This window comes from Streptomyces sp. WM6372 (assembly GCF_001279655.1).
Lineage (GTDB): Bacteria > Actinomycetota > Actinomycetes > Streptomycetales > Streptomycetaceae > Streptomyces.
Genome location: NZ_LGDB01000001.1, coordinates 111,987 through 168,236, shown reverse-complemented (window position 1 = coordinate 168,236; position 56,250 = coordinate 111,987). Strand labels below are relative to the sequence as shown.

The following is a 56,250-nucleotide window of genomic DNA, read 5'->3' as shown; positions in this document are numbered from 1 at the left end:
CAGGCAGGCCGGGCCCTCCCAGCGCGCGTCCCCGAACGCCTCGATCGCCCGGAACCCGCGCCTGAGCAGGTCCTTGGCCACCGTCTGGACCATCACCCGTCCCAGGCCCTGACCCTGATAGCCCGGCATGATCCACGCCGTGATCAGCTGGACCGCATCGGGGGACACCGGGCTCGTCGGGAAAGCCGTGGCCCGCGGCACGTACGCCGGCGGCGCGTACAGCACGAACCCCACCGGGACCTCGTCCACGTAGACCACGCGGCCGCACGAACCCCACTCCAACAGGACGGCGGAGATCCACGCCTCCTTCTCCAGCGCCGGAGTCCCCGCCTTCACGGCGGCCTCACCGCTGACGGGATCCAACTCCCAGAACACACAGGACCGGCAACGCCGAGGCAGGTCCTGAAGGTTGTCCAGCGTGAGTGGTACCAACCGACGCCCCATGAGCGCATCGTATCCACAGCCCGAATCAGGCGAAACCGCAACAAGGCAAAGGGCGGACCGCGCCGGTTCGCACCGGCACGATCCGCCCCTCGGCGGCCGGGGAGTCACTCCCCGGACAGACCCTGCTCCAGTACCCGGCCCTCGCCCGGCGCCAGCGTCCCCAGAATCCGCTCCAGATCCTCCATCGAGGCGAACTCGACGGTGATCTTGCCCTTCTTCTGGCCCAGATCCACCTTCACCCGCGTCTCGAACCGGTCCGACAGCCGCGTCGCCAGCTCACTGAGCGCGGGAGCCACCCGGGCGCCGGCCCGCGGACCCTTCGGCTTCACGGGACCCTCGGGCTCCGAGCCCATCAGCGAGACGATCTCCTCGACCGCACGCACCGACAGGCCCTCGGCGACGATCCGGTGCGCCAGCTTGTCCTGGGCCTCGGAGTGCTCCACCGACAGCAGCGCCCGCGCATGTCCGGCAGACAGCACACCCGCGGCCACCCTGCGCTGGACCGGCGGCGAGAGCTTCAGCAGACGCAGCGTGTTGGACACCTGCGGCCGCGAACGCCCGATCCGGTCCGCCAGCTGGTCGTGCGTGCAATTGAAGTCCTGGAGCAGCTGGTCGTACGCGGCCGCCTCTTCCAGGGGGTTCAGCTGCGCCCGGTGCAGGTTCTCCAGCAGCGCGTCCAGCAGCAGCTTCTCGTCGTCCGTCGCCCGGATGATCGCCGGAATGCGCTCCAGCCCGGCCTCCCGGCAGGCCCGCCAGCGACGCTCACCCATGATGAGCTCGTAGCGGCCCGGAGCCGACTGCCGCACCACCACCGGCTGGAGCAGACCCACCTCCTGGATGGAGGTGACCAGCTCCGCCAGCGCGTCCTCGTCGAACACCTCACGGGGCTGCCGCGGGTTCGGCGTGATCGAGTCCATCGGGAGCTCGGCGAAGGTCGCCCCGGCCACCACATTGGCCTCGGGCTCCACCGCCTCCGGCTCATCCGCCACTGCAACCGCAGTCAATGTTTCACGTGAAACATCGGCCTGCGCCAGCGAAGCCAGCTTCGCCGCCGCGACCCCGCGCTCCGAAGGCAACATCGGCACCGCCGACGGAGACGTCGAGCCGGCACCGATCACCGGGGGCGTCTTCTCCTGGGGAGCGGCGGGGATCAGCGCGCCGAGCCCCCGCCCCAGACCCCTACGTCGCTCACTCACTGGATCCCCTCCGCCACACTCTGCGTGCTGTTCATGCCCGCGCCCAGATGGGCGTGCTGGGCGTCGTACGAAATTCCGGCCCCCCGCAGCGCGATCTCACGCGCAGCTTCCAGATAGGAAAGAGAACCACTCGAACCCGGATCGTAGGTGAGCACCGTCTGGCCGTAACTCGGCGCCTCGGAAATGCGCACCGAACGCGGGATGCTCGTGCGCAGCACCTCCTTGCCGAAGTGGGTGCGCACCTCCTCCGCCACCTGCGAGGCCAGCCGGGTCCTGCCGTCGTACATCGTCAGCAGGATGGTCGACACGTGCAGCGCCGGGTTCAGGTGGGCCCGTACCAGGTCGACGTTGCGCAGCAGCTGGCCCAGACCCTCCAGCGCGTAGTACTCGCACTGGATCGGGATCAGCACCTCGGCGCCGGCCACCAGGGCGTTCACCGTCAGCAGCCCCAGCGAGGGCGGACAGTCGATCAGGATGTAGTCCAGCGGCTGCTCGTACGCCTGGATGGCGCGCTGGAGCCGGCTCTCGCGAGCCACCAGGGACACCAGCTCGATCTCCGCACCCGCCAGGTCGATCGTGGCCGGAGCACAGAAGAGCCCCTCCACGTCCACCACTGGCTGGACGACCTCCAGCAGCGGCCGGCTGTCCACGAGCACGTCGTAGATCGAGGGCACATCCGCGTGGTGGTCGATCCCGAGCGCCGTGGACGCGTTGCCCTGCGGGTCGAGGTCGACCACGAGGACCCGCGCGCCGTGCAGGGCCAATGAGGCCGCCAGGTTCACGGTCGTGGTGGTCTTGCCCACGCCGCCCTTCTGGTTGGCGACCACGATGACCCGTGTCTGCGCCGGGCGGGGCAGCCCCTCGCCGGCGCGCCCCAGCGCCTCGACCGCCAGCTGGGCGGCACGGCCGATGGGCGTGTCGTTGTCTACAAGGGGCGACGATGTTTCACGTGAAACATCGTCGCCCGCTGATTCAGAGCGGGGACCGGGGACCGGGTCGGCCATCGGCCCCGCGAGGTTGGCGTCGGACCGCACGGTGTCACTCTCCTCGACATCAGGCTCGCGATGAACAGAGCCTGCCATGACACCCGGGTCGCGAACCAGCGGGGCCCGTACTCCTGTGGATGAATCCACCGTTGTGGACAACTCCGTCCCCCCTTCGCCCTTACGGTGACGAGGGGACGCAGCCGCACGGCCGCGGCTGATGATTCCGTGCAGCAGAGAGCGACGTTTCACGTGAAACACGATGCCCGGACAGTGCCCAGACTGGGTCTTCGCGCCGCTACGACACTCCGAAATCCATACCTATAGGGCTCAATGCCCCGGAAATCAGCGGCGCCGACGGGTCCGGCTGGTACGAGCCGCCTTAGCCCGCTTGGCCGCAAACCTCACCCCGCCGGGGCTTTCTCCGACCTCGACCCGGACGACGGTGGACAGGGGATCCACCACACCCTCGCCCACCTGCAGCACCGAGGTCTTCACCACACCCAGCTTCGCCAGTGCGGTCTTCGCCGCCACCAGCTCCTCCTCGGCGGTGTCGCCCTTGAGCGCCAGCATCTCTCCGTACGGGCGCAGCAGGGGCACGCCCCAGCCCGCCAGCCGGTCCAGCGGAGCCACGGCCCGCGCCGTCACCACGTGCACCGGCTGCACCTTGCCGAGCATCTCCTCGGCCCGGCCGCGCACCACCGTGACGTGGTCCAGGCCCAGCAGCTCCACGGCCTCCTGCAAGAAGGTCGTCCGCCGCAGCAGCGGCTCCAGCAGCGTGATCTTCAGATCGCGCCGCACCAGAGCCAGCGGGATGCCGGGCAGGCCGGCACCGGAACCGACATCGCAGACGGTGACGCCCTCGGGCACCACCTCCGAGAGCACCGCACAGTTCAGCAGGTGCCGCTCCCACAGGCGCGGTACCTCACGCGGGCCGATCAGCCCGCGCTTGACCCCCGCGTCCGCCAGCAGCTCCGCATACCGCACAGCTTCCGGGAAAAACTCGCCGAACACCGCGCGCGCCTCTTCAGGCGCCGGGGGAAGCTCCGCTGCCTCCGTCACGGGGACCGTCCTTCCGTACCGCATGGATCGTTGAAAAACGCACTGCTCGAACTGGCACCGCCGAGACCGGCACTGCCAGGCTGACAAACTTCGGCCCCGTCTGCGACACAGACGGGGCCGAACACTCAGGCTTGCTTTCAGGCCGGGAGCACGACGACGAAGCGCTGCGGCTCCTCGCCCTCCGACTCGCTCTTCAGACCGGCAGCCGCCACGGCGTCGTGGACGACCTTGCGCTCGAAGGGCGTCATCGGAGCCAGCTTCAGCGGCTCACCGGACGCCTTCACGTCCGCCGCCGCCTGGGCACCGAGCGCCGCCAGCTCCTCGCGCTTCTTCGCACGGAAGCCCGCGATGTCCAGCATCAGCCGGCTGCGGTCCCCGGTCTCGCGGTGCACGGCGAGGCGGGTCAGCTCCTGCAGAGCCTCCAGGACCTCACCGTCGCGGCCCACGAGCTTCTGGAGATCACGGCTGGCCGAGTCGCTGACGATCGACACCGCGGCCCGGTCGGCCTCGACGTCCATGTCGATGTCCCCGTCCAGGTCGGCGATGTCCAGCAGACCCTCGAGGTAGTCGGCCGCGATCTCACCCTCCTGCTCAAGGCGGGTCAGGGTGTCGCCACTCTCAGCGGCGGCGGTGGTGGTGCCTTCCGTCACGGGAGGGACTCCTTCTTACTTCTTGGAAGAGGGCTTGGGGGGCGTCTGGCGCTGCGATTTCGTCTGCCGCTTGGGCTGCTGCCGCTTGGCGGCACCACCGCTCGCCGCGTCCGCGTCGGCCGTGGCCTCGACACTCTTCATCACGGTCCCGTCCGCCTGAGCAGCCAGACCCTGCTTCGAGAGAGCCGTGATGAACTTGCGCTCGTTGTCGTTGCGGTCCGGGCCCTTGGCCACGATCGCCGCGACGATCTTCTTCTTGCCCCGGCCCTTGACCTCGCCGTGCGTGGTGACGTACTTCAGCAGACGGGTCAGGTACTGGTCCTGCGCCTTGCTTCCGGGCGTCGGGTTCTGGTTGATCACGTACATCTGCTGGCCCATGGTCCACACGTTCGTGGTCAGCCAGTAGACGAGAACACCCACGGGGAAGTTGATGCCCATGACCGCGAAGATCACCGGGAAGATGTACATCAGCATCTTCTGCTGCTGCATGAACGGCGTCTTGACCGAGAGGTCGACGTTCTTCTGCATCAGCTGACGCTGGGTGTAGAACTGCGACAGCGACATCATGACGATCATGACCGCGGTCACGATGCGGACGTCCGTGATCGAGGCGCCCAGGGAGGCGGCCTTCTCGGCGCTGTCCGTGAACTTCGCCGCCAGCGGGGCACCGAAGATGTGCGCCTGACGCGCGCTCTCCAGCAGCGACTGGTTGATGACGCCGATGGTCTGGCCGTTGGCGATGGCCGAGAGCACGTGGTACAGCGCGAAGAAGAACGGGGACTGCGCCAGGATGGGAAGGCACGAGGAGAGAGGGTTGGTACCCGTCTCCTTGTACAGCTTCATCATCTCTTCGGACTGACGCTGCTTGTCGTTCTTGTAGCGCTCCTGGATCGCCTTCATCTTCGGCTGGAGCGCCTGCATGCCACGCGTCGCCTTGATCTGCTTCACGAAGAGCGGGATCAGGCAGATGCGGATCAATACCACCAGGGACACGATGGACAGGCCCCAGGCCCAGCCGCTGTCCGGGCCGAAGATCGCGCCGTACAGGCTGTGGAACTGGACGATGACCCACGACACGGGCGTGGTGATAAAGCTGAACAGACTGGCAATCGTGTCCACTAATCAGGCTCCTTGAGCATTGCGAGATCTACGCAACGCACTGCGCAGCTGCTCGTGCCAACGCGGGCGTTTACGGGGTGGGACATGATCGACACCACCGGCGGACCACGGGTTGCACCGCAGGATCCGCCAGCCGGTCAGAACCGTCCCCTTCACCGCACCATGCCGGTCGATGGCCGTGAACCCGTAGTGCGAGCACGAGGGGTAATAACGGCACACCGGCCCGAGCAGCGGACTGATCGTCCACTGGTACAGCTTGATCAATGCGAGCAGCGGGTACTTCATCGAGCCACGCCTCCCAGGAGCCGCGTCAGAGCGGCATCCAGGTCCCGGGCCAGTTCGTCGGCACCGGCGTCACCCGCTCCGGGCAGCGCCCGCACCACCACCAGGCTACCGGCGGGCAGCTGGGAGAGCCGCTCGCGGACAAGATGGCGCAAACGGCGCTTCACCCGGTTACGGACGACGGCACCACCCACGGCCTTGCTGACGACGAAACCCGCACGCGTCGAGGGATCGATCTCCCCCGGCTCGTGCGGGTCCGTTGCACCGCTTGTACGTAGGTGGACGACGAGGAGCGGGCGACCTGCCCGCCTGCCTCGGCGTACCGCGCTCGCGAAGTCCTCACGCCGCCTCAGCCGATTTTCGGGAGACAGCACGACGTCACGACCTGCGCGTTGTTACGCGGAGAGGGCGGCGCGGCCCTTGCTGCGGCGGTTCGCCAGGATCGCGCGACCGGCACGGGTACGCATCCGGAGACGGAAGCCGTGGGTCTTGGCACGACGGCGGTTGTTCGGCTGGAAGGTGCGCTTGCTCACTCGGGGGCTCCAGAGAATGAATCGTTGTGGCGGGACATCGCCTGGCTGTCACCGTGCGCCCACGAGGAAACTCGCGTGTTCGCCCGAGTGGCACCGCTAAACGATCACAAAAGGTGATCTTCGCCCATCGGTAGGCAGGCGGCAGCAGCCATCGACAACTCGACCTCGTTACGGTACGCGCGGCTACGCCATCCGGTCAAACCGAGGCGACGTGCCCCCACACTGTGCACAGGCTGTGGACAACGACTTGAACCGTACCCGTCGGCCTGACTACCGTTGTCTGATCCCGGATTTTTTGTCCCGACCGTCCCAAAGAACCACACATTCGTGGGACCCCTGTGAGAGAGCGTGCTCTGTGGCTGACGTACCTGCCGATCTTGCCGCAGTGTGGCCAAGGGTGCTCGAAAAGCTCCTCGGGGAGGGACAGCAGGCGATCGAGCCCAAGGACAAGCAGTGGGTCGAGCGCTGCCAGCCCCTGGCCCTCGTCGCCGACACCGCGCTGCTCGCCGTCCCCAACGAATACGGCAAGCGCGTCCTGGAGGGCCGGCTCGCCCCGCTGATCAGCGATGCGCTCAGCCGTGAATGCGGCCGCCCCATCCGCATCGCGATCACCGTGGACGACTCCGCCGGCGAGCCCGCGCCCCTGCCCGCATCCACCCAGCAGCCCTCCGAGTCGTACGAGCCGTACGGCGGCCAGCGCGGCGGAGGCCACAACGGCGCCGGCGGGTCCTCCGACGACCAGCTCCCGAGCGCCCGCCCCGCCTACCCCGACTACCAGCAGTCGCGCCCAGAGCCCGGCTCCTGGCCCCGCGGCGGCCAGCAGGACGACTACGGCTGGCAGCAGCCGCGCCTCGGCGGCTTCCCCGAGCGCGATCCGTACGCCTCCCCGCAGCCGGGCTACCTCCAGCAGTCCGACCCCGGCGGGTACGAGCAGGGCTCCTTCGACCAGCAGCAGTACGAGCAGCAGCAGTACAAGCCCCGCCAGCCCCAGCAGTCCCATCAGTACGAGCAGCAGCAGTACGAGCAGCCGGCCCCGCGCCCGGCGCCCGGCCGGCCCGCGCCGCCCCCGTCTCCGTCGGGCGGCTCTACCTCGGGCCCGCTGGAGCCGACCGCCCGGCTCAACCCCAAGTACCTGTTCGACACGTTCGTCATCGGCGCGTCCAACCGCTTCGCGCACGCCGCCGCGGTGGCCGTCGCCGAGGCGCCCGCCAAGGCGTACAACCCCCTCTTCATCTACGGGGAATCGGGCCTGGGCAAAACGCATCTCCTCCACGCCATCGGGCACTACGCGCGGAGCCTGTACCCCGGCACCCGCGTGCGGTACGTGAGCTCCGAGGAGTTCACCAACGAGTTCATCAACTCGATCCGCGACGGCAAGGGCGACGCGTTCCGCAAGCGCTACCGCGAGATGGACATCCTGCTCGTCGACGACATCCAGTTCCTCGCGAGCAAGGAGTCGACGCAGGAGGAGTTCTTCCACACCTTCAACACGCTCCACAACGCCAACAAGCAGATCGTGCTCTCCTCCGACCGGCCGCCCAAGCAGCTCGTCACCCTTGAGGACCGGCTCCGCAACCGCTTCGAGTGGGGCCTGATCACCGACGTCCAGCCGCCCGAGCTGGAGACCCGTATCGCGATCCTGCGCAAGAAGGCCGTACAGGAGCAGCTCAACGCCCCGCCGGAGGTACTGGAGTTCATCGCCTCCCGCATCTCGCGCAACATCCGCGAGCTGGAGGGGGCGCTGATCCGGGTCACGGCCTTCGCGAGCCTGAACCGGCAGCCGGTCGACCTGGGCCTGACGGAGGACGTCCTCAAGAACCTGATCCCCGGTGGCGAGGACTCCGCACCGGAGATCACGGCCACGGACATCATGGCGGCCACCGCGGACTACTTCGGCCTCACCGTGGACGACCTGTGCGGCTCCTCGCGCAGCCGTGTCCTGGTCACCGCCCGGCAGATCGCCATGTACCTGTGCCGGGAGCTCACGGACCTGTCCCTGCCCAAGATCGGGGCGCAGTTCGGCGGCCGCGACCACACCACGGTCATGCACGCGGACCGCAAGATCCGGGCCCTGATGGCGGAGCGGCGGTCCATCTACAACCAGGTCACCGAGCTCACCAACCGCATCAAGAACGGCTGAGCCGGGGGCCTCTTCAGCTCAGCCAGGGGGCCTCTTCAAGCTCAGCCAGGCGTCTCTTCAGCTCAGCCAGGGGGCCTCTTCAGCCGAGCCGGCGGGCCCGGCTGAGCCCTTCCAAACGCTTCCAGAGGGCGCTCCCGGGGTACTTCGGGGGCGCCCTCTTTCGTCCGTGCGCCCCTGGTCTGTTCGAATACGCCCCCTGTGGAGCAACTCATCCACAGATTCCCCGACTTTCTTCCGTCCACAGGCTGGGGACCACTTCCGTCGCCCACAATCTGTCCACAGGGCTGCGGGATGAGGCACCATCAGCACTGGTCAGGACCCTGTGGATTTGTGCGCAAGCGTCATCCACAGGCTGTGGACAGAATCTTCGTCCACAGGGTCATCCACTCCTCTGTCCACCGGCGACCCACAGGTTCCCGCACTCTGTGCACAGGATCCGACGAGTTACCCACACCGCTGTCCACTGTTCGGCAACATTCCACCTCCCGTCACCACCCGGAGTGAAAGCCGTCACACGGAAGTCGACGTTTGGGCTGTGGAGTACTGGGGGAAACCTGGGGACACACCTGTGGAGTAGTCGGGGCCACCTGGGGACGGCCTGTGCAGAAGTTTTCGTTCTCCACAGACACACGGTGTTGTCCACCGGTGTCACCCACAGGGCCGGTGGATAAAAAACGCGGGTTGACCTGCGACAACGGGCTTATCCACCGTTTCCACAGGCCCTACTACTACCCCCATAGAGAGTTAGCCCGGTTTCGGTTTTCAAGCGGGTCCTGTGCACAACTCGGTGGGGACGCCTCCCCGACACCTCGCTCCCGACTTGACCTCCGGCAGCACCGACTGTCGGCGCCGTACGTCAGACTGGTGCCCGGCACCGAGGCTCCGAGCCATCGAGGGCATCGAGGCATCGGGCCGAGAACGAAGGCCGGCAGACGAGCGAGCAACAGCAGGAGGCGGTTCCGGTGAAGATCCGGGTGGAGCGCGACGTACTCGCGGAGGCGGTGGCCTGGGCTGCCCGTAGCCTCCCGGCCCGGCCGCCGGTGCCCGTTCTCGCGGGCCTGCTGCTGAAGGCCGAGGAGGGCACGCTGTCCCTCTCCGGCTTCGACTACGAGGTATCGGCCCGCGTCTCCGTCGAGGCGGACGTCGAGGAGGACGGCACCGTCCTCGTCTCCGGCCGGCTGCTCGCCGACATCTGCCGCGCCCTCCCCAACCGCCCGGTGGAGATTTCCACAGACGGTGTACGGGCGACCGTGGTCTGCGGCTCCTCGCGATTCACACTCCACACCCTGCCTGTGGAGGAATACCCGGCGCTGCCGCAGATGCCGACCGCGACCGGCACCGTGCCCGGTGAGGTCTTCGCCTCCGCCGCCGCCCAGGTCGCCATCGCCGCCGGCCGCGACGACACGCTGCCCGTGCTGACCGGTGTCCGCATCGAGATCGAGGGCGACCGCGTCACCCTGGCCTCCACCGACCGCTACCGCTTCGCGGTCCGCGAGTTCCTGTGGAAGCCGGAGAACCCGGACGCCTCCGCCGTGGCCCTGGTGCCCGCCAAGACGCTCCTGGACACCGCCAAGTCCCTGACCAGCGGTGACACGGTCACCCTGGCGCTGTCCGGCTCCGGCGCGGGCGAGGGCCTCATCGGCTTCGAGGGCGCCGGCCGCCGCACCACCACCCGCCTGCTCGAAGGCGACCTGCCGAAGTACCGCACGCTGTTCCCGACGGAGTTCAACTCCATCGCCGTCATCGAGACCGCCCCGTTCGTCGAGGCCGTCAAGCGCGTGGCCCTGGTCGCCGAGCGCAACACCCCGGTCCGCCTCAGCTTCGAGCAGGGCGTGCTGATCCTGGAGGCCGGCTCCTCCGACGATGCACAGGCTGTGGAACGTGTGGACGCCAAGCTCGAGGGCGACGACATCTCCATCGCCTTCAACCCGACCTTCCTGCTGGACGGCCTGAGCGCGATCGACTCGCCGGCCGCGCAGCTCAGCTTCACCACGTCCACCAAGCCGGCGCTGCTGAGCGGCCGTCCGGCGGTCGACGCCGAGGCGGACGAGGCGTACAAGTACCTGATCATGCCGGTGCGCCTGTCCGGCTGACGCGCGCGTACGTCGGGCCCGGTCTCGCTGGCGCGGGGCCGGGCCCGACGGCGTTCGCCCCCGAACGCGGCGGAGCCCGTACGGCCCTCCCTGGAGCGCCCGTGGCGCCCCGCGGCAGCGCCCGGCGTAGGCTCGGAGCCTGGGCGCCCCCGGTGATTGCGGGGAACCCGGCACAGACGGCCACAACGCTTAAGGAACCACCTGATGGAGCTTGGTCTCGTCGGTCTCGGCAAGATGGGCGGCAACATGCGCGAGCGCATCCGCCGCGCAGGCCACACCGTCATCGGATACGACCGCAACCCGGACCTTGCCGATGTCCACAGCCTGCGGGAACTTGTGGACAGCCTGCAGGCCCCCCGCGTCGTGTGGGTGATGGTCCCGGCAGGTGCGGCGACGCAGTCCACCGTCGACGAGCTCGCCGAGCTGCTCTCGATCGGCGACGTCGTCGTCGACGGCGGCAACTCGCGCTGGACCGACGACGAGAAGCACGCCGCCGAGCTGGCCGCCAAGGGCATCGGCTTCGTCGACTGCGGTGTCTCCGGCGGCGTGTGGGGCCTGGAGAACGGCTACGCGCTCATGTACGGCGGCGAGAAGGACCACGTCGCACGCGTCAAGCCGATCTTCGACGCCCTCAAGCCCGAGGGCGAGTTCGGCGCCGTGCACGCCGGCAAGGTCGGCGCCGGCCACTTCGCGAAGATGGTCCACAACGGCATCGAGTACGCCATGATGCAGGCCTATGCCGAGGGCTGGGAGCTCCTGGAGAAGGTGGACTCGGTCACCGACGTCCGCGAGGTCTTCCGCTCCTGGCAGGAGGGCACCGTCATCCGCTCCTGGCTGCTGGACCTGGCCGTGAACGCCCTCGACCAGGACGAGCACCTGGAGCAGCTGCGCGGCTTCGCGCAGGACTCGGGCGAGGGCCGGTGGACGGTGGAGGCGGCGATCGACAACGCCGTGCCGCTGCCCGCGATCACCGCCTCGCTCTTCGCGCGGTTCGCGTCCCGCCAGGACGACTCGCCGCAGATGAAGATGATCGCCGCGCTGCGCAACCAGTTCGGCGGCCACGCGGTCGAGAAGGCCTAGTCCACGACCGCTCCACCACCGCTCCACAGGAGCGCACCGCAGCACCGCAGCACCGCATCACAGAGCAGAGCAGCAGGAAGCCGGGGGAGGTCGGCGCCGTATGCATGTTTCGCATCTCTCACTGGCCGACTTCCGCTCGTACGCCCGGGCCGAGGTTCCCCTCGACCCGGGCGTCACGGCTTTCGTGGGCCCCAACGGCCAGGGCAAGACGAACCTGGTCGAGGCCATCGGCTACCTGGCCACGCTCGGCAGCCACCGCGTCTCCTCGGACGCCCCGCTGGTCCGGATGGGCGCGGACCGCGCCGTCATCCGCGCGGCCGTCACCCACGGCGCGCGCCAGCAGCTGGTCGAGCTGGAGCTGAACCCGGGGCGCGCCAACCGCGCCCGCATCAACCGGTCCTCGCAGGTCAGGCCCCGGGACGTACTGGGGATCGTACGGACGGTGCTGTTCGCGCCGGAGGACCTGGCGCTGGTGAAGGGGGACCCCGGGGAGCGCCGGCGGTTCCTCGACGAGCTCGTCACGGCCCGCTCGCCGCGGATGGCGGGGGTCCGGTCGGACTACGAGCGGGTGCTCAAGCAGCGCAACACCCTGCTGAAGTCGGCGGCGATGGCCCGCCGGCACGGCGGCCGCTCCATGGACCTCTCCACCCTCGACGTCTGGGACCAGCACCTCGCGCGCGCGGGCGCGGAGCTGCTGGCGCAGCGCCTCGACCTGATCGCGACGCTGCTGCCGCTCGCGGACAAGGCGTACGAGCAGCTCGCGCCCGGCGGCGGCCCGCTGGGGCTCGCGTACAAGTCCTCGGCCGCCAGCGAGCCCGGGGACGCCGTGGACGGCGGCGCGGCCCGCACCCGCGAAGCCCTGTACGAGGTGCTGCTGGCGGCCCTGGCCGAGGTGCGCAAGCAGGAGATCGAGCGCGGCGTGACCCTGGTGGGCCCGCACCGGGACGAGGTGCTGCTGCGCCTGGGCGACCTCCCGGCGAAGGGGTACGCGAGCCACGGCGAGTCCTGGTCGTACGCGCTGGCGCTGCGGCTGGCCTCGTACGAGCTGCTGCGCTCGGAGGGCGCGGAGCCGGTGCTGATCCTGGACGACGTGTTCGCCGAGCTGGACGCGCGGCGCCGTGAGCGGCTCGCGGAGCTGGTGGCCCCGGGCGAGCAGGTGCTGGTGACGGCGGCGGTGGACGACGACGTTCCGGGGGTGCTGGCGGGGACCCGGTTCGGGGTGTCCGGCGGTGAGGTGACCCGGCTGTGAGCGGCGACGAGAAGGAACCCCGTACGACGGAACCCCGCAAGGTCCCCGAGCCCTCGGGCGTGGACCTCGCCCGGCAGGCGCTGGCGGCTGCCCGCGAGCAGGCGCGGGCCCGGGGCAACGCGGCCGGCGGGAAGAACAAGCACCGCCCCGGCCTGCGCTCGGGCGCCCGCGCGGACGGCCGCGACCCGATGCCGCTGATGGCGGCGCTGGACCGGCTGCGCACCGAGCGCGGCTGGGAGATGCCGATGGCGGTCGCGGGCGTGATGGAGCGCTGGCCGGAGATCGTCGGGCCGGAGATCGCGGCGCACTGTGAACCGGACCGGTACGAGGACCGTGAACTGGTCGTGCGTTGTGATTCCTCGGCCTGGGCCGCGCAGCTGAAGCTGCTGGCCCCTCAGCTGGTGGCCCGGCTCAACGCGGACCTGGGCCAGGGCACCGTCCGGATGATCAAGGTCCAGGGCCCGGGCGGGCGCCCGAAGCGGTACGGGCCGCTGCGCGCGCCGGGCAGTACGGGCCCGGGGGACACGTACGGATAGTCCCGGATCACGTGGCGTCCCTCACGGTAGCGGGAGGTTGACAGGCCGAAGCGCTGGACGCCCGCGTGAGCCTCTTTGAGCCCCTTCCCGGATATGGGGAGTCGGAGAGAGGAGGTTCAGGGCGGCACATGCGGACTCAGGTACCGGCAAACCCCCATTCATGTCCGTGGTACCGGTAGACTGAAGCCAATCCCGCCTTCGGGCGGGATCTCGCTGACAAACGCTGACAACGCAGATCGACGCAGCCGCTCCTGCTTGCATGCCTGCTGGCCCGGAGTACGGCCTGTGCTGTGCCAGAAAGGGCGCTTCGTGGCCGATTCGGGCAACCCCAACGAGAAGAACGAGTCCACAGCCGGTGAAGCCGGTGAGTCTTCGTACACCGGCAGCAACATCCAGGTCCTGGAGGGTCTGGACGCGGTCCGCAAGCGGCCGGGCATGTACATCGGCTCGACCGGTGAGCGCGGTCTCCACCACCTCGTGTACGAGGTGGTGGACAACTCGGTCGACGAGGCCCTGGCCGGGCACGCGGACACCATCGACGTGACGATCCTCGCCGACGGCGGTGTCCGGGTCATCGACAACGGCCGTGGCATCCCGGTCGACATCGTGCCGTCGGAGGGGAAGCCGGCCGTCGAGGTCGTCCTGACCGTCCTGCACGCGGGTGGCAAGTTCGGCGGCGGCGGCTACGCCGTCTCCGGCGGTCTGCACGGTGTGGGCGTGTCCGTCGTGAACGCCCTGTCGACGAAGGTCGCGGTCGAGGTCAAGCGCGACGGCTACCGCTGGACGCAGGACTACAAGCTCGGTGCTCCGACGGCGGCCCTCGCCAAGAACGAGGAGACCGACGAGCACGGCACGTCCGTGACGTTCTGGGCCGACGGCGACATCTTCGAGACGACCGAGTACTCCTTCGAGACGCTGTCGCGGCGCTTCCAGGAGATGGCCTTCCTCAACAAGGGCCTGACCCTGAAGCTGACCGACGAGCGCGAGTCGGCCAAGGCGACCGTCGGTGCGGACGACCCCGAGGCGGACACGGCGGCGCCCACCGCGCGCACCGTCACGTACTACTACGAGGGCGGCATCGTCGACTTCGTGAAGTACCTGAACTCGCGCAAGGGCGAGCTCATCCACCCGACCGTCATCGACGTCGAGGCCGAGGACAAGGAGCGCATGCTCTCGGTCGAGATCGCGATGCAGTGGAACTCGCAGTACACGGAGGGCGTGTACTCCTTCGCGAACACGATCCACACGCACGAGGGCGGTACGCACGAGGAGGGCTTCCGGGCCGCGCTGACGGGTCTGGTGAACCGTTACGCGCGTGACAAGAAGCTGCTGCGCGAGAAGGACGACAACCTCGCCGGCGAGGACATCCGCGAGGGTCTGACGGCGATCATCTCGGTGAAGCTGGGCGAGCCGCAGTTCGAGGGCCAGACGAAGACCAAGCTGGGCAACACGGAGGCCAAGACCTTCGTGCAGAAGGTCGTCCACGAGCACCTCAACGACTGGTTCGACCGCAACCCGGTCGAGGCCGCGGACATCATCCGCAAGTCGATCCAGGCGGCCACGGCCCGCGTCGCGGCCCGCAAGGCCCGTGACCTGACCCGCCGCAAGGGCCTGCTGGAGAGCGCCTCGCTGCCGGGCAAGCTGTCCGACTGCCAGTCGAACGACCCGACCAAGTGCGAGATCTTCATCGTCGAGGGCGACTCCGCCGGCGGCTCCGCGAAGTCCGGCCGCAACCCGATGTACCAGGCCATCCTGCCGATCCGCGGCAAGATCCTGAACGTCGAGAAGGCCCGTATCGACAAGATCCTCCAGAACACCGAGGTCCAGGCGCTGATCAGCGCGTTCGGTACCGGTGTGCACGAGGACTTCGACATCGAGAAGCTCCGCTATCACAAGATCATCCTGATGGCGGACGCCGACGTCGACGGCCAGCACATCAACACCCTGCTGCTGACCTTCCTGTTCCGCTTCATGCGGCCGCTGGTCGAAGCCGGTCACGTCTACCTGTCGCGCCCGCCGCTCTACAAGATCAAGTGGGGCCGGGACGACTTCGAGTACGCGTACTCGGACCGCGAGCGCGACGCCCTGGTCGAGCTCGGCAAGCAGAACGGCAAGCGGATCAAGGAAGACTCGATCCAGCGCTTCAAGGGTCTGGGCGAGATGAACGCCGAGGAACTGCGCGTCACCACCATGGACGTGGACCACCGCGTGCTCGGCCAGGTCACCCTGGACGACGCGGCCCAGGCCGACGACCTGTTCTCCGTGCTCATGGGCGAGGACGTCGAAGCGCGACGCTCCTTCATCCAGCGCAACGCCAAGGACGTTCGGTTCCTCGACATCTGAGTCGGCCTCCGCTGACCGCCGCCTGAAAGGACTTCTGACCAGCAATGGCCGACGAAACCACCCCCACCGCCGAGAATCCCGCGGAGGAGCAGCCCGTGCTGCGCATCGAGCCCGTCGGGCTCGAGACGGAGATGCAGCGCTCCTACCTCGACTACGCGATGTCCGTCATCGTCTCGCGCGCGCTGCCCGACGTACGGGACGGCCTCAAGCCGGTCCACCGCCGCGTGCTGTACGCGATGTACGACGGCGGCTACCGGCCGGAGAAGGGCTTCTACAAGTGCGCCCGCGTCGTCGGTGACGTCATGGGTACGTACCACCCGCACGGCGACAGCTCCATCTACGACGCCCTGGTCCGCCTGGCCCAGCCGTGGTCGATGCGCATGCCGCTGGTGGACAGCAACGGCAACTTCGGCTCCCCGGGCAACGACCCGGCGGCCGCGATGCGCTACACCGAGTGCAAGCTGATGCCGCTGGCCATGGAGATGCTCCGGGACATCGACGAGGAGACCGTCGACTTCACGGACAACTACGACGGCCGCAACCAGGAGCCGACCGTCCTGCCGGCCCGCTTCCCGAACCTGCTGGTCAACGGCAGCGCCGGTATCGCGGTCGGCATGGCCACCAACATCCCGCCGCACAACCTGCGCGAGGTCGCGGCCGGCGCCCAGTGGGCGCTGGAGCACCCGGACGCCTCGCACGAGGAGCTGCTCGACGCGCTCCTGGAGCGGATCAAGGGCCCCGACTTCCCGTCGGGCGCGCTGGTCGTGGGCCGCAAGGGCATCGAGGAGGCGTACCGGACCGGGCGCGGCTCGATCACGATGCGCGCGGTGGTCGAGGTCGAGGAGATCCAGAACCGCCAGTGCCTGGTGGTCACGGAGCTTCCGTACCAGACGAACCCGGACAACCTGGCGCAGAAGATCGCGGACCTGGTCAAGGACGGCAAGATCGGCGGCATCGCCGACGTCCGCGACGAGACCTCGTCGCGCACCGGCCAGCGCCTGGTGATCGTGCTCAAGCGCGACGCCGTCGCCAAGGTCGTGCTGAACAACCTGTACAAGCACACCGACCTCCAGACGAACTTCGGCGCGAACATGCTGGCGCTCGTGGACGGCGTGCCGCGCACGCTGTCGATCGACGCGTTCATCCGCCACTGGGTGCAGCACCAGATCGAGGTCATCGTCCGGCGTACGAAGTTCCGCCTGCGCAAGGCGGAGGAGCGGGCGCACATCCTGCGCGGCCTGCTCAAGGCGCTGGACGCGATCGACGAGGTCATCGCGCTGATCCGGCGGAGCAACACCGTCGAGATCGCGCGCGAGGGCCTGATGGGCCTGCTGGAGATCGACGAGATCCAGGCCAACGCGATCCTGGAGATGCAGCTGCGGCGCCTGGCGGCCCTGGAGCGGCAGAAGATCGTCGCCGAGCACGACGAGCTCCAGGCGAAGATCAACGAGTACAACGCGATCCTGGCCTCGCCGGAGAAGCAGCGCTCGATCGTCAGCGAGGAGCTGGCGGCCCTCGTCGAGAAGTTCGGCGACGACCGGCGCTCCAAGCTGGTCCCCTTCGACGGCGACATGTCCATGGAGGACCTGATCGCCGAAGAGGACATCGTCGTCACGATCACCCACGGCGGCTACGTCAAGCGCACCAAGACCGAGGACTACCGCTCGCAGAAGCGCGGCGGCAAGGGCGTGCGCGGCACGAAGCTGAAGCAGGACGACCTGGTCGACCACTTCTTCGTGTCCACCACGCACCACTGGCTCCTGTTCTTCACGAACAAGGGCCGGGTCTACCGCTCCAAGGCGTACGAGCTGCCGGACGCCGGCCGCGACGCCCGCGGGCAGCACGTGGCGAACCTGCTGGCCTTCCAGCCGGACGAGAAGATCGCCCAGATCCTCGCGATCCGCGACTACGAGGCCGCCCCGTACCTGATCCTGGCCACCAAGGGCGGCCTGGTGAAGAAGACGGCGCTCAAGGACTACGACTCGCCCCGTTCGGGTGGCGTCATCGCGATCAACCTCCGGGAGACCGAGGACGGCGGCGATGACGAGCTGATCGGCGCCGAGCTGGTGTCCGCCGAGGACGACCTGCTGCTCATCAGCAAGAAGGCGCAGTCGATCCGCTTCACGGCGACCGACGACGCGCTGCGCCCGATGGGCCGTGCCACCTCGGGCGTGAAGGGCATGAGTTTCCGCGAAGGTGACGAACTGCTCTCCATGAGCGTTGTCAGGCCGGGTACGTTCGTCTTCACCGCGACCGACGGCGGCTACGCCAAGCGGACGCCGGTCGACGAGTACCGCGTCCAGGGCCGTGGTGGTCTGGGCATCAAGGCCGCCAAGATCGTGGAGGACCGCGGATCGCTCGTCGGGGCGCTCGTCGTCGACGAGACGGACGAGATTCTCGCCATCACGCTCGGCGGTGGTGTGATTCGTACGCGAGTCAACGAAGTCAGGGAGACCGGCCGTGACACCATGGGCGTCCAGCTGATCAACCTGGGCAAGCGCGATGCCGTGGTCGGTATCGCTCGAAACGCCGAGGCCGGTCAGGATGCTGACGAGGTCGAGGAGACCGAGGCAGCCGAAGGACAGGCCGCCGAGGCCGCCGAGGGCACGCAGCCCTCGGCCGGGGAGCACGAGGAGTAAGTCGTGAGTGGAGCCACGGGCGCCGGACCGGCCAAGACTGGGGAGGACGGTACCCGTGGCCCCGCCGCGGACTCCCCGGACGGGGCCGCCGAGGCCGCCGAGGTCAAGGGGAGGACCGTGACGGACACCCGCAAGCCGAAGCAGGAGAAGGCCGCGCCGGCGGCCGCGCCGGCCGCCACGGCCGCCACGACCGCGCCGGCCGCCCGGCCGGCGGAGCAGCCGTACCACCCGCCGCAGGCGTACGCGGCTCCCACGGCGCCGGGCGCGCCGCGGGGAGCCGGGGACGCCGCCGCGCAGCGCAAGCCGCGTACGGGGGCCCGTACGACGCCCAGGACGCGCAAGGCGCGGCTGCGGGTGGCCAAGGCCGACCCGTGGTCGGTGATGAAGGTCAGCTTCCTGCTGTCGATCGCGCTGGGCGTGTGCACGATCGTGGCGGCCGCGGTGCTGTGGATGGTCATGGACGCCATGGGCGTCTTCTCGACCGTCGGCGGCACCATCAGCGAGGCGACCGGGTCGAACGAGAGCAACGGCTTCGACCTCCAGTCGTTCCTGTCGCTGCCGCGCGTTCTGATCTTCACGTCGGTGATCGCGGTCATCGACGTGGTGCTGGCGACGGCGCTGGCGACGCTGGGCGCGTTCATCTACAACTTGTCGGCGGGCTTCGTCGGCGGTGTGGAGCTCACGCTCGCCGAGGACGAATGACCGCTGATTGACCTGCGGGGACTGCCCCGGGGAACGGATTTTGGCGGGACCGTGTCTGTGCGCTAATCTTCAGGAGTCAGCGCGCAGCGCGGATGGGGCTATAGCTCAGTTGGTTAGAGCGCATCCCTGATAAGGATGAGGCCACAGGTTCAAATCCTGTTAGCCCCACAGTGAAGAAGACCCCCAGGCCCCCGGCCTGGGGGTCTTCTTCGTAGGGTCAGTTGAGGGCTTCCCAGGTCACCGAACGGTATCGGTGCGTGTGTATTGTTGGCCGTCAGAAGTCCCCAACGTCAATGAAAGACGAGGTCGCGCGGTGAAGAAGCTGCTCCTGGTCGCACTGGCCGCCATCGGCGGGCTCCTCGTGTACCGCCAGATCCAGGCGGACCGCGCCGAGCAGGACCTGTGGACGGAGGCAACTGACTCCGTGCCCTCTGGTTCCGGTGTGTGAGACCGAAAGCTGATCTCATGAAGCCCCGGCTGCCGCTGCGGCCGGGGCTTTGTGCTGTTCTGTGACGAAAAATTACGTTCTGCAAAGATTTGGCTTGCGCTAGCAAAATCGGGGTGGCGTGATGGGGCGGGTACGGACGACGGTGCTGGTGGGGGCGGCGGCCCTGGCGCTGGCCGGGGGCCTTCCGGGGGCGGTGCAGGCCGCCACGGCGCCCCCGCAGCCGGTGCCGGGGTACCGGGGCGCCGAGGGCGCCAAAAGGATCGAGGGCAGGCCCAGCAGCGCGGACGCCCCGCTCGTGACGGCCGGGCAGGCCTACGCCGACACCATCGGCCCGGGCGAGCGCGTCTACCGGCTCAATCTCGACGACGCCTCCAGCGTGTACTTCTCCGCCGTCCTCCAGCCGCCGCGCGGCGCCAAGGTCGGCTACGGCGACGGCCTCGAGGTCGAGATCATGACCAAGGAGGGCGGGCGCTGCCCGAACAACCCCGGCCGGGCCGGCTTCGGCTACGACCCGGTCCCCCTCGGCGCGGTCGCGGTCCGGCGGCTGGAGGAGGACGCCGAATGCCAGGGCGCCGGCGTCTACTTCGCGAAGGTCACCCGCACCGCCGCCAAGGACTCCGACCCGGGCGCGTGGCCGGTGGAACTGCTGCTCCAGCGCGAGCCCGGCCTCGCCGCCGGCAGCGCCCCCACCACCGCGCCCAGCGTCTGGCCCTCGGCCTCGCCGACGCTGCCCGGCAGCGAACCGGTGGCGCGCAGCGGGGGCACCGGCTTCAACGACGCCCGGGCGCTGGGCAGCGGGGTCTGGCGGGACGACCTGCGGCCCGGGCAGACCCGCTTCTACCGGGTCCCGCTCGACTGGGGACAGCAGCTGGGGCTCAGCGCCGAGCTCGCCGGCGCCAGGATGACCAAGTCGTACGGATCGGCCGCGGGCGGGCTCAGCGTCGCGCTGTACAGCCCGTACCGGGGCCTGGTCGAGGACAAGGACGTCCCGTACGCCGGGAAGCAGGCGGGCGTCACCCTGCCGAAGACGGCGCCGGTGGCGTACGAGAACCGCTTCTCGGACACCGGCGAGGTGCGGGGGGTCCGGGTGGCGGGCTGGTACTACATCGCGGTGACCCTGGGGGCGAAGGTCGCCGAGTTCACCGAGGACGCGAGCCCGGTGCCGCTGACCCTGCGCATGGACGTCACCGGCGGCCCGGCCAAGGGGCCCGCGTACAAGGAGAGCCTGACCGCGGCCGGGTTCGGGGTCGGCGCGGACGAACGGGCGGCCGCCAAGGACGGGCTCACCGCCCCCGAGGCCGCGGAGGCGGCCGACGGGCGCTCGGTGATGCGGGTGGTGGCCGGTGCCGGCTTCGGCACGGGGACCGTGCTGCTGCTCGTGCTCGGCGGATGGTTCCTGCTGGGCCGGCGTCGCGGACGGACCGCGTAAGGCGGATCAGAGCGCGCGAGGCGTCTCCGATCCGGCTCCGATCCGGCTTCGAGCCAGCTCCGCTCCGGCTCGGATCCGGCTCCGAGCCGGCTTCGAGTCAGCTCTGATCCGGCTCCGAGCCGGCTCAGATCCGGGTCAGCGCCCAGATGCCCACGGCGAAGCAGAGCAGCGCCGCGGTGAGGAGACCCGCGGTGGCCCGCGCCGACGGCGGGGCGATCCCGCCGGACCGCGCGGGCGCCGCGTACGGGGTGGCGACGGGGGTGGCCGCGGTCGTGCCGGGGGAGCCCGGGGTCTCGGGGCGCACCGGTGGCGGGAGGTGGAAGCTCCCCGTCTCCGAAGGCCCGAACACCCCGGCCGGCGGCGGCCCGAACCCCGCCGGGGCGGCCGGCACGGGGGCGGCCGCGGTCGCGTGCGCCGGGACATGTGCCTGTGCGTGCACCTGTGCCCGCGCCTGTTCCTGCGCCGGGATCACCCCGGCCGCGGTGGGCGACTCGGGGGTCACCGCGGCCGTGCTCTGCGGCCCCTGGGGCCCGAAGCCTGCGGGGAGCGGGCCGAGTTGGTCGAACACCTCCACCGGGTCCTCGCCCGGCGCGGGACCGGGGAGCAGCTCCACGGCCTCGGCAAGGGCCTTGCGGGCCCCTGTGGCGGTCTTGAACCGGCTCTCGGGGTCCGGCTGGAGGAGGTTCGCGATGACGTCCCAGAGCGGCGCCGGGACGCCCTCGGGGGCGGCGGGGGTGCCATGGGCGAGGAAGTGGTCGAGCAGGGCCCGGGAATCGGGCTTGGCGCCGCGCAGGAGGTAGAGGGCGACCAGCCCGACGGCGAAGAGGTCGGCGGGGAAGTCGGGTTCGGAGCCGAGGAGTTGTTCCGGGGCGATGTAGCCGGGGGTGCCGACCACGTAGTCGGTCTCGGTGAGGCGCGGCTCGCCCTTGCGCATCGAGATGCCGAAGTCGGACAGCCGCAGGTGCGGCCGTCCGGATCCGGTGGCCTCCATCAGGATGTTGGCGGGCTTGATGTCGCGGTGGACGACGCCTTCCGCGTGCACCGCCGCCAGCCCCGACAGGAGCTGGTCGAGCAGCGTGCACACGAAACGGGGCGGCAGCGGGCCGTAGTCCCCGATCACGTGGGCGAGGGAGCCGCCGGCGACGAGGTCCATCGTGAACAGGACCTTGTCGTCGTCCGCCGCCCAGCTGGCCGGGGCCAGCACGTGCGGGTGGTCGATGCGCAGGGCCTGCTCCCGCACGAACCGCAGCAGGGTGTGGGCGTCGCTCTGCCGCAGGACCTTGGCGGCGACGTACCGGCGGCGCCGGTGGTCCCAGGCCCGCCATACGGCGCCCGCGCCACCGCGCCCGATCGGATCGATCAGCTCGTACCGACCGGCGAAGACCTCACCCATCGCTGCGCCCGTCCCCCGTCTCGTGCGTGCGTCTCGTGCTTGCGTTTCCGCGTCAGTTCTGGTGGGACTCGTAGTGGGCGACCGCGTCGGCGGTGCGGCCCGCGCCGTAGACCCGGAGGAACTCTGCCAGTTCGGGATGGCTGGGGGCGAGGGAGTCGGCCGCGTCGATGATGTCGCCGGCCGCGGAGACCGAGCGCAGCAGCGACTGGATCTCGCGGACGACGCGCTTGACGGTGGGCGCGCCCGAACCGGTCGTGGTCTGCCCGCTGTTGCTGAGGACGGAGCCTCCCTGGGTCTTCTTGATCTCGTCCATCCGGTCGGTGGCCTCGGCCGCGCTGACGCTTCCGTCCGCCACCTGGCCCGCGAGATCCTGGAGGGCCTGGACGCGCTGCACCACGGCCGGGTTCCCGATCTTGGCCCGCTGGCCGCTCATCAGCTGGGACAGCATGGGCGCCGACAGTCCGAGGACGGCAGCGAGGCGGGCCTGGTTCAAGCCGAGGTCATCTATGAGCCGGCGGAAGAGAGCGCCCAGCGGCTCCCCGTACCAACTGCGCTGAAGCTCTCTGGCTCTGGCCGTGGCCTCTTGCTGAACAGCGTCCACTCTTACTACTCCCCTACTTCGCTGGTGCGAACCTCGCGAGCATCTTACGGAGCGTGGTCGCGTGGCGGGAGCCCCCATAATTTTGCGAGATGCGGGGGTACACCCGGTACTCTGTTCTGCGGAACGGCCACACCTTCACGGGAGGCGGTCGCGTCCATCTTTTCGGGGCTTTAGCTCAGTTGGTAGAGCGCTGCCTTTGCAAGGCAGATGTCAGGAGTTCGAATCTCCTAAGCTCCACAGCACCAGAGGCCACCTGACCAGCGGAAACGCAGGTCAGGTGGCCTCTTTGCGTGGTGTGGCGCGCGCGCCGGCGCCCCGGCTAGAGGTCGATCCAGTACCGGCGCTTGGGGCCGACGAGGGTCTCGCGCACGTCCTCCAGGACGCCGCCGCCCCGCTCGATCGTGCGCACCGACCCCGTGTTGCCGGGGTCGCACGTCAGGAGCACCCGGTCCATCCCGAGGAGCCGGGCCTCGTACAGGACCGAGCCGAGGGCCCAGCCGGCCAGGCCGCGGCGGCGCGCGGAGGGCCGGATGCCGTAGCCGATGTGGCCGCCGGCGTCGAGGAGGAAGCCGTTCAGGTAGTGGCGCAGGTCGATGGCGCCCAGATAGGTGTCGTCCTCGGTGATCCACCAGTACGTGGCGTGCACGCGGCCCTGCTCGACGGGGCGGGTCCGGTCCCCGTACCCGCGCAGCCGCTCCGTCCAGGCGGCGAAGCCCTCGGGGGTGTCCACGTCGTCCTCCGAGCCGAGTCCCGCGCCGTCCATGTGGGCGTCGGGGCCCCATTCCTCGCGGGCGGCGAGCCAGGAGGCGTGCAGGCGGGGGGAGGGGAAGACGAGCTCGGGCATCCGTGGACAGTAACAGCAGGCGGGCCCCTGCCCGGGTCCCCCGGTTGGCCCTGTCACAGGGCCGGGCGGCGCGGGCTGTCAGACAGTGGGGGAAGGCACCGAGCCAGGGGGCGACACCACGCCGGAGGCGCACAGACCCATGGGACTCTTCGACTTCCTCAAGTCCGACAAGAAGAAGCACGAGGCCGCGGAGAAGGCCGCGGCCGCCGCGTCCGCCGACTACGCGGCGAAGTACACCGACGCCGTCTCGGCCACCAAGGCGGCCGCCGAGCGCATGGCCGCCGCGGCGCCGCCGAAGCCCGCGCCGCACACCCCGACGCCCTCGTCCGCCGCGCACAAGGCTGTGCCGGCGGCTCCGGCGCCCAAGCCGGCGCCGGCCGTCAAGAAGCGTACGTACACCGTGCGGGCGGGCGACTCGCTCTCCGCGATCGCCCGCCGGGAGCTGGGCAACGAGGCCCGCTGGCGCGAGCTCTACGCCATGAACCGGGGCGTCATCGGCTCGAACCCCGAGCTCGTCCACCCCGGCCAGGTGCTCACCCTCCCCCAGTAGGCACTCGGGGCGGGACATGGGGAGAGGGCCCGGATCCGTCGGATCCGGGCCCTCTCGCCGTCTGCGCTCGGACCGTCCGCGCTCGGACCGTCCGCGGTCAGCGCCGGCTCACTCGTCCGCCGTGCCGGAGGAGGCCTCGCGCTCCTTCGCCGCCAGCTCGTCGTCGAAACTGGCCTGGTCGCGCTCGCGCGACAGCTCGGTGGCGGCCGGCGGCTCGACGAGCCAGTCCGGGTTGGACTGCTGGTCCCACCACCGCCACGCCATGTACGCGGCACCGGCCACCAGGCCGACCACCGCCACGTACTTGAACGCCCGGCCGGCCCGGCAGCGCCGCTCGTGGCGCTTGACCAGCCGCTGCACCTCCTTGGCCGAGACCTGGCCGCGCAGCGCCGCCAGGGCCGCCGTCGACCGGGACGCGGCCTCCTCGGCCACCGGCTGGGCCGCCGCGAGCGCGCTCTCCAGCTTCGGCTGCGTGTAGTCGGCCGCCTGCCGCGCCGCGCGGCGCGTGTGGTGCACGGCCATCGTCGCCGCCCGGTCCACGTTCGGGGGCACGTGCGTGCGGGCCGCCCTCATCCTCGGGTGCAGATGCGCGTCGTACGCCGTACGGGCCTGCCGGGCCGCCTCGGCGGTCGCGTACGAGACCTTCGGCGCCAGCCGCTCGTTCGCCTCGGCCGCGTAGTGCGCGGCGGCTTCCCTGGCGGCCGTTGCGTACGGCGCCACCGCTTCCGCTGCGTGCCTCGCCGTGTCCCTGGCGCTTTCGGCGGCCAGGTGCACGCTGTCCTTGCGGGTCACAGGATCCTCCTCCTCGGTGGCGGACACAGTTCACCTTTCCACCCTTTGTCGGATCATGCCTGCCATACCGCCGGGCGGCATGCGTGACAGGGCATACGGGTGGAGGATTTCTGTGCCGTGCAGCGCTCCGTGGGAGTATCTGGAACCGACAGTGATGACTATGGAAGGCAGATCCGTGGCCGAGAAGCTCTACGCCACCCTGAAGACCAACCACGGCGACATCGAGATCGAGCTCCTGGCGAACTTCGCTCCGAAGACGGTCAAGAACTTCGTGGAGCTGGCCACGGGCGCCCGCGAATGGACCCGTCCCACCGACGGCCAGAAGACCACCGATGCGCTGTACGACGGCACCGTCTTCCACCGCGTCATCAGCGGCTTCATGATCCAGGGCGGCGACCCGCTCGGCAACGGCACCGGCGGCCCCGGCTACCAGTTCGCCGACGAGTTCCACCCCGACCTGGCCTTCACCAAGCCGTACCTGGTCGCCATGGCCAACGCCGGCCCGGGCACCAACGGGTCGCAGTTCTTCATCACCGTCGCGCCCACCGCCTGGCTGACCCGCAAGCACACCATCTTCGGCGAGGTCACCGACAAGGCCAGCCAGAAGATCGTGGACGACATCGCCGGCCTGCGGACGAACCCGCGCACCGAGCGTCCCCTCGACGACGTGATCATCCAGTCCGTCGTCGTCGAGAAGCGCTGACCCCCGAGCCGTCGCCCCGGGAACCTTTCCGCCCCGCCCGTCCGTCCTGCATGCGTGGCAACAGATGGGGCCACATCCGGACGACCGGCGGGGGCACCGCCCGCCCCGCCGCTGACCGAGGGGACCGATGGACACCGACCGTCTGCCGGGCTGCTACCGCCACCCGGACCGCGACACGGGGATCCGCTGCACGCGCTGCGAGCGCCCCATCTGCCCCGAGTGCATGATCAGCGCCTCGGTCGGCTTCCAGTGCCCCGACTGCGTCCGTGACGGCTCCGGTACGGGGCGCGGACCGGTCGTGAACGCGCCGCGCACCGTCGCGGGCGGGGTGGTCGCCGCCGATCCGCACCTGGTCACCAAGGTCCTCATCGGGATCAACGCCGCGGTGTTCCTGGTGGGCCTGCTCGCGCCGGCGGTCGTGGTCCAGCTGGAGCTGCTCGGGCGGTACGTCGAATACTTCGGCGGCCCCGTAGAAGGGGTCTCCACCGGTCAGTACTACCGGCTGATGAGCTCGGTGTTCCTGCATGTGGAGTGGTGGCACATCGGGGGCAACATGCTGGCCCTGTGGGTGATCGGGGGCCCGCTGGAGGCGGCCCTGGGCCGGGTCCGCTACCTCGCCGTGTTCCTGCTGGCGGGTCTCGGCGGAAGCGCCCTCGTCTATCTGCTGACGGCGCCGAACACCCCGACCCTCGGCGCCTCCGGCGCGATCTTCGGCCTGCTCGGCGCGACCGTCGTGCTGGTGCGCCGCCTGCGCTACGAGATGCGGCCGGTCATCACCATGGTCGTGCTCATGCTGGTACTGACCTTCGTGCCCTTCGGCGGCAGCCTGTCCGTGTCCTGGCAGGCCCACATCGGCGGCCTGGTGACCGGCCTGCTGGTCGGCCTGGGCATGGTGGGACCGGCCGCCGGCAGGACGCGCACGCTGGTCCAATGGGGCACCTGCGCGGCGGCATTCCTGCTGGCAGCGGCGGTGGTCCTGGTGCGTACGGCCGAACTCACCTGATCACACCGGCGTCAACACTCCACAGAGTTATCCACAGATCTTCTGTCTTTTCCTCAGGTGTGGATGACGCTGTGGATAACTCCTGGGGAGAGCTTGTCGGACCCGGTGCGCCTGTGCTTGCCGGCGCGTGATCAGGGGCCGGTTACTTCCACTGCGTGGACACGCCGAATCCCGCCGCGATGAAGCCGAATCCGACCACGATGTTCCAGTTGCCCAGTGCCTCGATCGGCAGCTGGGTCTCGGTCACGTAGAAGACGACGATCCACGCGAGACCGATCAGGAAGAACGCCAGCATGACCGGGGCGACCCAGCTGCGGTTGGTCAGCCTGATCGTCTGCGCCTGCTTCGCCGGCGGCGGCGTGTAGTCGTCCTTCTTGCGGATACGTGACTTCGGCACGAGGGGCTCTCCTGTCGATGCGCTGGGGACCTTGCCTGCCCCGGGCGTCCGTTAGCGTAGTGGACCTGTGGCGTTGAAGGAGAAGGGTACGTTGAGCAATTCCGACGACTCCTCCGCGGGTCCCCGTCGCCGGGCCAGACCGATCCGGCTGCTGACGGCCGCCGTTTTCGCCCTGGCCGGTCTCATCTTCGTCACCAGTTTCAACACCTCCAAGGGTACGAACATCCGGACGGACGCCTCGCTCCTCAAGCTCTCGGACCTCATCCACGAGCGCAGCCAGAACAACGCGCTGCTCGAACAGAGCACCGCGGCCGTCCGCGGCCGGGTGGACGCCCTCGCCGACCGCGACGACGGCAGCACCAAGGCCGAGGACGCCAAGCTGGCCGCCCTGCGGGTCGCCTCGGGCACCGAGCCGCTGTCCGGCAAGGGGCTCACGGTCACCCTGAACGACGCCCCGCCGAACGCCACGGCCCGCATCCCCAACGTGCCCGAGCCGCAGCCCAACGACCTGGTGATCCACCAGCAGGACCTCCAGGCCGTGGTGAACGCCCTGTGGCAGGGCGGCGCCGAGGGCATCCAGGTCATGGACCAGCGGCTGATCTCCACCAGCGCGGTGCGCTGCGTCGGCAACACGCTGATCCTCCAGGGCCGCGTCTACTCGCCCCCGTACAAGGTGAGCGCGGTCGGGGACCCGGCCGCGCTGCGCAAGGCGCTCGCCGCCTCCCCGGCCCTGCAGAACTACCAGCTGTACGTGACGGCGTACGGGCTGGGCTGGAAAGTGGACGAGCACAGGGAGCTGACACTCCCCGGCTACTCCGGCACAGTGGACCTCCACTATGCGAAGCCGCTGGACGCCGCCTCCGCGAGCAGTACGCCGTGACGTCGTACTGCGCCTGGTGGTGCGGACGTTCAGCGAGGTGTGCCTGACGGCGGGCACGCTGATCGTGCTGTTCGTGGCGTACGTCCTGCTGTGGACCGGGGTCAAGGCCGACCGGGCCATGGACGGGGAGATGGCCCGGATGCGCGACGGCTGGGCCTCGGCCGGGGCACCGGCCGCCGCGCCCGCCGCCCCGCGGCAGCAGACGCCGGCGCCCGGCGCCGCCCCGCTGCCCGCGCCGCCGGAGCAGGACCAGGACCAGGAGCAGGACCAGGCCGCGTACCCGCCGGGCCGGGCCTTCGCCGAGATGTACGTCCCGCGCTTCGGCCCGGACTGGAACAAGCCTGTCCTGGAGGGCACCGGCACCGAGCTGCTGAAGAAGGGCCTCGGCCACTACGCGGGCACCGCCCGCCTCGGCGGCACCGGGAACTTCTCCGTCGCGGGCCACCGGCGGACGTACGGCGACCCCTTCAAGGACTTCCCCGAGCTGCGCCCCGGGGACGCCGTGATCCTCAAGGACGCGACCTCCTGGTACACGTACACGGTCCGCGGCGGGCCGCTGCGCACCCTGCCCACCGACATCGGGGTGGTCGACCCCGTGCCGCGCCGGTCGCCGTTCACCGGGCCCGGGCGGTACCTGACGCTCACGACCTGCGACCCCGAGTGGGGCCACAGCCACCGGCTGGTCGTCTGGGCGGAGCTGACCCAGACCCGCACGGTCGCCCAGGGCCGGCCGGAGGGTTTGCCGAGCTGACCCACCCGGCCGGGCCGCTGGCTTTAGTCTGTTGGCGTACCGCCCCCGCGGTGCGGTGGTCGATCGTGGACGGATAGGAAACAGACGGCATGTACGGCTGGATCTGGCGGCAGCTGCCGGGCAACGCGTGGGTTCGCGCGCTGATCTCTCTCGTACTGGTCCTCGGAGTGGTCTTCGTGCTCTTCCAGTACGTCTTCCCGTGGGCCGAGCCGCTCCTCCCGTTCAACGACGTAACGGTGGACGAGGGATCGGGAGCCACTCCGTGAGCGCGCGCATTCTGGTTGTCGACAACTACGACAGCTTTGTCTTCAACCTGGTCCAGTACCTGTACCAGCTCGGCGCGGAGTGCGAGGTGCTGCGCAACGACGAGGTCGAACTCGCCCACGCGCAGGACGGCTTCGACGGCGTGCTGCTGTCGCCCGGGCCGGGCACGCCGGAGCAGGCGGGCGTCTGCGTCGACATGGTCCGCCACTGCGCCGACACCGGCGTCCCGGTCTTCGGCGTGTGCCTCGGCATGCAGTCCATGGCCGTGGCGTACGGCGGCGTCGTCGACCGGGCGCCCGAGCTGCTGCACGGGAAGACCTCGCCGGTGGTGCACGAGGGCCTCGGCGTCTTCGAGGGACTGCCCTCGCCCTTCACCGCGACCCGCTACCACTCGCTCGCTGCCGAGCCGGCGACCCTGCCGGACGTGCTGGAGGTCACCGCGCGCACCGAGGACGGGATCATCATGGGGCTGCGGCACCGGGAGCACGACGTCGAGGGCGTGCAGTTCCACCCCGAGTCGGTGCTGACCGAGTGGGGCCACCGGATGCTCGCGAACTGGCTGGTGCGCTGCGGGGACGCGGGGGCCGTCGAGCGCTCGGTGGGGCTGGCCCCGGTGGTGGGCAAGGCCGTCGCGTGACCGCGGTCGCGCCGTCCGCGCCCACGGAGGGCCGGGCCGCGCGGCGCAGGGCAGCTCAGGAGGCCGCGAAGCGCACGCGCAGGCGCAGCGGGGGCCGGCGGCGCAGGCGGCCCGCGTCGGGCGGCCCGGTGGTCGTCGCGAGCAGGCTCGCCGGGGAGCTGTTCATCACGCTGGGCGTGGTGATGCTGCTGTTCGTCGCCTACCAGCTCTGGTACACGAACGTGCTGGCGGAGCGGACGGCGAACGGGGCGGCCGGCTCGCTGCGGCACAACTGGGAACGCAACCCCGGCGGGGCGGCCGCCCCGCAGGTCTCGGCGTTCGAGCCCGGGGAGGGCTTCGCGATCCTGCACATCCCGAAACTGGACGTGAAGGTGCCGGTGGCGGAAGGGGTCAGCAAGCCGAAGGTGCTCGACAAGGGGATGGTCGGGCACTACGGGGACGGCGCGCTGAAGACGGCGATGCCGGCCGACAAGCAGGGCAACTTCGCGCTGGCGGGCCACCGCAACACCCACGGCGAACCGTTCCGCTTCATCAACCGGCTGGTGCCGGGGGACCCGGTCGTGGTCGAGACGCGGGACGCGTACTACACGTACGAGATCACCTCGTCGCTGGCGCAGACCCCGCCGGCGAACGTCTCGGTGATCAAACCGGTGCCGGAGGGCTCGGGCTTCACCGCCCCGGGCCGGTACATCACGCTGACGACCTGCACCCCCGAGTTCACGAGCACCTTCCGGATGATCGTATGGGGCAGGATGACCGACGAACGCCCCCGCAGCCAGGGTGCTCCGCCCGCGCTGGCCAGCCCGTAAGGACGAACAAGCAGTGTCACGTGCCGCGTCGCCGCCCCAGAGCCGCAGTGTGCTCGCCGGGTTCCTGAGCCTGCTGGGCGAGTTCCTGATCACCGTGGGCCTCGTCCTCGGCCTGTTCGTCGCGTACTCGCTGTGGTGGACGAACGTGCTCGCGGACCGGCAGGCGTCGGCGCGCGGCAACGAGATCCGCCAGCAGTGGCAGACCGCCCCGGGGGCGAACGGGGCCGCGGCGCCGGGGGCGCTCGACACCCAGGACGGCATCGGCTTCCTGCACGTACCGGCGATGAAGAACGCCGAGGTCCTGGTCAAGAAGGGCACGGCGCCGGACGTCCTCGACGACGGCGTGGCCGGGTACTACACGGACCCGGTGAAGGCGGCCCTGCCGTGGGAGCCGTCGGGGAACTTCGCCCTGGCGGCGCACCGGGACGGGCACGGCGCGAAGTTCCACAACATCGACAAGGTGAAGAACGGCGACGCGGTCGTCTTCGAGACGCGGGACACCTGGTACGTGTACAAGGTCTTCGCGGAGCTACGCCAGACGTCGAAGTACGACGTGGACGTGATCTCCGCGGTCCCGAAGGAGTCGGGCCGGACGGCGCCGGGCCGCTTCATCACGCTGACGACCTGCACGCCGGTCTACACGTCGAAGTTCCGCTACGTCGTGTGGGGCGAGCTGGTCCGCACGGAGAAGGTGGACGCGCAGCGCACGCCCCCGGCGGAACTGCGCTGACGCCGGACGCCCGACGCTGGACACGGGAAAGCCCCTGTGCGCGGCTCTGAGGCCGCCCACAGGGGCTTTCCCGCGTCTCTGCGGGGCGAAGTGCCGACTAGCGCCGGCCGCCCGTCAGGCCGCCGAAGAGCGTCCCGCCGTCATTGCCGCCGTTCTGCTGGCCGGCCACCGTCTGGACGTTGATGACGCGGCCCGCTTCGACCGGGGTGCCCGCCGGCGGGTCGGTGACCATGACGATCGCCCTGTCGTCCGTCGGACCCGCGATGACCTGGAGGCTCAGGCCCCGGCTCGCCAGGTCCGCCTTGGCCTGCGCGACGGTCTTGGTGATCAGCTGCGGGACCTGCGTCTGCTGCGAGGCCTTGGCGATCTGGACGTTGACCGTCGTGCCCACCGCGAGCTGCTCGCCCGGCTGGTACTGCTGCTGGACGATCGTCTTCGGCGCGGCTCCCGGGGAGTCGACCTCCGTCTGGCTGCCCAGCTTGAGCTTGGCGTCGTTCAGCGCCTTGATCGCCTGCTCCCGGGTCTTCCCGAGGAGGTCCGGCATCTCGGCCTTCGCCTGTTCCTTGGCGACGGTCACCGTGACGGTCGAGCCCTTCTGGGCCTTCGCGCCGCTCTTGGGGGTCTGGTCCAGGACGGTGCCGGCGGTCCGGTCGGACTCCTGGGTCTTCTTCTCGACCGCGAAGCCCTTGTCCTTGAGCGCCTTCTCCGCGTCCTCGAACTTCACGTTGAGGACGTCGGGCACGGCCACGTCCGGCGCGCCCGAGGAGACCTTGACCTTGATCGTGGAGCCCTTGTCGACCTTGGTGTCGGGCGCCGGGTTCTGCTCGCAGATGTTGCCCTTGGGCTGGTTGTCGCAGGGCTGATCGGCTTCCTTCTCGACCTTGAGGCCGACGTTGTCGCCGGTCTTCTGGGCCTGTTCCAAGGTCTGGCCGATGAGCTTGGGCACGTTGGGCCGGTTGTCCGCGCCGCCGCTGAAGAGGGAGCGCCCGATGAGGATCGCGCCGACCAGGACGAGGATGCCCGCCGTGACCAGCAGGATCGTCGAGGCCTTGCTCTTCTTCTGCGGGCGCCGGCCGTGGCCGCCCTGGTCGTAGCTGCCCTGGCCCTGGTCCCCGTAGCCGTAGCCGCCGTCGCCCGGGGGCATCGGCGGGAGCATGGAGGTCTGGCCGGCGTCGGCCGTGCGCAGGGCGGTGGTGGGCTGGTCGTAGCCCTGGTGCCCGTAGCCGTGGCCCTGGTCGGGGTAGCCGTAGCCGGGCGTGCCCATGGCCACGGCGGCCGCGACGGGCTGGCCTTCGAGGCAGGCCTCGATGTCGGCGCGCATCTCGTCGGCGGACTGGTAGCGGTAGTCGGGGTCCTTGACCAGCGCCTTCAACACGATCGCGTCCATCTCGGGCGTGATCTCGGGGTCGAAGTTCGACGGCGGCTGCGGTTCTTCCCGTACGTGCTGGTACGCCACGGCGACCGGGGAGTCGCCGATGAACGGCGGCCGGACGCTGAGGAGTTCGTACAGCAGGCAGCCCGCGGAGTAGAGGTCGGAGCGCGCGTCGACCTGCTCGCCCTTGGCCTGCTCCGGGGAGAGGTACTGGGCGGTGCCGATCACGGCCGCGGTCTGCGTCATGGTCATGCCGGAGTCGCCCATGGCGCGGGCGATGCCGAAGTCCATGACCTTGACCTGGCCGGTGCGGGTGAGCATCACGTTGGCGGGCTTGATGTCACGGTGCACGATGCCGGCGCGGTGCGAGTACTCGAGGGCCTGGAGGATGCCGATGGTCATCTCCAGCGTGCGCTCGGGCAGCAGCTTGCGGCCGGAGTGCAGGAGCTCGCGCAGGGTGGAGCCGTCGACGTACTCCATCACGATGTACGGGATGGAGATGTTGTCGACGTAGTCCTCGCCGGTGTCGTAGACCGCGACGATCGCCGGGTGGTTGAGCGACGCGGCCGACTGGGCCTCGCGCCGGAACCGGGCCTGGAAGGACGGGTCGCGGGCGAGGTCGGCACGCAGGGTCTTGACGGCGACGGTACGGCCGAGCCGGGTGTCGTGGGCGAGGTAGACCTCGGCCATGCCACCGCGGCCGAGCACGTGGCTCAGCTCGTACCGGCCGCCGAGGCGACGCGGCTCTTCCATAACGTTGCAGCCCTCTCCGTCAGTCCCGACCGCACCCGTGTGTGGTCCGGCGGTGTGCTGTTCGCGCAAAGGCTACCGGCCGATCGTCGGTGATCGGTTCGTGACCACAGGCTGATACCGGACCGGTACCGTACGCTCGGATCCGGGCGGGAACAGTGATGTGGATCACTCCGGTTCGGCTCTCGCGCCGCTGTCGGCCCCTTGCGTCCCTTCCGTCAGCCCTTGTTCTGGTTCTTGAGCACGGCTTCCATGACGGCCTTCGCGACGGGGGCCGCGAGACCGCCACCGCTGATGTCCTCACGATCGGCGTCGCTGTCCTCGATGACGACGGCGACGGCGACCGGGGAGCCCTTGTCGGTCTTGGCGTAGGCGATGAACCAGGCGTAAGGGCGCTTGGCGTTCTTCTCGCCGTGCTGCGCGGTGCCGGTCTTGCCGCCGACGGTGACGTCCTTGATCTTGGCCTTGCCGCCGGTGCCGTTCTCGTTCTCGACGACGTTGACCATCATCTGCTGGAGCTTCTGCGCGTTGGCGGGCGAGAGCGGGCGGCTCATCTCCTGCGGCTCGTGCTTCTCGATGACGTCGAGGTTCGGCGCGGTGAGCTGGTCGACCATGTACGGCTTCATCAGCTTGCCGTCGTTGGCGACGGCCGCGGCGACCATCGCCATCTGCAGCGGGGTGGCGGCGGTGTTGAACTGGCCGATCGCGGAGAGCGAGTTGCCCGGACGGTCCATGTTCTTGTCGTAGACGCTGGCGAACGCCCGGACCGGGGTGTCGATCTTGTCGTTGTTGAAGCCGAACTTCTGCGCCGTCTCCAGCATCTTGTCCTTGGTCACCTTGTCGGCGACGTTGGCGAAGACGGAGTTGCAGGAGACCTGGAGCGCGAAGTTGAGCGTCGCCTTCTCGCAGCCCTTGGCGTGGTTGACCATCGGAGTCTTGGTCGTCGGCAGGAAGAACGGCTCGGGGGTGTCCGTCGGCGCGTTGATGTCGGTGACGACGCCGTGTTCCAGCGCGGCCGCGGCGGTGACGACCTTGAAGGTCGAGCCGGGCGGGTAGGTCTCGCGCAGGGCGCGGTTGACGAGCTTCTTCTCCGGGCTGTCCTTCAGCTCGACCCAGTTCTTCTCGTCGGTCTTGGAGTTGCCGGCGAAGAGGGAGGGGTCGTACGAGGGGGTGCTGACCAGCGCGAGGATGGCGCCGGTGCGCGGGTCGATCGCGGCGACGGCGCCCGTCTTGTCGCCGAGCTTCTCGTACGCGGCCTTCTGGGCGTCGGGCAGCAGCGTGGTGACGACGTTGCCGCCGGCCTTCTTCTCGCCGGTGAACATGCCGATGGTGCGGTCGAAGAACAGCCGGTCGTCGTTGCCGGTGAGGATCTTGTCTTCGAGGGATTCCAGCTGGGTGGAGCCGAAGGCCTGGGAGGCGTACCCGGTCACCGGTGCCCAGAGCGCGCCCTCGTTGTAGACCCGCTTGTACTTGTAGTCGCTGCCGTCGGTGGCGGCGGAGCCCGTGATCGCCTGGCCGCCCGCGACGATGATGTTGCCGCGCTGGGTGGCGTACTGGGCGATCTGGACCCTGCGGTTCTCCTTGCGGGTGCTGAGTTCGTCGGCCTGGACGTACTGGAGCCAGTTGGTCCGGATCAGCAGCGCGAGGACGAGCAGCCCGCAGAAGATCGAGATGCGACGCAGGGGCTTGTTCATGACGGGCGGACCACCTGGGTCATCTCGGAGTCGGGGGACGGTGCCGGGGCCGGGGCGGGGCGGCGTGCGGTGTCGCTGATCCGGATGAGGATCCCGATGAGGGCCCAGTTGGCGAGGACGGACGAACCGCCGGACGCGAGGAAGGGCATGGTCATGCCGGTCAGGGGGATGAGGCCCATGACTCCGCCGGCGACCACGAAGATCTGGAGGGCGAAGGCGCCGGAGAGACCGATGGCGAAGAGCTTGCCGAAGGGGTCGCGGGCGGCGAGGGCGGTACGCACGCCGCGCTCGATGATCAGGCCGTAGAGCAGCAGGAAGGCCATGACGCCCGCGAGGCCGAGCTCTTCGCCGACCGTGGAGAAGATGAAGTCGGAGTTGGCGGCGAATCCGATGAGGTCGGAGTTGCCCTGGCCCCAGCCGGTGCCGAGGACCCCGCCGGAGCCGAAGCTCATGATCGACTGGCCGACCTGCTCGCAGGCGCCCGACTTCGAGTAGCAGGCGAAGGGGTCGAGCCAGGCGGTGACGCGGGCCTTGACGTGGCTGGCGGTCGCGCCGACGACGGCCGCGCCGGCCACGCTCATGACGAGGCCGATGACGATCCAGCTGGTGCGCTCGGTGGCCACGTACAGCATGATCACGAACATGCCGAAGAAGAGCAGCGAGGTGCCGAGGTCGTTCTCGAAGACGAGGACGAGCAGGCTCATCGCCCAGATCATCAGGATCGGGCCGAGGTCGCGGCCGCGCGGCAGGTAGAGGCCCATGAAGCGGCGGCTGGCCAGCGCGAGGGCGTCGCGCTTCACCATCAGGTATCCGGCGAAGAAGATCGCGATGACGATCTTCGCGAACTCACCGGGCTGGATGGAGAAACCGGCGACGCTGATCCAGATCTTCGCGCCGAAGACGTCGGCGCCGAGACCCGGGATGACCGGCAGGATCAGCAGGACCAGCGAGGCGGCCATCGAGATGTACGTGAAGCGCTGCAGGGTGCGGTGGTCCTTGAGGAGCAGCAGCACGGCGGCGAACAGGGCGATGGCGAGCGCCGTGTACATCATCTGGCGGGGGGCCGACTCGGAGAACTGGCCGAACTGGCGCTTGGCCAGGTTCTGCAGCCGCTCCGACTGGTCGAGCCGCCAGATCAGGACGCAGCCGAGCCCGTTGAGCAGCGTGCCGATCGGCAGCAGCAGCGGGTCGGCGTACTTCGCGTAGCGGCGCACCACGAGGTGGGCGATGCCGGCGAGGACGGCCAGGCCGCCTCCGTACGCGACCATGCCCGGCGGCAGCTTGCCGTGGATCGACAGGCCCACGTTGGCGTAGGCGAAGATCGGGATGACCACGGCGAACACGAGCAGCAGGAGCTCGGTGTTCCGCCGGCTCGGCAGCTCGATGGCGCCGATGGTGGTCGTGTTGGTGACAACGCTCATGGTGTGGCAGGCCCCCTGTGCCCGCGGGTGTGTACTACTGCTTGCCGCAGAGGCCGACCAGCGACTGCTCCGTGGGAGTCAGGCTGGGGCCGGGTGCCGGTGGGTTCTGCGCTTCCGCGGCGCGGCGCTCCTCGTCCTTCTTGCACGCGGTGACCTGGACGCCGAGTTCGTCGATCTTCTGACGGGCGCCGTCGAGGCTGGTCTCGGTGATGGTGGCCTCGACCAGCTTCCGCTTGAAGGGCGGCAGGTACTTCAGTTCGATGTCGGTGCGGTCGGTCTCCACCTTGGAGAGCTCCAGCGGTCCGAGGTTCTGGCTGATGCCGCGGAAGAGCGCCACGTGCTCGCCCTTGACGCCGATGTAGAACTGCGTCTGGGTCCAGCGGTGGGCGGCGTAGAGGCCGCCTCCGACCACACCGGCGACGATCAGCAGGATCAGGGTCCGGGTGGTCCACTTGCGCCCTTTGCTGCGGCGCCGGCGGGGGTGGTCGTACGTGTCCTCGTAGCGCGAGTCGTCGTCGTACGGGTCGGGTTCGCCGAAGCTGCCGTACGTGCCGCCGCCCTGGCCCTGGTCGGGGTATCCGTAGCCGGGGGCCTCGCCGCTGCCGGGGGGCCCGAAGGCGCCGGCCGGCGGGGGGGCCTGGCGGCCCAGGCCGGAGGCGCGGCCCGCCGGGGTCTGCATCGCGTTGCCGTCGAAGAGCTGGTGCTGGTTCTCGGCGACCGCGCCGACGACGACCGGGGTGTCGTTCAGCTGGGCGGCGAGGGTGTCGCCGCTGTCGGTGTCGAGGACGTCCGCGACGATGCAGGTGATGTTGTCCGGTCCGCCGCCGCGCAGGGCGAGCTGGATCAGGGCCTGCACGGTCTCGTGGGGGCCGTGGTAGCCGGCGAGGGTCTCTTCCAGGGTCTGGTGGGAGACGACGCCGGACAGCCCGTCGGAGCAGATGAGGTAGCGGTCGCCGGTGCGGACCTCGCGGATGGAGAGGTCGGGCTCGACGGTGTCACCGCTGCCGAGCGCCCGCATGAGGAGCGAGCGCTGGGGGTGGGTGGTGGCTTCCTCTTCGGTGATGCGGCCCTCGTCGACGAGGCGCTGCACCCAGGTGTGGTCCTGGGTGATCTGCGTGAGGACGCCGTCGCGGAGCAGGTAGGCGCGGGAGTCGCCGACGTGGACGAGGCCGAGGCGCTGGCCGGTCCACAGGAGCGCGGTCAGGGTGGTGCCCATGCCTTCGAGCTGGGCGTCCTCCTCGACCATGACGCGCAGCTGGTCGTTGGCGCGCTGCACGGCGGTGGCGAGCGACGTGAGGATGTCGGAGCCAGGGACGTCGTCGTCGAGCTGCACGAGCGAGGAGATCACCTCGGAGCTGGCGACCTCGCCGGCGGCCTGGCCGCCCATGCCGTCGGCGACCGCGAGGAGACGTGGACCGGCATAGCCGGAGTCCTCGTTGCCCTCGCGGATCATGCCCTTGTGGGATCCGGCGGCGAACCGCAGGGACAGACTCATGCGCACCTGCCCAGTCGATTCCTCCGGGTACAACCGGTCTCGAGCCACACTGCCCACCCTCCGGTCGGGAGCGCGCTCGGGTCCGTGTCCTGGGTGGTCCGGACTGCCGCGGCTCGCTCGCTCCGCTCGCTCATTCTCGTACTACTTCCGCAGCTCGATGACGGTCTTGCCGATGCGGATCGGGGCGCCCGGCGGAATGGGCGTCGGGGTGGTCAGCCGGGTCCGGTCGAGATACGTGCCGTTGGTGGACCCGAGATCCTCGACGATCCACTGGCCGTCACGGTCGGGGTAGATCCTGGCATGGCGGCTGGACGCGTAGTCGTCGTCCAGCACGATCGTTGAGTCATGTGCCCGGCCGAGCGTGATCGTCTGCCCCGCGAGGGCGACCGTGGTACCCGTGAGGGTCCCCTCGGAGACGACGAGCTTGGTCGGCGCTCCGCGGCGCTGGCGCTGCTGTGGCGGCGCGGCGGCCTGGCGGCCACCGCTCTGCGCCGGCGCTCCGGGCGCGTTCCCGCCGCGGCGCGAGCCGCGCTGGGTGACGCGCGTACCGAAGAGGTCGCTGCGGATGACCTGGACGGCCACGATGACGAACAGCCACAGAACGGCCAGGAAACCCAACCGCATGACCGTCAGGGTCAGCTCTGACATTGCCCCCGCTTCACCCTTCGGCTTGCCGGTAAATGATGGTGGTGCTGCCCACGACGATCCGCGAGCCGTCGCGGAGCGTAGCGCGGGTGGTGTGCTGCCCGTCCACCACGATGCCGTTGGTGGACCCGAGATCCTGGATCGTCGAGGGCGTTCCGGTCCGGATCTCACAGTGCCGGCGCGAGACGCCGGGGTCGTCGATCCGCACGTCGGCTTCGGTGCTTCGGCCGAGTACGAGCGTGGGGCGCGAGATCTGGTGGCGGGTGCCGTTGATCTCGATCCAGTGGCGCCGGGTGGCGCCTCCGGTGGGTACGGGAGCCGGCCCCGCGGCGCCCGGCCGGCGCGCGGGTGCGCCCGGGGGCGGTCCGGCCGGCATCGGCGGTGCGGCGACCGGCGGGTAGCCGTAGCCGCCCTGCTGGTTCTGGGGGGCGGCCTGCGGCGGCGCCTGGGAGGTGCTGGAGGCGAGCGTGCGGCTGCGGACCCGGTAGAGCCCGGTGTCGAGGTCGTCGGCCTTCTCCAGGTGGACCTTGATCGGGCCCATGAAGCTGTAGCGCTGCTGCTTGGCGTAGTCGCGGACGAGGCCCGCGAGCTCGTCGCCGAGCTGCCCGGAGTAGGGGCTCAGACGCTCGTAGTCGCCGGTGCTGAGCTCGACGATGAAGTCGTTGGGGACGACCGTCCGCTCCCGGTTCCAGATCGTCGCGTTGTTGTCGCACTCGCGCTGGAGGGCGCCGGCGATCTCGACGGGCTGGACCTCGGACTTGAACACCTTGGCGAAGGTGCCGTTCACCAGACCTTCGAGTCGCTGCTCGAACCGCTTCAGGACTCCCATGGGGCACCTCCTCCGTCGTTGTCGCCCTGTACTGCTTACTGATCGTATCCACGCGTGGCGGATTCGGCTGGTTCCCCCTGGGTCCCATGCGCATGAGTGTTGGTACTCACAAGGGATCGTAGGGGCGCTCAGGGGACAGTGTCCCGCACCGGGAGCGCGGTGCGGGAGGGGCAATCGGACCCGGGTCCGGGGGTGCGGGGAAAGCGATGTGAATCCACCCCGTCCGACGTGCTAATGTTTCGACGTCGCCAGGGGAACGGACCGAAAGGGAAGATCCACTGGGGAGCTGCTCGGGCGAGTGGCGGAACGGCAGACGCGCTGGCTTCAGGTGCCAGTGTCCTTCGGGACGTGGGGGTTCAAATCCCCCCTCGCCCACATCGACGAAACGGTCGTCATCGCGAAAGCGGTGGCGGCCGTTTCGCATTTCCCGTGCGCTGGTGGGGTGTTCATCGCGGGCGGGGCGATCCCGTGCTGTGTTCGGGGAGTTGGGGATCCCGGTCCCGGTGACGGGTCCCGGTGACGGGGGAGCGGCCGTGGTGTCCGCCGGACGACTTTCGTCGGGGAGGGCGCGACGAAAGAGGGCGGCCCGGCGGGGACGGCGGTGTCTAGGGTCGGGCGCGTGGATGCGACGGCGAGGATGCGGGCGGGCTGGGACTGGCTGAGGGGGCCCGAGCCGTGGACCCTGCGGATGCTGGCGGGCGATCTGGTGATCGCCGGGGTGATCGCACTGCTCGGGCTGGGGGTCGAAGAGCTCGACAACGGCAGCGTGCAGCGGATGGCGGCCAGCGCCGCGGCTGTGGTGCTGCTCACGTTGGCGCGGCGCCGGCTGCCGGCCACGACCCTGATCGTCGCGTCGGCGATCTCCCCGTTCCTGCCCGGCTCGTTCCTGATCACCGTCCTGCTGGGCTGGTCGGCGGGGCGCCGGATCGTCGGGGTGGGCCGCGCGCTGACGGCCTTCACCGCGGCCTTCCTCGCCGCGGTCTGCTTCAGCGTGGTGCAGGCGTGGTCCGACCAGCGGCCCGTGCTCGTGATCGTGTTCTCCACGCTGATCTTCCTCGCGACGACGGTGATGCCGGGTCTGGCCAGCCGCTACTGGTCGCAGCGCCGGACCCTGCTGCAGGCGCTCCAGGAGCGCAACGGGCAGCTGATGCGCGAGCGCGTGATGGTCGCCGGGCAGGCCCGGCTGCGGGAGCGCCAGCGGATCGCCCAGGACATGCACGACAGCCTGGGCCACCAGCTGGCGCTGATCGCCGTGCACACCGGCGCCCTGGAGGTGGACCCGCAGCTCACCGAACGCCAGCGCGAGGCGGTGGGGGTGCTGCGGCAGGCCTCGGTCGCGGCGATGCACGAGCTGCGCGAGGTCGTCGGGATCCTGCGGGACGGCGTCGAGGCGCCGGTGCCGGCCGAGGAGGCGCAGCCCGCGGCGCGCGGGGTGGCCGGGATCGCCGGGATCGTGGAGGCGGCGCGGGGCGCGGGGACCGACGTACGGATGACCGTGTCGGGGCGGCCGAGGCCGCTGGTCGCGGCGTGTGACCACGCGGCGTACCGGATCGTGCAGGAGGGGCTGACCAACGCGTACAAGCACGCTTCGGGGGCGCCGATCTCGGTGGAACTGCGGTACGAGGACGACTCGCTGGTGGTGGAGATCGCCAACGGGCCGGCGGCCGGGCCGGGCGTCGGCGCGGTGGTCTCGGGCGGGCAGGGGCTCACCGGGCTGCGCGAGCGGGCCCGGCTCGTCGGCGGGATGGTGCACGCGGGCGGGACCGAGGACGGCGGCTTCCGGGTGGCCGGCGTGCTCCCGTACGGGGCGGAGCCGGCGGGGGTCGAGGACATCGCCGACGACTTCGGGCAGCAGGCGCAGGCCCAGGCGCAGGCCCGGGGGTTCGCGGTGGCGCCGTCGCCGATGGACTGGGCGGCGGTGGACAAGGAACTGGCCGTGGGGGGCCGCAGCCGGGCCGGGGGCGTCGCGATGGGCTGCGGGATCGCCTTCGCGGCGGTGGTGCTGCTGGTGATCGTGATCGGGGCCGGGGTGGTGCTGCTCGTGGGCTCGGCGGGCAGCGCGATGATCAGCCAGGCCGACTACGACAAGGTCCGGGTGGGCGAGTCGGAGGAGGCGGTCCGCACGATGCTGCCCGACGGCAACAGCTTCATGACCGAGGGTCTGGACCGGAAGGGCCCGGAGCGGCCGGCGGGCTCGGACTGTCTGGCGCTGCTGTCGTCGGACGACTCGCGGCTGACCACCGATACGGTTTTCCGGTTCTGCTTCAAGGACGGCAAGCTGATCGACAAGCAGGCGTACCAGGCCGAGCAGTAGGAGCGCGGGTGACAGCCAAGGTGATCCGAGTGGTGATCGCTGACGACGAGCCGCTGATCAGGGCCGGGATCAGGATGATCCTGACCTCGGCACCCGACATCGAGGTCGTCGCGGAGGCGGCGAACGGGCGCGAGGCCGTGGACCTGGCCCGCGCGCACGTGCCGGACGTGATGCTGCTGGACATCCAGATGCCGGTGATGGACGGGCTGACGGCGCTCGGCGAGCTGGGGCGGGCGGCGCCGGAGGTCCGGGCGCTGATCCTGACCACCTTCGGGGAGAAGGAGAACGTGCTGCGGGCGCTGGGCTCGGGCGGCGCCGGGTTCCTGCTGAAGGACACGGCGCCGGGCGAACTGATCGGAGCGGTCCGGGCGGCCGCGGCCGGGGACGCGTACCTCTCGCCGGGGGCGACCCGGCACGTGGTCGACCAGCTGGCCTCGGGGCAGGGCGCGGCGCGCGGCGAGGAGGCCCGGCGGCGGGTGTCGGAGCTGAGCGAGCGGGAGCGCGGGGTGCTGGCGCTGCTGGGCGAGGGGCTGTCGAACGCGGACGCGGGCCGGCGGCTGCACATGAGCGAGGCGACGGTGAAGACGTACGTGAGCCGCATCCTCTCGAAGCTGGGCTGCGAGAACCGGGTTCAGGCCGCCCTGCTGGCCAGGGACGCCGGGCTGTAGATACGGTCGGGCCGAATCGATGTTGGTGGGGCCGGGCGGATCGATGCCGCCGGGCCGGGACAGTACGACGGGTACGGGCGGGGGCGGCACGGATGGTGGCGGTACCGGAGCAGCGGGTGGCGGAGCCGGCAGGGGCGCTGGGCACGCCGTCCGGCGGGCGGATCCCGTCCGTCGACGGGTTCGCGGCGCGGGCGGTGGCGGGTTCGCCCAAGGAGGCGGGCAAGGCCCTGAGGCTGCGGGTGCCGCGTTCGGCGCACGCGCACTTCGAGGCCCCGGCCGGGCGGCCGGACGCGGTGCGGGCGGTGGAGGAGTCCAACGTCGGGCGGGTTCCCGAGCTGGCGCCGATACGCGTCGGCCGGATGGCCGCGAACCCCTTCGCGTTCCTGCGCGGGGCGGCCGGGCTGATGGCGCACGACCTGTCCGGTGGCCCGGTGACCGGTGTCGGCGCACAGATCTGCGGTGACGCCCACGCGGCGAACTTCGGCCTGTACGGGGATGCCCGCGGCCGGCTCGTCATCGACCTGAACGACTTCGACGAGACCGTGTTCGGCCCGTGGGAGTGGGACGTGAAGCGGCTCGCGACCTCGCTGGTCCTGGCCGGGCGGGTGGCCGGCGCGGACGAGGACACCTGCCGGGCCGCGGCGCACGACGCGGTGGGCGCGTACCGCCGGACCATGCGACTGCTGGCCAAGCTGCCGGCGCTGGACGCCTGGAACGCCATCGCGGACGAGGAGCTCGTCTCGCACACCGACGCCCGGGACCTGCTGGGCACCCTGGAGCGGGTCTCGGAGAAGGCCCGCAACAACACCTCGGCGCGGTTCGCCGCCAAGTCCACCGAGGCCGGCGCCGACGGGGCCCGCCGCTTCGTGGACGCGCTGCCGGTGCTGCGCCGGGTCGGCGACGGGGAGGCGGCGGCCGTGGCGGCCGCGCTGGGCCCGTACCTGAAGACCCTCCAGGGTGACCGGCTGCCGCTGCTGGCCCGGTACGCCATCCACGACGTGGCCTTCCGGGTGGTCGGCACCGGGAGCGTCGGCACCCGCTCGTACGTGGTGCTGCTGCTGGACCACCGGGGCGAGCCTCTGGTGCTCCAGGTGAAGGAGGCGCGGCCGTCGGTGCTGCTGCCGTACCTGCCCGCGCTGGGCTTCGAGAGCGCGGTCGAGGAGCACGAGGGCCGCCGGGTGGTGGCCGGGCAGAAGCGGATGCAGGTGGTCTCGGACATCCTGCTGGGCTGGACCACGGTGGAGGGGCGGCCGTACCAGGTACGGCAGTTCCGCAACCGCAAGGGCAGCGTGGACCCGGCGGCGCTGGCCCCCGACCAGATCGACGACTACGGGCGGATGACCGGCGCCCTGCTGGCCCGGGCGCACGCGCACAGCGCCGATCCGCGGCTGCTGGCCGGGTACTGCGGCAAGAACGACGAGCTGGACGAGGCGATGGCCACCTTCGCGGTGGCGTACGCCGACCGGAGCGAGGCCGACCACGAGCACCTGGTGTCGGCGGTGAAGTCCGGGCGGATCGCGGCGGAGGCCGGGGTCTGAGCGGGTCAGGGCCCCGGGCCCGCCCGGCCCGGGGCCGGGGGTCACGGTCGCGGGTCGATGTTCCACGTGAAACATCGGCCCGGGCCAACCGGCCGTAGGCTGGCCGGGTGAGCGAGCAGCAGACTGAAGAGACGGGCGACGAGCGTCCCGAGGCGCGCCTGGAGCGCGCCGTTCGGGCCGCCGAGCAGGCGCTGATCGAGTTCGAGATCGCGGTGGAGACCTTCCGGGTGGAGGTGGAGAACTTCTCCCGGCTGCACCACCAGAAGCTCGGCCCGATGTACTCGCGGCTCGACGAGCTGGATGCGCTGATCGCCGAAGCGAAGGCGGAGCGCAGCGGGGACGCCGAGGATCTGCGGCGGGCCCGGGACGCCCGCTCGCTGGTGATGCCGATGCCCGGGGTGGACGAGCTGTTCCACGACTGGATGGATGCGGAGGGCATCTCCGACGACGCGTCGGCGATGCTCACCGACCGGCCGGTGCGGCCCCCGCAGCGGGTCAGGCCGTCGGAGGAGGTACGCCGCCTCTACCGCGAGCTGGTCCGCCAGGCGCACCCGGACCTCGCCCGGGACGAAGCCGAGCGCGAGCGCCGCGACGCGTTCATCGCGCGGGTCAACGCGGCGTACGGGCGGGGCGAGGAGCAGCTCCTGCGCGAGCTGGCCGAGGAGTGGGCGGCGGGTCCCGTGCCGGAGGCCGTGCGGCAGCTGAACGAGAGCGAGGAGCTGTACGCCCGGCTGGAGTGGCTGGCACGGCGCAAGGAGCTGCTGTCGACGGTGGCGCGCGAGCTGGAGGACAGCGCGATCGGATCGATGCTGCGCATGGCGCCGGAGGATCCGGACCGCCTGCTGGAAGAGATCGCGGAGCAGCTGCTCGCGGATGTCGCGAAGCGTGAGGCGGAGCTCGCCGCGCTCGTTGGATAGGTTGGGGACACAGATCTGCGATGAGAGAAGGCGACGTATGAACTTCGGACCGCTTCCCTCGGTGGACGCCGCCGCGGTGCCCTCCGAAGGCTTTGTCCTCGACGTCCGTGAGGACGACGAATGGGCTGCCGGCCACGTGGAAGGTGCCCTGCACATCCCGATGAGCGACTTCGTGGCCCGCTTCGGTGAGCTGACGGAGGCCGTCGAGGACGGCCGCCGCGTGCACGTGATGTGCCGGGTCGGCGGGCGCTCCGCGCAGGTCACCCAGTACCTCGTGCGCCAGGGCGTCGACGCCGTGAACATCGACGGCGGCATGCAGGCCTGGGACGGCGCCGGGCGCCCGATGGTGACCGACAACGGGAACCCGGCCTTCGTGCTCTAGGGCGTTCGGCCGGGCCGCCGGGCGCGGTCAGCTGGCGGTCGGCGGTCGGCGGTCAGGCGAGGGCGTGGGCGGCCAGCAGGTCGCCCAACGCCTCCTCGTGCGCGGCGGCCGGGCCCAGCTGGAGCTCCAGCTGCTTGGCCCACGCGTGGTAGCGGTGCAGCGGGTAGTCGGTGTCGGCGCCGAAGCCGCCGTGCAGGTGCTGCGCGGTCTGGACGACCCGGCGTACCCCCTCCGAGGCCCAGATCTTCGCGACGGCGACGTCCCCGGCGCTCGGCAGCGGGCCGCCGGCTCCACCGGTCGCCGCGTCGAGCCGCCAGGCCGCCTGCCAGAGGGTGACCTCCATGGCGCGCAGGTCGATGTAGCGGTCGGCGGCCTGGACGGCGACGGCCTGGAAGGTGGCCACCGGGAAGCCGAACTGCTCCCGTTTGCTGGTGTATTGGCTGGTCATGGTGAGCACGCCCGTGCCCAGGCCGAGTGCCAGGGCGCAGGTCCCGGTGGCGAGGAGCTGGCGCAGCCGCTCCCAGGCCCCCGGGGTGTCGATGAGGTGGCTCGCGGGCACCCGTACGCCGTCCAGGGCGAGTTCGGCCAGCCGCTCCCCGCTGGTGGAGACCTGGTCGGCCAGGGTGAGGCCCTCGGCGGTGCGCGGGACGAGCGCCAGGACGGCCTCCCCCTCGCCGCTGTGGGCCGGTACGGCGATCCAGTCGGCGCCCTGCGCCCACGGGACGGCCGTCTGCACCCCGTCGAGGATCCACCGGGTGCCTTCGCGGCGGGCCGTGACGGCGAGTTCCGCGGGATCGTGGCCGCTGCGGCCGTGTGCGGCGGCGGTGAGGACGAGGGTCCCGCGCCCGGCAGCGGGCAGCAGGGCGGCGGCCAGTTCGGGGCTGCCGTGGGCCTGGACGGCCATGGCGGTGGCGCAGTGCTCCAGCAGCGGCACCCGGGCCAGCACCTTCGCCGCCTCGCGCAGCACCAGGCACAGGGCGATCGCGTCGAGGCCCGCGCCGCCGTGCTCCTCGGCGAGGACCAGGCTCAGCAGGTCGGACGCGGCGAGCTTGGCCCACAGCGGCCGGTCGAAGTCCTCGGCGACGGCCCCCGGGGTCAGCGCGGGGCTGGGCACGCCGTCCGGGGCGACGTCCGCGAAGACGGCCTTCGCCGCCTCGACGGCGGCCTGCTGCTCCTCGGTGAAGGTGAAGTCCACTGCCTGTCCTCCCGCGCGCACCGGATCCCGGTCAGGCCCGGTCCGGGCCTGACGGTGCGTCAAGATAGAGCACGCGGTGGAAAATGCACAGGGTGGGGAAACGGACCGCCTCAGCGGTCGAAGTCGATCTCCACTTCCTCGGTCACCGCGTGCGACTGGCAGGCCAGCACGAACCCGGCCTCCGTCTCCTCCGACTCCAGCGCGAAGTTCCGGTCCATCCGGACCTCGCCCGTGACCAGGAACGCCCGGCAGGTGCCGCAGACCCCGCCCTTGCAGGCGTACGGGGCGTCCGCGCGGTTGCGCAGCACGGCGTCCAGCAGGGACTCGCCGTCCTGGACCGGCCAGGTCCCGGAGCGGCCGTCGAGACGGGCCGTGACCCGTACGTGGGACGGGGCCGCGGCAGGGGCCGGAGCCGCCGTGTCCTCGACGTGGAAGATCTCCTCGTGGATCCGGGTCCGGACGACGCCGAGCGTGCCGAGCGCCCGCTCCGCGCCCATGACCAGCCCGTACGGGCCGCACAGGTACCAGCCCGTCACCTCCGCGACGGGCAGCAGTGCCGGCAGCAGGGCCTTCAGCCGCTCTTCGTCGAGGCGGCCGGACGGCAGCCCGGCCTCCTGCTCCTCGCGGGAGAGGACGGTCACCAGCTGGAACCGGTCCGGGAAACGGTCCTTGAGGTCGGCGACCTCGTCCAGGAACATCGTCGACGCGGCCGTGCGGTCGCTGCGGACCAGGCAGAACCGGGCGTCGGGCCGCGCCGCCAGCAGCGAGGCGGCGATCGACAGCACCGGGGTGATCCCGCTGCCGCCGACGATCGCCGCGTAGTGCCCGGCGGCCGGGGCGGCGGCCGGCTCCAGGACGAAGCGCCCGGCCGGGACCATCACGTCCAGCACGTCGCCGGCGGCGATCTCCTTGTGGGCGAACGTGGAGAACTCGCCGCCCTCCACCAGCCGCACGCCCACCCGCAGCTCCGCCGGGCCCGGGCCCGCGGGGGCCGGGGCGGGCGAGCAGATCGAGTACGTGCGGCGGACCTCCGTGCCCTCGGGGGTACGGCGGCGCAGCGTGAGGTGCTGGCCAGGGGCGTGCAGGTACTCGCCGCGCAGCTCCTCGGGGACCCGCAGGGTCAGCGCCACGGAGTCGTCGGTGAGCCGGTCGACCGCCGCCACCGTCAGCGGGTGGAAGGCGCCGTGGCGCGCGGGGCGCCCGGAGCCCGACGTGGGCGACGGCGTGGACGCGGCCATCTACAGCTCCTTGAAGTGGTCGAACGGTTCACGGCAGGCGGTGCAGCGGCGCAGCGCCTTGCATGCGGTGGAGGAGAACCGGCTGAGCAGCTCGGTGTCGGTGGATCCGCAGTTCGGGCAGCGGACCGAGAGGGTGAGGGGGACCGGCCCGCCGGCCGCGTGCGGGCGGGGCGGGGCGATGCCGAACTCGGCGAGCTTGCGCCGCCCCTCGGCGCTGATGTCGTCGGTGGACCAGGCCGGGGCCAGGACGGTGCGCACCCGCACGTCCGGAATGCCGTGGCCGGTCAGGACCCGCTCGATGTCGCCGGACATGGCCTCGATGGCGGGGCAGCCGGTGTAGGTCGGGGTCAGGGTGACCTCGACGTGGCCGTCCTCGTACATCCGCACCCCGCGCATCACGCCCAGCTCGGCGAGGCTGAGGACGGGCAGCTCGGGGTCGGGGACGGAGCCGGCCAGCTCGGCCAGCTCCGCCTCCAGGCGGGTCATCGCCTCGGGGGCCTGCGGCGCCGCTGTCTGGGGCCCGCCCGCGGGGGCCGTGGTGCGGGGCTTGTCCGTCACCATGACGCCCCCGGATGGCTGCGGTGCAGGTGCTGCATCTCGGCGAGCAGCCTGCCGAACGACTCGGTGTGCAGGCCCTGGCGGCCCGCCCCGGCGGCCCAGGCGCCGGTGCGCGGGCCTTCGGGCAGCGCGAGCCCGGCCCGCTCCAGCACACCGCCCACGGCGGCCAGCCAGCGGCCCTCCAGGGCGGCCCAGTCCACGCCGTCGACGCCGTCGACCGGCTGGAACATCTCGCCGGTGTACTTCCACAGCGCGTCCAGGGCGGCCCGCATGCGGGCGCGGCTCTCCTGCGTGCCGTCGCCGAGCCGCAGGGTCCACTGCTCGGCGTGGTCGCGGTGGTACGCGGTCTCCTTGACGGCCTTGGCCGCGAGCGGGGCGAACGGGCCGTCGCCGGCCGCCAGCTCCGCGTACAGCTCGTGCTGGTGGAAGGAGAAGTAGAGCTGGCGGGCGATGGTGTGGGCGAAGTCCCCGTTCGGCTGCTCGACCAGCTGGAGGTTGCGGAAGGACCGCTCCTCGCGCAGGAAGGCCAGCTCGTCCTCGTCGCCGGCCATGGTCAGCAGGACGCGGGCCTGGCCGAGCAGGTCGAGCGCGATGTTCGCGAGGGCGACCTCCTCCTCCAGGACGGGTGCGTGCCCCGCCCACTCGCCGAGGCGGTGGGAGAGGATCAGCGCGTCGTCCCCGAGCGCGAGGGCCGCCGACCGGACGACGTCCGGCTGAACGGCATCGGACTGAACGGCATCGGTGCTGGTCACAGGTGGTTCACCCCCTCGGGGATCTCGTAGAAGGTCGGGTGCCGGTACGGCTTGTCGGCCGAGGGGGCGAAGAAGGGGTCGCGCTCGTCCGGCGAGGACGCGGTGATCTCGGCGGAGGGGACCACCCAGATCGAGATGCCCTCGCCGCGCCGGGTGTAGAGGTCGCGGGCGTTGCGCAGGGCCATCTCCGCGTCGGGTGCGTGCAGGCTGCCCGCGTGCGTGTGCGAGAGGCCGCGGCGCGAGCGCACGAACACCTCCCACAGTGGCCAGTTCTGCGTCATACCCCTGCCTCCTCGTTCTTCGCCGTGCTCTGTACGGCGTGGTGTGCGCTGTGCTTCTCCGCGTACGCCGCGGCCGCCTCGCGGACCCAGGCGCCTTCCTCGTGGGCCCGGCGGCGCTGGCCGATCCGCTGTTCGTTGCAGGGGCCGTTGCCCTTGAGCACGTCCCAGAACTCCGCCCAGTCGATGGCGCCGAAGTCGTGGTGCCCGCGCTCCTCGTTCCACTTCAGGTCCGGGTCGGGCAGGGTCAGGCCCAGCGCCTCGGCCTGCGGAACGGCGATGTCCACGAAGCGCTGGCGCAGCTCGTCGTTGGAGTGCCGCTTGATCCGCCAGGCCATGGACTGCGCGGAGTGCGCCGATTCGTCGTCCGGCGGGCCGAACATCATCAGCGAGGGCCACCACCAGCGGTCCACGGCGTCCTGCGCCATCGCGTGCTGCGCCTCGGTGCCCTTGGACAGGGCCATGAGGAGCTCGAAGCCCTGGCGCTGGTGGAAGGACTCCTCCTTGCAGATCCGCACCATCGCGCGGGCGTACGGCCCGTACGAGCAGCGGCAGATCGGCACCTGGTTGGTGATCGCGGCGCCGTCCACGAGCCAGCCGATCGCGCCGACATCGGCCCAGGTCAGCGTGGGGTAGTTGAAGATCGAGGAGTACTTCTGCTTGCCGGAGTGCAGCTTGTCGAGCAGCTCGTCGCGGCTGGTGCCCAGGGTCTCGGCGGCGCTGTACAGGTAGAGGCCGTGTCCGGCCTCGTCCTGGACCTTGGCCATCAGGATCGCCTTGCGGCGCAGCGAGGGCGCGCGGGTGATCCAGTTGGCCTCGGGCTGCATTCCGATGATCTCGGAGTGGGCGTGCTGGGCCATCTGGCGTACGAGCGAGGCGCGGTACGCCTCGGGCATCCAGTCGCGCGGCTCGACGCGCTCCTCGGCCGCCACGGCGGCGTCGAAGGCCGCCGCGAGCTGTGCCCCGAGGTCAGCCCCGAGGCCTGAGTCCTGCCCCGTTTCCGGGGTCACTGCCACCATCCCGGCCCCCTGCCAGAGATTGTTGACCGCCCGACCGACCGATCGTTCGGTTCGTACTCTTCAATGGTGGGTCGGCGGCCCGTAGGGTGTCAACCTCTGAGGTCAACCCTGTGGACGCCGGATGATCGGGGCGGGATGGAATCGAACGAGCGCGAGCCCGCGGAAGCAGCTGTTCCGCCGGCCGATCCGCCGGTTCCCCAGCCCGTCGCCGCGGTAGCCGTCCCGTCGGCCCGTCCCCCGGCGGATCCGCCCGTCGAGCCCCTGGCCGAGCTGCCCGCCGACCCGGCGGAGCCCGCGCGGGCTCCCGGGATCGCGGGCCTGTCCGCCCCGTACCGGGTCCTGGCGGCCCTCGCCCTGGCAGCCGTGGGCCTCGCCGCCTGCGGGCACCTGGCGCTGGTCTTCCTGCACGTCGCCCCGTCCAACACGGTGAGCAAGCGGCACGCGCAGACGGTCGACGACTGGATCTACCCCGAGTTCGAGCAGAACTGGAAGCTCTTCGCCCCCAACCCGCTCCAGCAGAACATCGCGGTGGAGGTACGGGCGGAGGTCCGCGCGCCCGGCGGCGCACCGGTCGCCGGCGGCTGGCGCGACCTGTCCGCGCAGGACGGCGCGGCCATCCGGCACGGCCTGCTGCCGAGCCACACGCGCCAGAACGAGCTGCGCCGGGCCTGGGACTTCTTCACCGGCTCGCACGACGAGGACAACAAGCCGATCGGCGAGCGCGGCGATCTGTCGGAGCAGTACCTGCGGCGGATCGCGCTGAACCGGCTCGCGGACGACGGGATCGCCCGGGGCGAGATCGTGCGGATCCAGCTGCGCTCGGCGACGCGGGCGGTGGCGGCCCCGCCGTGGAGCGACGAGAAGACCGACACCCAGACGTACTACCGGGAGCTGCCGTGGTGGACGGTGTGAGGCGGGCACCGGCGGCCGCTCCGGCGGCTGCGCGGGCGGCCGCGCGGGTACGGGCCGCCGCCGGCCGGGCGGTCGCCCAGGTCAGCGGGCGAGCCCTGGGGCCGTACCAGAGCGCCGTCGTCCGGATCGGTTTCTCGGGGACCTGGCTGTTCTTCCTGCTGCGGGAGTTCCCGCACCGCAGCGAGCTCTACGGGCCGGGCGGACCCTGGAGCTTCGGGCTGGCGGAGCGGCTGATCGCCTCGAACCACGCCTTCTCGGTGCTGATGTGGTCGGACTCGGAGCTGTGGTTCCAGACCGTCTACGCGGTGTCGGTGCTGTCCAGCCTGCTGCTGATGCTGGGCTGGCGGACGCGCGCGACGTCCGTGGTGTTCATGGTCGGCGTGCTGTCGCTGCAGAACCGCAGCGTGTTCATGGGCGACGGCGGGGACAACGTCATCCACCTGATGGCGATGTACCTGGTGCTGACGCGGTGCGCGCAGGTGTGGTCGCTGGACGCGCGGCGCGCGCGGCTGCGGGGGTCGGCCTCGGCGGGGGCGGCCGGGCCGGTGCTGTGGGGCGTGCTGGGCGTTCTGTTCGCGTACGGGGCGGTGACGGATCGGTTCGGCTACGGCTGGCTGGCGGCCTTCGCGGCACTGTGGGTCGTGTGCGCGCTGTGGTGGATGGTGGACCGGTACGAACCGCAGGGCGAGGGGCGGGCGGTCCTGGACGTCCTGGCGAACCTGGTCCACAACGCCGGGCTGCTGGTGATCATGGCGGAGGTCTGCCTGATCTACGCGACGGCCGGCTGGTACAAGATCCAGGGATCGCGCTGGCAGGACGGGACCGCGCTGTACTACCCGCTCGGGCTGGACTACTTCACGCCGTGGCCGGGGCTGTCCGCGGTGCTGGCGGGGAGCGGGACGGTGGTGATGCTGCTGTCGTACGGGACGGTGGCGGTGCAGGTCGCGTTTCCGTTCACCGTGTTCAACCGGCGGATCAAGAACGTGCTGCTGGCGTTGATGATGCTGGAGCACGCGGGGATCGCCGTGCTGCTGGGGCTGCCGTTCTTCTCCCTGGCGATGATCGCCGCCGACGCGGTGTTCCTGCCGACGGCGTTCCTGGTCTGGCTCGGGGCGCGGGTCGCCGCGCGGCGACCGGTGCGGCCCGCTCCGGTGCCGGTGCCGGAGCCGGAGCCGGCCCCGGAACCGCGGCCCGTACGCTCGGCGGTATGACTGAGCAGCACGGGAGCCCCGACGGGAGCCATCACGGGAGCCCCGACGGGAGCCCCGACGAGAGCGCACGGCAGTGGCGGGAGGCCGCCGAGCGGGGGGACCTCGTACTCCTCGACGGGTTCCACGCGCTGAAGCACGCCCTGCGGTTCGGGGCCGACGTGCGGGTCGTCGTGGCCGACGATCCCGATGCCGTACGGGCGCTGGCCGCCGAGCTGGCTCCGGACGTCGCGGGCGAGGTGGGGCGGCTGGTGCGCGGGGGCGAGCTGCGGACGCTCGTGAACCGGGTGCATCCCACCGGGGTGGCGGCGCTGGCCGTGCGGCCCGACCGGGCCGAAGGGCGGGCCCGGCTCGACCGGCAGCCCCGGACCGCGCCCGTCGTCGTGCTCGACAACCCCCGCAACCTCGGCAACGTCGGCGCGGTCGTCCGGCTCGCGGCGGGGTTCGGCGCCACCGGTGTCGTCACCCGCGGCGATCTCGATCCCTGGCACCCCAACGTGGTCCGCGCCGGAGCGGGGCTGCACTACGCCACCACCGTGGACCGGGTGGAGCTCGACGCCCTGCCCGCCGGGCCGCTCTACGCACTCGACCCGGAGGGCGAGGACATCCGCGCCCTCACCCTCCCGGACGACGCCCTGCTCGCCTTCGGCTCGGAGCGGCACGGCATCTCACCCGAGCTGCGCGAACGGGCCGACCACCTGGTCTCCCTGCCGATGCGACCGCAGGTCTCCAGCTACAACCTGGCCACCAGCGTGGCCATGACCCTCTTCCACTGGGGCGGGCCGAAGGTCATGCCTCGAGACTGACCGGCATCAGGAGCGAGAAGGCGTCCTCGACGTCGCGGCGCAGGAGGACGAGCGGGGCCTTGGGGCCGACGTACTCCAGCAGCATCTCCTCCCCGGCGGCGAGCGCGTCGAGCAGGAAGGCGGGGTTGACCCCGACCCGGTCACCGGTGGAGTCGTCGTCGCCGACGGTCACGGTGTCGGTCAGGGTGAGGACGCACACCTCGCCGTCCTGCGCCGCGAGGGCCCGGCGCAGGGCCGGTACGTCCAGGGTGAGGCGGCGGCCCTCGGGCAGCCGGCTGAGGCGGCGGTAGTCGGGGAACTCCTCGCCGAGGCCCTGCCCGGCGACCTGGCGGCCCTGGGTCTCCAGCTCCACCTTGTCCCCGTCCACGGTGAGGCGGGCCGGGGCCCCGTCGGTCAGCAGGGCGCGCATCGCGTCCGCGAGCGGGGTGGGCACGGTCGCCTGGACCCGCCCGCCGTCGTGGCCGGTGGCGGACGTGCGGGCGACGGCCATCCGGTAGCGGTCCGTGGCCACGAGGTGCAGGGCCCCGCCCTCGATGTCGAAGTGGATCCCGCCGAGCATCGAGAGCTCGGGGTCGGTCCCGGCGGCGAAGCGTACGGCGTCCAGCGCGGCCGCGAGCTCGCCGCCCGCAACGGTGAGCCGGGCGGTGGTGGTGGCGGGGGCGGTGGTCATGGAGGTCTCCTGGTGTCCGAGTAGGGCCCGTACCGTGGAGAGTTCCTCGCGCGCTTCGGCCAGCCCGCGTTCGAGCCGCCGCAGATGCCCGTCGAGCAGCCGGGGCACCAGACCGGTTTCCCCGCCGGCCCAGCCGGCCAGCACCAGCCGGATGTCCGCGAGCGGCATCCCCGAGCGCCGCAGCCGGGCCAGCAGCCGCGCCTCGCCGAGCTGCTCGGGCGCGTACCAGCGGTACCCGGTCACCGGATCGACCCATGCCGGTACGAGGACGCCCGCGCGGTCGTAGAACCGCAGGGCGCTCACCCCCAGCCCGCTGTCGCGGCCCATCTCGCCGATGCTGCGCATGTCGCTCTCCACGCCCACGACTCTGGGACCTCCACCAGGTCGAGGGTCAAGCGGGCCCGGCGCCGCCACGCCGGGCCCGCCCGTCCGCGGCCTCAGGCCTGGCGGCGGATCTCCACCATGCGGAAGCGGTTCGAGACGAAGGCCCCGTCACAGAGGGCCGCGTTGGCGGCCGGGTTGCCGCCCGAGCCGTGGAAGTCCGAGAAGGCCGCGGTCTGGTTGACGTAGACCCCGCCCGTCAGGTTCAGGGAGAGCTGCGCCGACTCCTCCAGGCAGACCTCCTCGATGGCCCGCTCGGTGTCGGCCGACGTGGTGTAGGCGCCGACCGTCATCGCGCCCTTCTCCCGCACCGTGCGGCGCAGGAGGTCCAGGGCGTCGGCCGTCGAGTCCACGGCCACCGCGAAGGACACCGGGCCGAAGCACTCCGACAGGTACGGGGCCTCCGGATCCGGCTTGGAGGCGTCCAGCTTCACCATCACCGGCGTACGGACCACCGCGTCCGGGAACTCCGGGTTCACCACCTCGCGCGAGGCCAGTGCCACCTCACCGAGGCCGGCAGCCGCCTCCAGGCGGGTCTTGACGTCCGGGTTGACCAGGGCGCCGAGCAGCGCGTTGGCCCGGGCGTCGTCGCCCAGCAGGCCGCCGACCGAGGCCGCGAGGTCCGCGACGACCTCGTCGTACGACTTGTGGCCGGCGTCCGTCTCGATGCCGTCCCGCGGGATCAGCAGGTTCTGCGGGGTGGTGCACATCTGGCCGCTGTACAGGGACAGGGAGAACGCCAGGTTGGAGAGCATCCCCTTGTAGTTCGAGGTCGAGTCGACGACGACCGTGTTGACGCCGGCCTTCTCCGTGTAGACCTGGGCCTGGCGGGCGTTGGTCTCCAGCCAGTCGCCGAACTCGGTCGAGCCGGTGTAGTCGATCAGCTTGATCTCGGGGCGGACGGCCAGGGTCTTGGCGATGCCCTCGCCCGGCCGCTCCACGGCCAGCGCCACGAGGTTCGGGTCGAAGCCCGCCTCGGCGAGGACCTCGCGGGCCACCTTCACCGTCAGGGCCAGCGGGAGCACGGCGCGCGGGTGCGGCTTGACCAGCACCGCGTTGCCCGTGGCCAGGGAGGCGAACAGGCCCGGGTAGCCGTTCCAGGTCGGGAAGGTGTTGCAGCCGATCATCAGGGAGATGCCGCGCGGCACGGCCGTGAAGGTCTTGCCGAGCTCCAGCGGGTCCCTCTTGCCCTGCGGCTTCGACCAATCGGCCTGGCCGGGGACGCGGGTCTGCTCCTCGTACGCGTACGCCACCGCCTCCAGGCCGCGGTCCTGTGCGTGCGGGCCGCCCGCCTGGAACGCCATCATGAAGGCCTGGCCGCTGGTGTGCATGACCGCGTGCGCGAACTCGTGCGTCCGCGCGCCGATCCGGGCCAGGATCTCGATGCAGACCAGGGCGCGGGCCTCGGGCCCGGCGTCCCGCCAGGCGCCCATGCCGGCCTTCATAGCGGGCAGCAGCACGTCCGGGTCGACGTGCGGGTACTCGACGCCCAGCTCGGGGCCGTACGGGGACACCTCGCCGCCGGTCCAGCCGTCGGTGCCGGGCTGGTCCAGGTCGAAGCGGGCGCCGCGGACGGCCTCGAAGGCGGCGAGCCCGTCGGCCGGCGCGGTCTCGCCGTAGGCCTTGGGGTGCTCCGGATGCGGGGACCAGTAGGCGCGGCTGCGGATGGCCGCCAGGGCCTGGTCCAGCGTGGACCGGTGCTTGTCGGACAGCAGGGGGACGGTGAGCTCGGCGGCCATCAGGGACCAACTCCTCGTTGAGCCGGGCAAGATCAGGCTGGGTCGCAGACTGAGATCAGGCAGGGGCGGGTGAAGAAGAGCAGACTGGAGTTAGAGTAACCGAACGATCGGTCGGGACAAGAGGGCCCGGCGGGCCTGTGGATAACCCGGTGCGGGAGGATCAGGACATGACAGCAATCGAGCGGGC

Annotated in this window: 55 protein-coding genes, 3 tRNA genes and 1 pseudogene (2 of these 59 running past the window's edge); 31 read left to right on the top strand and 28 right to left on the bottom strand. The window is 70.9% G+C overall.

Annotated elements, in window-relative coordinates; translation table 11 throughout:
* The 9 genes from ADK52_RS00805 to rpmH all read right to left on the bottom strand — a co-directional run.
* Positions 1 to 444, bottom strand: the 5' portion of a protein-coding gene (locus ADK52_RS00805) for a GNAT family N-acetyltransferase (RefSeq protein ID WP_053687845.1). It extends 174 nt beyond the left edge of the window; 444 of the gene's 618 nt are visible here — the first part of the coding sequence; its start codon is at positions 442 to 444; its stop codon lies off the left edge, out of view.
* A gap of 104 nt (positions 445 to 548) precedes the next feature.
* Entirely contained in the window at positions 549 to 1,640 is a 1,092-nt protein-coding gene (locus ADK52_RS00800) for a ParB/RepB/Spo0J family partition protein (RefSeq protein WP_078987774.1), read from the bottom strand.
* A complete protein-coding gene (locus ADK52_RS00795) occupies positions 1,637 to 2,722 on the bottom strand; it encodes an AAA family ATPase (RefSeq protein WP_078987772.1) in 1,086 nt (361 codons plus the stop codon). Before ADK52_RS00795 ends, ADK52_RS00800 begins: the two co-directional genes overlap by 4 nt.
* A gap of 246 nt (positions 2,723 to 2,968) precedes the next feature.
* Complete coding sequence (gene rsmG, locus ADK52_RS00790; RefSeq protein WP_037835282.1) at positions 2,969 to 3,709, bottom strand: 16S rRNA (guanine(527)-N(7))-methyltransferase RsmG; 741 nt, start codon at positions 3,707 to 3,709, stop codon at positions 2,969 to 2,971.
* 113 nt (positions 3,710 to 3,822) lie between these two features.
* The gene (locus ADK52_RS00785; RefSeq protein ID WP_030153171.1) at positions 3,823 to 4,335 is read right to left on the bottom strand and encodes a protein jag; all 513 of its coding nucleotides are present in this window, start codon (positions 4,333 to 4,335) and stop codon (positions 3,823 to 3,825) included.
* A 15-nt stretch (positions 4,336 to 4,350) separates the two neighbouring features.
* Positions 4,351 to 5,454, bottom strand: a complete 1,104-nt coding sequence (yidC, locus tag ADK52_RS00780; RefSeq protein WP_053687844.1) for a membrane protein insertase YidC — start codon at positions 5,452 to 5,454, stop codon at positions 4,351 to 4,353.
* A 3-nt stretch (positions 5,455 to 5,457) separates the two neighbouring features.
* Entirely contained in the window at positions 5,458 to 5,739 is a 282-nt protein-coding gene (yidD, locus tag ADK52_RS39440; RefSeq protein ID WP_078613072.1) for a membrane protein insertion efficiency factor YidD, read from the bottom strand.
* The gene (gene rnpA, locus ADK52_RS39435; RefSeq protein ID WP_078621799.1) at positions 5,736 to 6,110 is read right to left on the bottom strand and encodes a ribonuclease P protein component; all 375 of its coding nucleotides are present in this window, start codon (positions 6,108 to 6,110) and stop codon (positions 5,736 to 5,738) included. Before rnpA ends, yidD begins: the two co-directional genes overlap by 4 nt.
* Before the next feature lie 21 nt (positions 6,111 to 6,131).
* Positions 6,132 to 6,269 (bottom strand): 50S ribosomal protein L34, encoded by a 138-nt coding sequence (rpmH, locus tag ADK52_RS00770; protein WP_018547628.1) that lies wholly within the window; start codon positions 6,267 to 6,269, stop codon positions 6,132 to 6,134.
* Between the two features lie 211 nt (positions 6,270 to 6,480).
* Between rpmH and dnaA the strand changes: the two genes are divergently transcribed.
* From dnaA to ADK52_RS42080, 11 genes are all read left to right on the top strand, one after another.
* Entirely contained in the window at positions 6,481 to 8,409 is a 1,929-nt protein-coding gene (gene dnaA, locus ADK52_RS00765) for a chromosomal replication initiator protein DnaA (RefSeq protein ID WP_420714764.1), read from the top strand.
* Between the two features lie 962 nt (positions 8,410 to 9,371).
* Positions 9,372 to 10,502, top strand: a complete 1,131-nt coding sequence (dnaN, locus tag ADK52_RS00760) for a DNA polymerase III subunit beta (RefSeq protein ID WP_030153167.1) — start codon at positions 9,372 to 9,374, stop codon at positions 10,500 to 10,502.
* A 204-nt stretch (positions 10,503 to 10,706) separates the two neighbouring features.
* Entirely contained in the window at positions 10,707 to 11,582 is an 876-nt protein-coding gene (gene gnd / locus ADK52_RS00755; protein WP_053687841.1) for a phosphogluconate dehydrogenase (NAD(+)-dependent, decarboxylating), read from the top strand.
* 100 nt (positions 11,583 to 11,682) lie between these two features.
* Positions 11,683 to 12,831 carry a DNA replication/repair protein RecF gene (recF, locus tag ADK52_RS00750; RefSeq protein WP_053687840.1) on the top strand — a complete coding sequence of 383 codons (1,149 nt, stop codon included), beginning with the start codon at positions 11,683 to 11,685 and terminating at the stop codon, positions 12,829 to 12,831.
* Positions 12,828 to 13,367 (top strand): DUF721 domain-containing protein, encoded by a 540-nt coding sequence (locus ADK52_RS00745; RefSeq protein WP_053687839.1) that lies wholly within the window; start codon positions 12,828 to 12,830, stop codon positions 13,365 to 13,367. The genes recF and ADK52_RS00745 overlap by 4 nt, the downstream gene beginning before the upstream one ends.
* A 285-nt stretch (positions 13,368 to 13,652) precedes the next feature.
* A complete protein-coding gene (gene gyrB / locus ADK52_RS00740) occupies positions 13,653 to 15,710 on the top strand; it encodes a DNA topoisomerase (ATP-hydrolyzing) subunit B (protein ID WP_053687838.1) in 2,058 nt (685 codons plus the stop codon).
* 44 nt (positions 15,711 to 15,754) lie between these two features.
* Complete coding sequence (gene gyrA / locus ADK52_RS00735; RefSeq protein WP_030153159.1) at positions 15,755 to 18,349, top strand: DNA gyrase subunit A; 2,595 nt, start codon at positions 15,755 to 15,757, stop codon at positions 18,347 to 18,349.
* Between the two features lie 3 nt (positions 18,350 to 18,352).
* Positions 18,353 to 19,051 (top strand): DUF3566 domain-containing protein, encoded by a 699-nt coding sequence (locus ADK52_RS00730; protein ID WP_053687837.1) that lies wholly within the window; start codon positions 18,353 to 18,355, stop codon positions 19,049 to 19,051.
* A gap of 94 nt (positions 19,052 to 19,145) precedes the next feature.
* Positions 19,146 to 19,219, top strand: a tRNA-Ile gene (locus tag ADK52_RS00725).
* Positions 19,220 to 19,364: 145 nt separating this feature from the next.
* Positions 19,365 to 19,499, top strand: coding sequence for a DLW-39 family protein (locus ADK52_RS43255; RefSeq protein WP_208809277.1), 135 nt, complete (start codon positions 19,365 to 19,367; stop codon positions 19,497 to 19,499).
* Between the two features lie 121 nt (positions 19,500 to 19,620).
* Entirely contained in the window at positions 19,621 to 20,928 is a 1,308-nt protein-coding gene (locus ADK52_RS42080) for a hypothetical protein (RefSeq protein WP_053687836.1), read from the top strand.
* A 124-nt stretch (positions 20,929 to 21,052) separates the two neighbouring features.
* Here ADK52_RS42080 and ADK52_RS00715 read toward each other — a convergent pair whose 3' ends face one another.
* Positions 21,053 to 22,321 (bottom strand): serine/threonine-protein kinase, encoded by a 1,269-nt coding sequence (locus ADK52_RS00715; RefSeq protein WP_053687835.1) that lies wholly within the window; start codon positions 22,319 to 22,321, stop codon positions 21,053 to 21,055.
* 52 nt (positions 22,322 to 22,373) lie between these two features.
* Positions 22,374 to 22,922, bottom strand: coding sequence for a helix-turn-helix domain-containing protein (locus ADK52_RS00710; RefSeq protein ID WP_030857694.1), 549 nt, complete (start codon positions 22,920 to 22,922; stop codon positions 22,374 to 22,376).
* Between the two features lie 164 nt (positions 22,923 to 23,086).
* Between ADK52_RS00710 and ADK52_RS00705 the strand changes: the two genes are divergently transcribed.
* Positions 23,087 to 23,159 (top strand) — tRNA-Ala (locus ADK52_RS00705).
* Positions 23,160 to 23,241: 82 nt separating this feature from the next.
* Here the strand turns inward: ADK52_RS00705 and ADK52_RS00700 are convergent.
* Complete coding sequence (locus ADK52_RS00700; protein WP_053687834.1) at positions 23,242 to 23,766, bottom strand: GNAT family N-acetyltransferase; 525 nt, start codon at positions 23,764 to 23,766, stop codon at positions 23,242 to 23,244.
* Positions 23,767 to 23,905: 139 nt separating this feature from the next.
* Between ADK52_RS00700 and ADK52_RS41050 the strand changes: the two genes are divergently transcribed.
* Positions 23,906 to 24,316, top strand: coding sequence for a LysM peptidoglycan-binding domain-containing protein (locus ADK52_RS41050; protein WP_053687833.1), 411 nt, complete (start codon positions 23,906 to 23,908; stop codon positions 24,314 to 24,316).
* A 108-nt stretch (positions 24,317 to 24,424) separates the two neighbouring features.
* Here ADK52_RS41050 and ADK52_RS00690 read toward each other — a convergent pair whose 3' ends face one another.
* The gene (locus ADK52_RS00690) at positions 24,425 to 25,108 is read right to left on the bottom strand and encodes a DUF5324 family protein (protein ID WP_053687925.1); all 684 of its coding nucleotides are present in this window, start codon (positions 25,106 to 25,108) and stop codon (positions 24,425 to 24,427) included.
* A gap of 175 nt (positions 25,109 to 25,283) precedes the next feature.
* Between ADK52_RS00690 and ADK52_RS00685 the strand changes: the two genes are divergently transcribed.
* Entirely contained in the window at positions 25,284 to 25,811 is a 528-nt protein-coding gene (locus tag ADK52_RS00685) for a peptidylprolyl isomerase (RefSeq protein ID WP_053687832.1), read from the top strand.
* A gap of 127 nt (positions 25,812 to 25,938) precedes the next feature.
* Complete coding sequence (locus ADK52_RS00680; protein WP_053687831.1) at positions 25,939 to 26,814, top strand: rhomboid family intramembrane serine protease; 876 nt, start codon at positions 25,939 to 25,941, stop codon at positions 26,812 to 26,814.
* Positions 26,815 to 26,956: 142 nt separating this feature from the next.
* Here the strand turns inward: ADK52_RS00680 and crgA are convergent, their stop codons facing one another.
* Entirely contained in the window at positions 26,957 to 27,211 is a 255-nt protein-coding gene (crgA, locus tag ADK52_RS00675; RefSeq protein WP_030153143.1) for a cell division protein CrgA, read from the bottom strand.
* Positions 27,212 to 27,302: 91 nt separating this feature from the next.
* On the opposite strand from crgA, the gene ADK52_RS00670 reads away from it, so the two are divergent.
* The 6 genes and pseudogenes from ADK52_RS00670 to ADK52_RS00650 all read left to right on the top strand — a co-directional run bounded on the left by ADK52_RS00670 (position 27,303) and on the right by ADK52_RS00650 (position 31,282).
* On the top strand, positions 27,303 to 28,091 hold the full coding sequence (locus ADK52_RS00670; RefSeq protein ID WP_053687830.1) for a DUF881 domain-containing protein: 789 nt from the start codon (positions 27,303 to 27,305) through the stop codon (positions 28,089 to 28,091).
* Positions 28,048 to 28,842 (top strand): class E sortase, encoded by a 795-nt coding sequence (locus ADK52_RS00665; RefSeq protein ID WP_053687829.1) that lies wholly within the window; start codon positions 28,048 to 28,050, stop codon positions 28,840 to 28,842. The genes ADK52_RS00670 and ADK52_RS00665 overlap by 44 nt, the downstream gene beginning before the upstream one ends.
* An 89-nt stretch (positions 28,843 to 28,931) precedes the next feature.
* Positions 28,932 to 29,108 (top strand): hypothetical protein, encoded by a 177-nt coding sequence (locus ADK52_RS42805; RefSeq protein WP_182508613.1) that lies wholly within the window; start codon positions 28,932 to 28,934, stop codon positions 29,106 to 29,108.
* Positions 29,105 to 29,743 carry an aminodeoxychorismate/anthranilate synthase component II gene (locus tag ADK52_RS00660; RefSeq protein ID WP_053687828.1) on the top strand — a complete coding sequence of 213 codons (639 nt, stop codon included), beginning with the start codon at positions 29,105 to 29,107 and terminating at the stop codon, positions 29,741 to 29,743. Before ADK52_RS42805 ends, ADK52_RS00660 begins: the two co-directional genes overlap by 4 nt.
* A pseudogene (locus ADK52_RS00655) lies at positions 29,725 to 30,552 on the top strand (class E sortase); the annotation flags it as partial. The gene ADK52_RS00660 and the pseudogene ADK52_RS00655, both read left to right, overlap by 19 nt.
* Before the next feature lie 13 nt (positions 30,553 to 30,565).
* Positions 30,566 to 31,282 (top strand): class E sortase, encoded by a 717-nt coding sequence (locus tag ADK52_RS00650; protein ID WP_053687827.1) that lies wholly within the window; start codon positions 30,566 to 30,568, stop codon positions 31,280 to 31,282.
* 97 nt (positions 31,283 to 31,379) lie between these two features.
* Here ADK52_RS00650 and pknB read toward each other — a convergent pair whose 3' ends face one another.
* The 6 genes from pknB to ADK52_RS00620 all read right to left on the bottom strand — a co-directional run bounded on the left by pknB (position 31,380) and on the right by ADK52_RS00620 (position 39,488).
* Positions 31,380 to 33,407, bottom strand: a complete 2,028-nt coding sequence (gene pknB, locus ADK52_RS00645; protein ID WP_053687826.1) for a Stk1 family PASTA domain-containing Ser/Thr kinase — start codon at positions 33,405 to 33,407, stop codon at positions 31,380 to 31,382.
* Positions 33,408 to 33,622: 215 nt separating this feature from the next.
* Positions 33,623 to 35,098 (bottom strand): peptidoglycan D,D-transpeptidase FtsI family protein, encoded by a 1,476-nt coding sequence (locus ADK52_RS00640; protein ID WP_053687825.1) that lies wholly within the window; start codon positions 35,096 to 35,098, stop codon positions 33,623 to 33,625.
* On the bottom strand, positions 35,095 to 36,519 hold the full coding sequence (locus ADK52_RS00635) for an FtsW/RodA/SpoVE family cell cycle protein (protein WP_053687824.1): 1,425 nt from the start codon (positions 36,517 to 36,519) through the stop codon (positions 35,095 to 35,097). The genes ADK52_RS00640 and ADK52_RS00635 overlap by 4 nt, the downstream gene beginning before the upstream one ends.
* Before the next feature lie 34 nt (positions 36,520 to 36,553).
* Entirely contained in the window at positions 36,554 to 38,014 is a 1,461-nt protein-coding gene (locus ADK52_RS00630; RefSeq protein ID WP_053687823.1) for a PP2C family protein-serine/threonine phosphatase, read from the bottom strand.
* A 141-nt stretch (positions 38,015 to 38,155) separates the two neighbouring features.
* A complete protein-coding gene (locus tag ADK52_RS00625) occupies positions 38,156 to 38,662 on the bottom strand; it encodes an FHA domain-containing protein FhaB/FipA (protein ID WP_053687822.1) in 507 nt (168 codons plus the stop codon).
* A gap of 10 nt (positions 38,663 to 38,672) precedes the next feature.
* Entirely contained in the window at positions 38,673 to 39,488 is an 816-nt protein-coding gene (locus tag ADK52_RS00620) for an FhaA domain-containing protein (protein ID WP_030153126.1), read from the bottom strand.
* 292 nt (positions 39,489 to 39,780) lie between these two features.
* On the opposite strand from ADK52_RS00620, the gene ADK52_RS00615 reads away from it, so the two are divergent.
* The 6 genes from ADK52_RS00615 to ADK52_RS00590 all read left to right on the top strand — a co-directional run bounded on the left by ADK52_RS00615 (position 39,781) and on the right by ADK52_RS00590 (position 45,307).
* A tRNA-Leu gene (locus tag ADK52_RS00615) sits at positions 39,781 to 39,863 on the top strand.
* A gap of 262 nt (positions 39,864 to 40,125) precedes the next feature.
* Positions 40,126 to 41,802 (top strand): sensor histidine kinase, encoded by a 1,677-nt coding sequence (locus ADK52_RS00610; protein WP_053687821.1) that lies wholly within the window; start codon positions 40,126 to 40,128, stop codon positions 41,800 to 41,802.
* Positions 41,803 to 41,822: 20 nt separating this feature from the next.
* On the top strand, positions 41,823 to 42,470 hold the full coding sequence (locus ADK52_RS00605) for a response regulator (RefSeq protein ID WP_182508845.1): 648 nt from the start codon (positions 41,823 to 41,825) through the stop codon (positions 42,468 to 42,470).
* A gap of 92 nt (positions 42,471 to 42,562) precedes the next feature.
* Positions 42,563 to 44,008, top strand: a complete 1,446-nt coding sequence (locus ADK52_RS00600) for a DUF2252 domain-containing protein (protein WP_078987764.1) — start codon at positions 42,563 to 42,565, stop codon at positions 44,006 to 44,008.
* A 107-nt stretch (positions 44,009 to 44,115) separates the two neighbouring features.
* Entirely contained in the window at positions 44,116 to 44,925 is an 810-nt protein-coding gene (locus ADK52_RS00595; protein WP_053687819.1) for a J domain-containing protein, read from the top strand.
* A gap of 37 nt (positions 44,926 to 44,962) precedes the next feature.
* A complete protein-coding gene (locus ADK52_RS00590; protein ID WP_030153119.1) occupies positions 44,963 to 45,307 on the top strand; it encodes a rhodanese-like domain-containing protein in 345 nt (114 codons plus the stop codon).
* A 52-nt stretch (positions 45,308 to 45,359) separates the two neighbouring features.
* Here the strand turns inward: ADK52_RS00590 and ADK52_RS00585 are convergent, their stop codons facing one another.
* The 6 genes from ADK52_RS00585 to paaA all read right to left on the bottom strand — a co-directional run bounded on the left by ADK52_RS00585 (position 45,360) and on the right by paaA (position 50,347).
* Entirely contained in the window at positions 45,360 to 46,502 is a 1,143-nt protein-coding gene (locus ADK52_RS00585; protein WP_053687818.1) for an acyl-CoA dehydrogenase family protein, read from the bottom strand.
* Positions 46,503 to 46,612: 110 nt separating this feature from the next.
* Positions 46,613 to 47,740, bottom strand: a complete 1,128-nt coding sequence (locus ADK52_RS00580; RefSeq protein WP_053687817.1) for a 2Fe-2S iron-sulfur cluster-binding protein — start codon at positions 47,738 to 47,740, stop codon at positions 46,613 to 46,615.
* A complete protein-coding gene (gene paaD / locus ADK52_RS00575) occupies positions 47,741 to 48,226 on the bottom strand; it encodes a 1,2-phenylacetyl-CoA epoxidase subunit PaaD (RefSeq protein ID WP_053687922.1) in 486 nt (161 codons plus the stop codon).
* Positions 48,227 to 48,294: 68 nt separating this feature from the next.
* A complete protein-coding gene (gene paaC, locus ADK52_RS00570; RefSeq protein ID WP_053687816.1) occupies positions 48,295 to 49,050 on the bottom strand; it encodes a 1,2-phenylacetyl-CoA epoxidase subunit PaaC in 756 nt (251 codons plus the stop codon).
* A complete protein-coding gene (paaB, locus tag ADK52_RS00565; RefSeq protein ID WP_053687815.1) occupies positions 49,047 to 49,331 on the bottom strand; it encodes a 1,2-phenylacetyl-CoA epoxidase subunit PaaB in 285 nt (94 codons plus the stop codon). The genes paaC and paaB overlap by 4 nt, the downstream gene beginning before the upstream one ends.
* Positions 49,328 to 50,347, bottom strand: a complete 1,020-nt coding sequence (paaA, locus tag ADK52_RS00560; RefSeq protein WP_053687814.1) for a 1,2-phenylacetyl-CoA epoxidase subunit PaaA — start codon at positions 50,345 to 50,347, stop codon at positions 49,328 to 49,330. Before paaA ends, paaB begins: the two co-directional genes overlap by 4 nt.
* Before the next feature lie 135 nt (positions 50,348 to 50,482).
* Between paaA and ADK52_RS00555 the strand changes: the two genes are divergently transcribed.
* The 3 genes from ADK52_RS00555 to ADK52_RS00545 are packed head-to-tail and all read left to right on the top strand — an operon-like array spanning position 50,483 to position 53,273.
* Entirely contained in the window at positions 50,483 to 51,259 is a 777-nt protein-coding gene (locus ADK52_RS00555; protein ID WP_234343254.1) for a DUF5819 family protein, read from the top strand.
* On the top strand, positions 51,256 to 52,470 hold the full coding sequence (locus tag ADK52_RS00550; RefSeq protein ID WP_078987799.1) for an HTTM domain-containing protein: 1,215 nt from the start codon (positions 51,256 to 51,258) through the stop codon (positions 52,468 to 52,470). The genes ADK52_RS00555 and ADK52_RS00550 overlap by 4 nt, the downstream gene beginning before the upstream one ends.
* On the top strand, positions 52,467 to 53,273 hold the full coding sequence (locus ADK52_RS00545) for a TrmH family RNA methyltransferase (protein ID WP_053687813.1): 807 nt from the start codon (positions 52,467 to 52,469) through the stop codon (positions 53,271 to 53,273). Before ADK52_RS00550 ends, ADK52_RS00545 begins: the two co-directional genes overlap by 4 nt.
* On the opposite strand, the gene ADK52_RS00540 is transcribed toward ADK52_RS00545, so the two are convergent.
* A complete protein-coding gene (locus tag ADK52_RS00540; protein WP_234343253.1) occupies positions 53,257 to 54,300 on the bottom strand; it encodes a MerR family transcriptional regulator in 1,044 nt (347 codons plus the stop codon). The genes ADK52_RS00545 and ADK52_RS00540 overlap by 17 nt on opposite strands.
* Positions 54,301 to 54,380: 80 nt before the next feature.
* Complete coding sequence (gene paaN / locus ADK52_RS00535) at positions 54,381 to 56,063, bottom strand: phenylacetic acid degradation protein PaaN (RefSeq protein WP_053687812.1); 1,683 nt, start codon at positions 56,061 to 56,063, stop codon at positions 54,381 to 54,383.
* Between the two features lie 167 nt (positions 56,064 to 56,230).
* On the opposite strand from paaN, the gene ADK52_RS00530 reads away from it, so the two are divergent.
* Positions 56,231 to 56,250: the 5' end (the start) of a 3-hydroxyacyl-CoA dehydrogenase gene (locus ADK52_RS00530; RefSeq protein ID WP_053687811.1), read on the top strand. The gene runs 1,519 nt beyond the window's last position; 20 of the gene's 1,539 nt are visible here — the first part of the coding sequence; the start codon lies at positions 56,231 to 56,233; the stop codon falls past the right edge of the window.

Excerpts from the sequence above, each read along its gene's own strand:
- ADK52_RS00795 (WP_078987772.1), bottom strand. The coding sequence starts at position 2,722 with ATGGCAGGCTCTGTTCATCGCGAGCCTGATGTCGAGGAGAGTGACACC.
- rsmG (WP_037835282.1), bottom strand. The coding sequence starts at position 3,709 with ATGCGGTACGGAAGGACGGTCCCCGTGACGGAGGCAGCGGAGCTTCCC.
- yidD (WP_078613072.1), bottom strand. The coding sequence starts at position 5,739 with ATGAAGTACCCGCTGCTCGCATTGATCAAGCTGTACCAGTGGACGATC.
- gnd (WP_053687841.1), top strand. The coding sequence starts at position 10,707 with ATGGAGCTTGGTCTCGTCGGTCTCGGCAAGATGGGCGGCAACATGCGC.
- recF (WP_053687840.1), top strand. The coding sequence starts at position 11,683 with ATGCATGTTTCGCATCTCTCACTGGCCGACTTCCGCTCGTACGCCCGG.
- gyrA (WP_030153159.1), top strand. The coding sequence starts at position 15,755 with ATGGCCGACGAAACCACCCCCACCGCCGAGAATCCCGCGGAGGAGCAG.
- ADK52_RS42080 (WP_053687836.1), top strand. The coding sequence starts at position 19,621 with ATGGGGCGGGTACGGACGACGGTGCTGGTGGGGGCGGCGGCCCTGGCG.
- ADK52_RS00715 (WP_053687835.1), bottom strand. The coding sequence starts at position 22,321 with ATGGGTGAGGTCTTCGCCGGTCGGTACGAGCTGATCGATCCGATCGGG.
- ADK52_RS00700 (WP_053687834.1), bottom strand. The coding sequence starts at position 23,766 with ATGCCCGAGCTCGTCTTCCCCTCCCCCCGCCTGCACGCCTCCTGGCTC.
- ADK52_RS41050 (WP_053687833.1), top strand. The coding sequence starts at position 23,906 with ATGGGACTCTTCGACTTCCTCAAGTCCGACAAGAAGAAGCACGAGGCC.
- ADK52_RS00680 (WP_053687831.1), top strand. The coding sequence starts at position 25,939 with ATGGACACCGACCGTCTGCCGGGCTGCTACCGCCACCCGGACCGCGAC.
- ADK52_RS00665 (WP_053687829.1), top strand. The coding sequence starts at position 28,048 with ATGCGAAGCCGCTGGACGCCGCCTCCGCGAGCAGTACGCCGTGACGTC.
- ADK52_RS42805 (WP_182508613.1), top strand. The coding sequence starts at position 28,932 with ATGTACGGCTGGATCTGGCGGCAGCTGCCGGGCAACGCGTGGGTTCGC.
- pknB (WP_053687826.1), bottom strand. The coding sequence starts at position 33,407 with ATGGAAGAGCCGCGTCGCCTCGGCGGCCGGTACGAGCTGAGCCACGTG.
- ADK52_RS00640 (WP_053687825.1), bottom strand. The coding sequence starts at position 35,098 with ATGAACAAGCCCCTGCGTCGCATCTCGATCTTCTGCGGGCTGCTCGTC.
- ADK52_RS00635 (WP_053687824.1), bottom strand. The coding sequence starts at position 36,519 with ATGAGCGTTGTCACCAACACGACCACCATCGGCGCCATCGAGCTGCCG.
- ADK52_RS00630 (WP_053687823.1), bottom strand. The coding sequence starts at position 38,014 with ATGAGTCTGTCCCTGCGGTTCGCCGCCGGATCCCACAAGGGCATGATC.
- ADK52_RS00625 (WP_053687822.1), bottom strand. The coding sequence starts at position 38,662 with ATGTCAGAGCTGACCCTGACGGTCATGCGGTTGGGTTTCCTGGCCGTT.
- ADK52_RS00620 (WP_030153126.1), bottom strand. The coding sequence starts at position 39,488 with ATGGGAGTCCTGAAGCGGTTCGAGCAGCGACTCGAAGGTCTGGTGAAC.
- ADK52_RS00610 (WP_053687821.1), top strand. The coding sequence starts at position 40,126 with ATGCGGGCGGGCTGGGACTGGCTGAGGGGGCCCGAGCCGTGGACCCTG.
- ADK52_RS00600 (WP_078987764.1), top strand. The coding sequence starts at position 42,563 with ATGGTGGCGGTACCGGAGCAGCGGGTGGCGGAGCCGGCAGGGGCGCTG.
- ADK52_RS00590 (WP_030153119.1), top strand. The coding sequence starts at position 44,963 with ATGAACTTCGGACCGCTTCCCTCGGTGGACGCCGCCGCGGTGCCCTCC.
- ADK52_RS00580 (WP_053687817.1), bottom strand. The coding sequence starts at position 47,740 with ATGGCCGCGTCCACGCCGTCGCCCACGTCGGGCTCCGGGCGCCCCGCG.
- paaD (WP_053687922.1), bottom strand. The coding sequence starts at position 48,226 with ATGACCCGCCTGGAGGCGGAGCTGGCCGAGCTGGCCGGCTCCGTCCCC.
- paaB (WP_053687815.1), bottom strand. The coding sequence starts at position 49,331 with ATGACGCAGAACTGGCCACTGTGGGAGGTGTTCGTGCGCTCGCGCCGC.
- paaA (WP_053687814.1), bottom strand. The coding sequence starts at position 50,347 with ATGGTGGCAGTGACCCCGGAAACGGGGCAGGACTCAGGCCTCGGGGCT.
- ADK52_RS00555 (WP_234343254.1), top strand. The coding sequence starts at position 50,483 with ATGGAATCGAACGAGCGCGAGCCCGCGGAAGCAGCTGTTCCGCCGGCC.
- ADK52_RS00545 (WP_053687813.1), top strand. The coding sequence starts at position 52,467 with ATGACTGAGCAGCACGGGAGCCCCGACGGGAGCCATCACGGGAGCCCC.
- paaN (WP_053687812.1), bottom strand. The coding sequence starts at position 56,063 with ATGGCCGCCGAGCTCACCGTCCCCCTGCTGTCCGACAAGCACCGGTCC.